Genomic DNA, 57671 nt, shown 5'->3' with positions numbered 1-57671 from the left:
GGTCCTGTGGCAGCGAGACCTTGACCTGGACATGGTCATGAACACCGGGGTGGGTCAGGGTGACAGTGATGTCGCACCAGGCCGGCACATCGGTGATCGGCGGCGGCGCGTCGAGCGGGGGTACGGCGGGGAAGGTGACCGTTCCGCCCGCGTGCGCGACCGCCGTCACCGACTCGACCGTGGCGCCAGCGGGCGGGGCGACCGGCACCGCCGCACACGTCGTAGCGGAAACGGTGCCGCTGTCGCGCGCATCGGCCGCCATCGGCAGCAGGACGGCCGACAGCGGCACGGCAGCCGCCATCAACATGATCAGTCGTCTTCTCATGCCCGTCACCCTCGCCGGAGTCCACGATCCTCACCCCAGGGAGTTGCCCTGGGGTGAACCCTGGCCGTTATGGAGCAGCCCACACCAGGGACCGACACCGGAGTTGTGCCGAGTAGCTTGAGTCGTGCCGTCTCTCAGCGAGCGGAAGACCGTGAAAACCATTGACGTCGACGTGCTGGACAACCCGGCGTGGGCCTCGCTGACCGGCCCACACGCACTCTTCGCCGAGGTACGCGTGCAGGCCGCGCGGTCTCCGTCCGAGGCGGTACCGGGTGACCGGCACGCAGGAAAGGCACGTAGATGAATGACGACGAGCGCCGCCCACCGCTGGTGCTGCTGCATGGCCTCACGTTCGACCGGCGACAGTGGGATCCGGTCCGGCGTGAGCTTGCGGTGATCGACCCCGCCCGGCAGGTGCTCGCTCTCGACCTGCCCGGTCACGGCGATTCACCGCGGCGGGCCTCGTATCGGATGGCGGAGGTCGCCGAGGTCGTGCACGACCGGGTGACCGAGGCGGGGCTCGTTGAGCCGGTCGTGGTGGGGCACTCGGTGGGCGCTGTGGTCGCCACGACGTACGCGGCCCGTTACCCGGTGCGTGGCGTGGTGAACCTGGACCAGATCCTGCTGCCCGGCCCGTTCGGTGCCGCCGTACGCCAGAGCGAGCCGACGCTACGCGGCCCGGACTGGCGGCGGGTGTGGGACGGCATGCTGGCCGGGATGGGCATCGAGTCGTTGCCGGCCGAGGCGCGCGAAATCGTGACGAGCGCGACCGATCCCCGGCCGGACCTGCTGCTGGGCTACTGGGACGAGATCCTGCACGGCTCCGACGAGGGAATTGCCGCCGAGCGGCACCGCGCGCTGCGATCCATCGGCGAGCGGGCGATCCCCTACCGCTGGGTGACCTCGTCCGAGCCGCCGGCCCGTTACCTGGCCTGGTTGACCGAGACCCTGCCGGAGGTTGCGGTGACCGTGCTACCCGGTAGCCACTTCCCGCACCTGGCCGAGCCGGCGACGATCGCCCGGCTGCTGGCGACCGGCTGAGAGCGGTCGGTCGAGCACATCGCCGGGAACGACGGCAGCGAAAGCTGGACCACGGGCGGCGAGTTATTCTTGCGCCCGAGTTGCCGGAGATCGGAGCAGGCGTGGCAGGTGACGACGACATCTCCGGGTGAGCACCCGGACCGGCCGCCGACGGGCGCGTGATCGCGCCTCCGTCGCCGCGGCCTCCGTCGTCATGCCCTGCTCCCGCCGGTCGCCCGTGTGCGCCCGGATCTTCGCTCTCCGAGGGTTCCCATGTCTGTTCGACCTGCTCTCGTCGCCCATGACCTCGTACGGGTCCGCGGCGACCGCCGGGTGCTCGACGGCGTCTCCCTGACCGCCGCGCCCGGCCACCGGATCGGCCTGATCGGTGAGAACGGCACCGGCAAGACGACAGTGCTGCGGGTCCTCGCCGGCGCCGACGAACCCGACTCCGGCACCGTCGCGCGCCCACCACGTCTCGGCTTCCTGCACCAGGAAATGCCCCACGCCCCGTCCGTGACCGTCGCCGCCGTCCTGGACGACGCTCTGCGCGGGGCCCGCACGGATCTCGCCGAGCTGGACCGGCTTGGTGCCGCCCTGGCCGAAACGCCGGAGGAGTCCGAGCGGCACGCCGGACTGCTGGCCGCGTACGCCGAGGTTCTGGAACGGGCCCAGGACGGTGACGCCTGGGATGCCGACCGGCGTGCGGTGACGGTGCTCGACGGCCTCGGCCTCGGCGGAATACCCCACGACCGGAGGCTCGGCGCGCTGTCCGGCGGGCAGCGCGGCCGGCTGGCCCTCGCCGCCCTGCTGATCCGCCGGCCGGATGCGCTGCTGCTCGACGAGCCCACCAACCACCTCGACGACGCGGCTGCGGCGTTCTGCGAGGGTCAGCTCCGTGCCATGCCCGGGGTGGTCGTGGTGGCCAGCCACGACCGGGCCTTCCTGGACGCGGTCTGCACCGATCTCATCGACCTGGACCCGTCGGTCGACGGGCCGGTCCGCTTCGGCGGGGGCTACAGCGCGTACCTGGCCGCCAAGCGTGCCGAGGCGCAGCGGTGGCGCCGGCGCTACGACGAGGAGCAGGCGCAGCTCGCCGAGCTGCGCGAGGCCGCCGCCGTGACCGGGCACCGGGTCGCCCACGGCCGTGGCCCCCGGGACAGCGAGAAGATGGGGTACGGGCACACCGCCGGCCGGGTGCAGAACCAGATTTCCCGGCGGGTCCGGGATGCCACCCGCCGACTGGAGACGCTGGAGCGCGAACAGATCCCCTCACCACCGGAGCCGCTGCGCTTCCGCGCGCCTACGCTCGCCGGCGGCGGAGGCGACGAACCCGTCGTCACGATGTGCCAGGTGGAGGTCCCCGGCCGGCTGCGGGTGGAGCACCTCGTGTTGACGGCCAGCGACCGGCTGGTGGTCAGTGGCCCCAATGGCGCGGGCAAGTCGACCCTGCTCGCTGTCCTCGCCGGCCGACTCGCCGGCACCGGAACCGTGTGGCGACGGCCGGACCTGCGCGTAGGTCTGCTCACCCAGGACACCGTCTTCGACAATCCACTGCGGACGGCACGGGAGACCTATGCCGGAGCAGTCGGAGCCCAGCGGGCTGAGACCGTGCCGCTGTCGTCGCTCGGGCTGCTCGCACCGGCGGATCTCGACCGGCCGGTGGGCGACCTGTCGGTCGGACAGCGCCGTCGGCTCGCCCTGGCGGCGCTCGTCGCCGACCCGCCGGAGCTGCTCCTGCTCGACGAGCCCACCAACCACCTCTCGCCGACGCTCTGTGACGAGTTGGAGGAGGCCCTGGGTGCAGGCCCAGGCGCCACCGTCATCGCCACACACGACCGACGACTCCGCTCCCGGTGGCCCGGCCGAGAGTTGGCCCTCCCCGCCGGGGGGTCGCGAGCGCGGGGGTTGGAAACGTTTTCGTAACGGGCCCTTGACCTCTCCGCCATCTGCGGAGCAGACTCCCCGGAAACGTTTACAGCTATCGGGTGGAGGTGCCGGACGTGGGTCGTAAACGTTTACAGGAACCGGCGGACGGCCGGCCCACGGTGCACACCGTCGCCGCCCGCGCCGGCGTATCCATCGCGTCCGCCTCGCGGGTGCTCAACGGTGTCGGCGGCAGCCCCGAGACGATCCGCAAGGTTCGCGAGGCGGCGGCCGAGGTGGGCTACGTGCCCAACGCGATCGCCCGGTCCTTGCAATCCCAGCGAACCGGGCTCGTCGCGCTCGCGGTGGAGGACATCGGCAACCCGGTCTACGTGGAGATGATGCGGGCCATCGAGGCCGTTGTCGCGTCCTCCGGGCGGCAACTGCTGGTGCACGCCACCGGCGGACGGATCGACAACGAGACCGCCCTGTTGCGACGCCTGGCCAACCGCTACGTGGACGGCATGATCGTCTCGCCGATCCGGGTCACCGACGATCACCTCACCGCGCTGGTGGACAGCCCGGTGCCGGTGGTGGTCGTCGGTCAGCTCGGCGCGGACGCCCCGATCGACAACGTGCGTACCGACTCACGGCACGGTGTGGCGCTTGCCGTGGACCATCTCGTCGCCACCGGCCGACGGCGGATCGGCTTCGTCAACGGCCCCCTTGACACCGTCCCGGGCGCCGCCCGCGACGCCGGATTCCGGGCCGCCCTGGCCGGGCACGGCATTCCGCTCGACGACGAGCTGATCGAGGTCGGCGACTTCCAGTACGCGGCCGGCCGCGCCGCCACCGAGCGACTGCTCGCCCGCGCCGAGCCGGACGCGCTGGTCTGCGCCAACGACCTCATCGCGGTCGGCGCGCTGCACGCCCTGCTGGCCGCCGGTCGTCGGGTCCCGCAGGACGTCGCCCTGGTCGGCATGGACGACACCGAACTGGCCCGGATGATGTTCCCCCAGCTCTCCAGCGTCTCGCTCGGCTCGGCCGAGCGTGGTCGCCGGGCCGCCGAACTGCTCCTGCAACGCATCGCCGACGCCACACTGCCGCCGCGACGCGAGCAGGTGCCACCAAGCCTCGTCGTCCGCGCGTCCAGCATCGCGACGCTGCCGGCCCCCCGACCCGCCAGCGCGCCGGCCGGCCCACCGACCACCCACCCGTCCAGCGAAGGGGTGACCGCATGACCACCCTGGCCGAGCGGCCGGACGTCGAGCGGGCCGGGTCGGCCCGCCGGCCGAGCCGGTTCCGCTCCGACCGCACCACCATCTACCTGCTGCTGCTGCCGTCGCTGCTGCCGATCCTGCTGCTGTCGGTGTTCCCGCTGCTGCGGGGCATCTACCTCGGCTTCACCGATGCCCGCGCCGGCCGCAACGTCGAGGTCAGCTTCACCGGCCTGGCCAACTACCGGGAACTCCTCGGCGACGAGCTGTTCTGGAACTCCTTCAAGATCGGCCTGCTCTGGGCGGTCGGGGTGACGGTGTTGCAGTTCCTGCTCGCCCTCGGGCTGGCGCTACTGCTCAACCAGCAACTGCGGTTCCGAGGTGTGGCGCGGGTGCTCGCCGTCGTGCCGTGGGCGATGCCGCCGGTCGTGGTCGGCATCCTGTGGAAGCTCGTCTACCACCCCGACGCCGGCCTGATCAACGAGTTCTTCCACCGCATCGGCGCCGACGGGCTGCGGACGAACTGGCTGGGCGACTTCAGCACCGCCCTGCCCGCGGTGATCATCGTCGGCGTCTGGGCGGGCATGCCGCAGACCACAGTCGTCCTGCTCGCCGGCCTGCAGGGCGTGGGTCGCGAGCTGCACGAGGCGGCGGCGGTGGACGGGGCCAGCACCTGGCACCGGTTCCGGCACGTCACCCTGCCCGCGCTGGCGCCGGTGATCGTGGCGATCACCTCGCTGGACTTCATCTGGAACTTCAACTCGTTCGGCCTGGTCTACGTGCTCACCGCTGGTGGACCGGGTGGCAAGACGATGCTGCCGATGCTCTTCGCCTACGAGGAGGCGTTCCGCTACGGCAACTACGGCTACGCGGCGGCGCTCGGCAACGTCATGGTCGTGATCATCGTCGCGCTGCTCGCTGTCTATCTCCGTCGCCGGCTCAGGGAGGCGAACTGACATGTTCGGAAAACCGAGCCGCACCAGCCGGACGCTTCAGTACCTGGCGCTCGCCGGTTACCTGATCTTCCTCGGGTTCCCGTTGGTCTGGCTGCTCTCCACGGCGTTCAAGCCGCCGCGCGAGCTGGTACGCCTGCACCCGACGTTGATCCCGGACAACCCGACAGTGCAGAACTTCGTCCAGGCCTTCACCGAGCAGGAGTTGGGCCGGGCGGCGCTCAACAGCCTCCAGGTCTCCCTCGCCTCGGCGGTGCTGACAGTGCTGGTCGCCATGCCGGCGTCGTACGCCCTCGCCCGGTTCCGCTCCAAGCTCGGCACCGCCGCGCTGGGCTGGGTGCTGCTGTCCCAGCTCTTCCCGTTCGTGCTGCTGATCATCCCGATCTTCCTGGTGCTGCGGCAGGTCGGCCTGGCCAACACGCACGCCGGGCTGGTGCTGATCTACGTGGTCTGGGCGCTGCCGTTCGCGCTGTGGATGCTGCAGGGCTTCGTCCGCAACATCCCGAGGGAGCTGGAGGAAGCCGCCTCGGTCGACGGCGCGACCCGGGTGCAGGTCCTGCGGCGGGTGGTCTTCCCGCTGCTCGCCCCGGGCCTGGTCGCGACAGCGCTGTTCTCCTTCATCTCGGCCTGGAACGAGTTCTTCTTCGCGCTGGTGCTGATCAAGACCCCGGAGCTGGCCACCCTGCCAGTGGCGCTGGCCCGGTTCGTCGGCATCGAGGGCACCGCCCGGCTGGGACCCCTGGCCGCCGGCTCACTGCTGGCCACGCTGCCCAGCCTGATCTTCTTCGCGTTCATGCAGCGCCGGCTGTCGTCCGGGTCGCTCGCGGGCGCGGTCAAGGGCTGACCGTCCCCCAACCACCACCATCAAGGAGGTAACCCCCCATGCTCCGTACCCGATTCCGTCGACTCGCGGCGGCCGCCGCGGTCGCGGTCATCGGCCTCGGCGCGCTCACAGCGTGCGGTGCCGGCGACGACGACGAGGCCACCTCCGGCCCCGCCAAGCTGCGCTTCCTCAGCCTCGCCTGGCAGAAGGAGTCGTTGCAGGTCAACAAGGACCTGGTAGCCAAGTGGAACGCCGAGCACCCGGACATCCAGGTCGAGTACGTCCAGGGTGACTGGAACTCGGTGCACGACCAGCTACTCACCTCGTTCGAGGGCGGCGACGCGCCGGACATCGTGCACTACGAGGCGTCCGCGATCGGCGAGTTCAGCAAGCAGGGGTACCTGGCCGACCTCTCCGACCTGGTCTCCGACGACCTCAAGGGTCAGATCGACAAGGGCATCTGGGACACCGCCACCGTCGACGGCAAGGTCACCGGTGTGCCGTTCCTGCTGGAGTCGCAGGTCGTCATCGCCAACAAGAAGCTGCTCGACGCCGCCGGTGTCGCCGTGCCGCCGGCCGACGGCGGCTGGACCTGGGACGAGTTCCAGGCCAACGCGCAGAAGCTCACCAAGCCAGGCCAGTACGGCGCGGCCTGGGCGTTGAAGTCGCCGACCAACCGGGTGCTGAACCTGGCGCTCAACTACGACGGCAAGTTCTTCTACGGCGACGGTGGCCGCACCGAGGTCAAGGTCGGCGACGCGGAGAAGGAGATCCCGAAGCGGATCCACGACATGCTCTACACCGCCAAGTCCGCCTCCCCGGAGGCGCTCGGCATGAGCGGCGCGGACACCCTGCCCGGCTTCTTCGGCGGCAAGTACGCGATGCTGCCCGGCTCGGTGTCGCTGCGCCAGCAGATGGTCGAGCAGGCGCCGGCCGGCTTCGAGTGGGTCACCCTGCCCCCGGTCAAGGGGCTCTCCACCAAGCAGGCCGCCAACCCGCAGACGCTGTCGATCTCCGAGGACAGCAAGCACAAGAAGCAGGCCGCGCAGTTCCTGGAGTACTTCCTGAACCCGACCAACATGGCCGCCCTGGCCAAGGGCGACTGGCTCGTGCCGACCGGCAAGCAGGCCAACGAGGAGTTGGTCAAGCTCACCGCCGGCAAGCAGGGCTGGGACGTCGCCGCGGACAGCGCCGCGGACCTGACCGTCGCCCCGTTCCAGCAGGCCGACGGCTACCCGGAGTGGAAGACCAAGTACGCCACCCCGGCCCTCCAGCAGTACTTCGCCAACAAGATCACCCTCGATCAGCTCGCCACGCAGCTGGTCGACGGTGGCAAGCAGGTTCTGAGGTAACGACATGTCACTCTTGCTCGACACATCGGTCGGTTGCCTGGTCGGCGCCGCTGTCGGAGACGCCCTGGGCGGCGCCACCGAGACGGCGCTGCCCGAGCAGATCCGCGCCCGCTTCGGCGGCTGGGTCGAGGGCATCGTGCCCCCGTACCACGCCGACTGGGCCACCGCGCGGCCGCTCGCGCCGTACCACAAGGGCGACGGGCACATCACCGACGACACGTTGATGACCCACGCCCTGGTCCGCGCGTACGCGGCCAAACGGGACCACCTCGACGCCTACGACGTGGTGGAACTGCTGGTGCCCGACCTGATCGAGCGGGTGGTGTACATCCCCGACCTGGAGCGCGACGGGGTGACCTTCCACCGGCTCGCGGCCGCCGAGCGGTGGTTGGTCACCCGACTGCACCACGCCCACGCGGACCCGCGCGAGGCCGGGGTCGGCAACATCGTCAACTGTGGCGCGGCCATGTACATGGCCCCGGTCGGCATCGTCAACGCTGGCGACCCGGCCGGGGCGTACGCCGAGGCGGTGGAGATCGCTGGCGCACATCAGCACAGCTACGGGCGGGAGGCCGCCGCCGTGTTCGCGGCCTCGGTAGCGGCGGCCGCGACCCCCGGAGCGGGCGTCGAGGACGTCGTCGCGGCGGCGCTGGACCTGGCCCGCGACGGCACCCGCGCGGCCATCGACGCGGTGGTCAAGGAGGCCCGCGGCCACCAGGACTGGAAGCAGGCGATCCCGGCGCTGCGGGCCGCGGTCGCCCCCTATGACACGGTGGGGGAGGAGTACCGCAGCCCCGGCCTCGGCGCGCGGCGGCCCAGTCGCCTGCACGCCATCGAGGAGCTGCCGGTGGCTCTCGGCATGCTCGTGGTGGCCGGCGGCGACTTCCGGGCCGCGGTGCTCGGCTCGGTCAACTACGGCCGGGACGCCGACTCCACCGCCACCATGGCCGCCGCCATCGCCGGTGCGCTCGGTGGCGCCGACTCGGTGCCGGCGGAGTGGTCCGAGGTGGTCGCCACCGCCTCCAAGACCGACCTGGTGGAGCCGGCCCGGGTGCTCGCCGCGGTGGCCGGCGAGGTCTTCGAGCGCGACCAGGCCCGGTTCGCCCGCCGGGCGGAGCGTTTCGCCGGGCTGGCCGCCGGTGCCACCCGGGAGGCTGGAGGCGAGACCCGGTGAGGATCACCTGGGTTCAGCCAGAGGACCTGCTGCCGCACGAGCTGGCGGCCAGCCGGGACGAGGGGCGCGACGTCGCCGCGCTCGCCGCGCGGTGGACGGCGGCCGGCGGGGACCTGACTCCGCCGGTCAGCGGGGCGTCGGCCACCCCGGCGTCGCCCGAGCTGCGGGCCCTCGCGACGGAGCTGCTGGACGCCGCCGACGCGGTGCCCGCCGTCGACACCGCCGACGAGGCCGACGACCTGGCCAGGCTGCGCGCCGGATGGCCGGCCACCTGGTCGATGCCGACCGAGACGGCGTACGACCGGCTGCACGGCGGGTGGCTCGGCCGGGCGGTCGGGTGCCTGCTCGGCAAGCCGGTGGAGAAGATTCCCCGCGAGGGCATCCGGGAGATCCTCACCGCGACCGACAGGTGGCCACTGCGCGACTGGTTCACCGCGAAGGGACTCCCGGCCGACGTCGCCGCCCGCTGGCCGTGGAACCGGCGCAGCGCGCCGACCAGCCTCGCCGAGAACATCGACGGCATGCCCGAGGACGACGACCTGAACTACGCGTTGCTGGCACTGCGGGTGCTGGAGACGCGCGGTCGGGACTTCACGAGCGCCGACGTGGCGCAGGCGTGGCTGGACTGGCTGCCCGGCGGGCGGGTCTTCACCGCCGAGCGGGTGGCCTACCGCAACCTGCTGCTCGGGTACGCGCCGCCGCAGAGCGCGCGCCGGCACAACCCGTTCCGGGAGTGGATCGGCGCGCAGATCCGCACCGACGTGTACGGCTGGGTCAACCCCGGCCGGCCGGACCGCGCCGCCGAGCTGGCGGTGCGGGACGCGGCGGTCAGCCACGTCCGGGGTGGGGTGCACGGTGCGCTCTGGGCGGCGGCGCTGTCCGCCGCCGCGCCGGTGGCCGACACGGTGGACGAGGTGCTGGACGCCGCCGAGGCGGTGCTGCCGGCGGGCAGCCGGTTCGCCGCCACGGTTCGGGAGGCACGCGCCCTCGGCGCGGGGACCGACGACTGGGAGCGCGTGGTCGACGAGCTGTACGCCCGGCACGGCCACCTGCACTGGGTGCACGTCCGCAACAACGCGGCGCTGGTCGCCGCTGCATTGGCGTACGGGCGGGGGGACCTGGAACGGTCCATCACCGCTGTGGTCAGCGGCGGCTGGGACACCGACTCGACCGGCGCGACTGTCGGCGCGGTGACCGGAGCACTCACCGGCGCGTCCGGGCTGCCGGAGCACTGGGTCGCCCCGCTGCGCAACCGGTTGGCCAGCAGCATCGCCGGCTTCGACGGGATCGGCTTCGACGAGCTGGCCGAGCGGACCCTCGCCCTGGCGCAGCCGGGGAGCAGCACGGAAGGGAGCGCGGCATGAGCGCGCGCGTGGCAGTGGTGGGCAGCAGCAACCTGGACCTGGTGGTCACGGCGTCGCGGCTGCCCCGCCCCGGCGAGACGGTGCTCGGCGAGAACTTCCGGACCGTGCCCGGCGGCAAGGGCGCCAACCAGGCCGTCGCCGCCGCCCGGGCCGGCGCGGCCTGCGACTTCGTGGGCGCGGTCGGCGACGACGAGTTCGGTACCCGCATGCGGACGAGCCTCGTCGACGCCTGCGTAGACGTCCGAGGGCTGCGGACCGTCGCCGGCCCCTCCGGCGTCGCGTTGATCGCCGTCGACCGGGACGCGGAGAACTTCATCGTGGTCGCGCCCGGCGCCAACGGCACGCTGACCGAGCTGGACGGGGACGACCGGGCGACCATCGCGGCGGCGGACGTGCTGCTGCTGCAACTGGAGGTGCCGCTGGCCGCCGTGATCCAGGCCGCGCAGTGGGCTCGGGCCGACGGCACCACTGTGGTGCTGAACGCCGCGCCAGCCGCCGCTCTCCCCACCGAACTGCTCGACCTGGTCGACGTCCTGGTGGTCAACGAGCACGAGGCGGCGGTCGTCGCCGAGGTCGCCTCCGACGACCCCCCGGTGCTGCTCGACGCCCTGCTGAAGCTCGTTCCCCGGGTGGTGCTCACCCTCGGCGCGCGCGGCGCCGCGTACGCCGATCGGCGCGGCCTGCGTCTCGCGGTCCCGGCGCCGCAGATCGACGCCGTGGACACCACCGCCGCCGGTGACGCGTTCACCGGCGCGCTCGCCGTGGGCTGGGCCGAACGCGGCGGCGCCAGCAGCGAGGACACCGTCGCGGCCAGCCTGCGCTGGGCCTGCGCCGCCGGCGCTGCCTGCGCCCAGCGTCCCGGAGCGTCCACCGCCCTGCCCGACCGGCCGGCCATCGACGCCCTCTACGACGCGACCTACCGAGGTGCACAGTGAGCTTCAACCCGTACGTCCCGCGCCCCATCGACCGGCCGACCGAGGTGCCGTTGGGCGGGCACGCCGACCTGAGCACCCTGGACGAGGCGAAGATCTTCGCCGCCCCGACCGACAGGGCCGACTGGCCGGCCTGGCGGGAGCAGATCGCCCGGTGGCGGGTCGACGCCCGGGACCGGATCGGCTACGTCGGCGAACACTACGACGAGATCGCCGGTGACTGCTTCAGCGTCTGCCTGGCCTGGCTCTGGGACGAGACGCTCTACGACCACGAGCGCGGCGTCTTCACCGTCGACGCGTTCCTCGACGCGGCCGGGCGGGACTTCGGCGGCTTCGACGGGGTGGTGCTCTGGCACGCGTACCCGGTGATCGGCCTCGACGACCGCAACCAGTTCGACTGGTACCGGGACGTGCCGGAGCTGCCCGAGGTGGTGCGCGCGTTCCAGCAGCGGGGGGTGCGGGTTTTCGTCGACTACAACCCGTGGGACACCGGCACCCGGCGCGAGCCGGGCAGCGACGCCGAGGAGGTCGCCACGCTGGCCGGCAAGCTCGGTGTCGACGGGGTCTTCCTGGACACCCTCAAGGAGGGCGCCGGGGAGCTGCGCGCCGCGTTGGACGCGGTGCGCCCCGGCCTGGTCCTGGAGGGCGAGAGCCGGGTTCCGTTGGCCCGCATCGCCGACCACGCGATGTCCTGGGCGCAGTGGTTCGCCGACTCCGAGGTGCCCGGCGTGCTGCGGGCGAAGTGGTTCGAGCGACGGCACGTGCTGCACCACACCCGGCGCTGGCACCGCGACCACCTCGACGAGCTGCACTCCGCCTGGCTCAACGGCGTCGGCGTGCTGGTCTGGGAGAGCGTCTTCGGCGTCTGGGTCGGCTGGAACGACCGGGACCGCGCGGTGCTGCGGGCCATGCGCCGGGTGCAGGCCAGCCACGCGGCGTGGTTGCGCGCCGAGGACTGGGTGCCGCTCGCCGACCATCCCGGCGACGGCCAGGTGTACGCCTCCCGCTGGACGCACGACGACGAACCGTTGTGGACGGTGGTGAACCGGGGCGCGGACCACGACGGCCCGTGGCTGGTCACCGACCCGAGCGCCGGCCGACACTTCGTCGACCTGGTCACCGGTGCCGAGCTGACAGTCACCGAGACCGCCGACGGTCGACTGGCGGTGGGCGGCCCGCTGGCGGCCGGCGCGATCGCGGCAGTGACGCGTGGTGTCGCCGCCACGCACCGGCACGAGCCGCCGACCGGCGACCCGTCCTTCCCGGCCCGCGCCGCGGTGCGCGTCCGCACGCCGTGGGCACCCCGACCGCAGGTGCCGCCGGGCCTGGTTGCCGTCGAGGGCGGCCGGCACGACCTGGTCGTCCGGCACCGGGTGCGGGAGACCGGGCTGTACGGCGAGGCGCCCTACGTCGACGAGTGGAAGCCGCTGCCGCCCCGGCTGCACCACCCCGGCTCGCTGCGGCGCAGTGTGCGGCTGGGCCGGTTCGCCATCGCCGTGCACGAGGTCACCCACGGCGAGTACGCCGAGTTTCTGCGCGCCAGCGGCTACGTTCCGGTGCGCCCGGAGCGGTTCACTGCCGGCTCCGGTCCGGCCGACGCCCCGGTGACCGGGGTCGAGCTGGCCGATGCGCGGGCGTACGCGGCGTGGGCCGGGCTGCGGCTGCCCACCGAGGACGAGTGGCAGGTCGCCGCCGAGGCGGGGCTGCTCGTACGGCGGGAACCGCTGGTGTGGAACCTGACCGAGAGCGAGCACTCCGACGGTCGTACCCGGTTCGCCATCCTCAAGGGCGGCGCCCAGTACCGGGCGGAGGGCTCCGACTGGTACCTCGACGGTGGCCCGCAACCGGCGGACGTCTCGGTGAAGCTGCTACTCACCGGCGCCGGTCTCGCCCGCTCCGAACAGGTCGGTTTCCGTTGCGCGGCCGACCTGCCGGAGGTGGCCCGGTGACCGCGCCACTGGACGGGGTGAAGGTCGTCGACCTGGCCACCCTCTTCGCCGGGCCGCTCGCGGCGGCGTTCCTCGGTGACTTCGGCGCCGACGTGATCAAGGTGGAGCACCCGGCCAAGCCGGACCCGTCGCGCGGCCACGGCCCGGCCCGTGACGGCGTCGGTCTCTGGTGGAAGGTGCTCGGCCGCAACAAGCGCACCGTCACCCTCAACCTCTCCGACCCGGACGGCGCGGCGTTGCTGCGCCGGCTGCTCGCCGACGCCGACGTGTTGGTGGAGAACTTCCGCCCCGGAACCCTGGAGCGGTGGGGGCTCGGCCCCGCCGAGCTGCACGCGGTCAACCCCCGGCTGGTGATCACCCGGATCAGCGGGTTCGGGCAGGTCGGCCCGTACGCCCGCCGCCCCGGCTTCGGCACCCTCGCCGAGGCGATGAGCGGGTTCGCGGCGGCCACCGGTGAGCCGGACGGGCCGCCCACGCTGCCCCCGTTCGGACTGGCCGACTCGGTGAGCGCGCTCGCCGCCGCGTACGCGGTGATGCTCGCCCTGCGGGCCCGTGACGTCACCGGCACCGGGCAGGTGGTCGACCTCGCCATCATCGAGCCGATCATGGCGATGCTCGGGCCGCAGATCACCTGGTACGACCAGATCGGCTACGTCCAGCCCCGGCTGGGCAACCGGTCCAACAACAACGCCCCACGCAACACCTACCGGTGTGCCGACGGGCGCTGGGTGGCGGTCTCCACCAGCGCGCAGAGCATCGCCGAGCGGGTGCTGCGGCTCGTCGGCCGCCCCGAGCTGGTCGACGAGCCGTGGTTCGCCACCGGCAGCGGCCGGGCCGCCCACGCCGACGAGTTGGACGCGGCGGTGAGCGCCTGGGTGGCGCAACGGGACCGCGACGACGTGGTGGCCGCGTTCGAGGAGGCACAGGCAGCGGTCGCTCCCGTCTACGACGTGCGCGACATCCTCGCCGACCCGCAGTACGCGGCGCTGGGCACCGTGCGCACCGTGCCGGACGAGGAGTTGGGCGAGGTACGGATGCAGAACGTGCCGTTCCGCCTCGCCGAGACTCCCGGCGAGATCCGGCACGCCGGCCGACGGCACGGCCAGGACACCGACGCGGTCTTCGGCGCGCTCGGCCTGAGCGCCGAGGAGTTGGCCGCGCTGCGCGAGCGGGGAGTGCTCTGATGCTGTTGAGCTGGCTCTACGTGCCCGGCGACCGCCCGGACCGGTTCGCCAAGGCGGTCGCCTCGGGCGCGGACGCGGTCATCCTCGACCTGGAGGACGCCGTGGTCGCCGGGCGCAAGGCGTACGCCCGGGACGCGGTCGCCGAGTTCCTCGCCGAGGCGCACCCGCTGCCGGTGCAGGTGCGGGTCAACGAGCTGACCGGCCCGGACCTCGACGCCGATCTGGCGGCGCTGGCCGGCCGGCCCGGGTTGGGCGGGCTGCGGCTGCCGAAGGTCGAGTCGGCCGCGACGCTGGCGGCTCTCGCCGAGCGGGTCGATGTGCCAGTGCACCCGCTGATCGAGTCGGCGGTCGGGCTGGAGGCCGCGTACCCGATCGCCGCTGCGCACCCGGCGGTGGCCTCGATCGGGCTCGGTGAGGCCGACCTGCGCTCGGATCTGGGGGTGAGCGACGACGACGGGCTGCTCTGGGCGCGCGGCCGGGTGGTGGTCGCGGCGCGCGCGGCGGGTCTGGCCCCGCCGGCCATGTCGGTGTACGCCGACGTGGTCGACCTCGCCGGTCTGGCCGCTTCCTGCGCGGCGGGCCGACGGCTCGGCTTCCTCGGCCGCACGGCGATCCACCCGCGCCAGCTTCCGGTGATCGTCGACGCGTTCCGGCCGGCCGAGCGGGAGGTGGCCCGCGCCGCGGAGCTGCTGGCGGCCGTGGCGGACGCGCACCAGCGCGACTCGGGAACCGTTGTCCTGCCCGACGGCCGATTCGCCGACCGGGCGATGGTGGCCGCCGCCCGACGCGTCGTCGACCTCGCCGCCCGCTACGCCGCCTGAGCCCCGCCGGCGGTGTCCCGTCCGGTCGAACTGGCCGCGCTGCTCGACGAGAGCGTCACCGCTCGCGGCTACGCGGGGTCCAGGTGATCGAGTCGTGCGAGGTCGGCGGTGCCGGACTGGACCACAGCCGCAGCCAGCGCGACGGTGGCCGGCTGGATCCCGCTCTGCTGCTCCGAGGTGGCGATCCGGACCGACTGCGCGAGATGCGCCCGCAGGTGCCCGGCGAGCAGGCGGTGAAACGGCTGCCCGCTGGCCGCCCGCAGCGCTGTCATCTCCTGCGCGGTGACCATGCCCGGCATGTCGTGCCCCTCGTGCGGGTTCGTCGTCGGGGCGGCGGCGTCGGCCAGCAGCCGGCGGGCGCGGTCCAGTTCGGCGCGCCGGGTGGTCGCGACCTGGGCGGCTGTCCGCCGCCAGGCTGGGTCGGTGGTCCGCGCCGGCACCAGATCGAGTACGGGCAGCAGGCGTTCGGTCATCGCCACCGTCAGTTGCAGCCAGGCGATGTCGGTGGGGTTGAACGCCGTACCCGTGGGGGTTGGCGCGGTCGTCGCCGGTGGCGCGGTCACGGGTGGTGTGGCGGTGCTGGCCGCGTCCTGTGGCCCGACGCCGCAGCCGCCGACGAGCAGCACGGCGATGAGCACTGTGGACGCCGTCGACTGGCGCATCCAACCTCCTTCCGCCCAGGGCGGCGGGCCCGGGGGAACCGGACCCGCCGCCGTGGTGTGAGCCTGTCGGCTCAGATCGGTCGGCCGTCGTGACCGCACTTGATGACGGGACGGATGCAGTCCTGGACCCGGCGGGCCAACTCCGCCACCGGCCAGGCGTTGAAGAAGTCGCCGTGCATCGTGTAGCCCGGCCCGGAGGCCAGCCGGAACCGCGACGGGTCACCGGTGACCGGGTACCGCAGCACCTGCCGCAGCTTCGGCACGTGCACCGGGTGGGTGCTCGGGCAGGCCTGGTTCACCGGGTACGCCAGGTGGCTCTTGTGGTCCGGCGAGTCGAGGTCACGGCCGTTCCAGCACTGCGGGAAGTCCAGGTACGACTCCAGCATGGTGCCCGACGGGCAGTTGACGAAGTCCTTCGACGGCGGCACGTGCCCGGCGTGCAGACAGGACCAGCGGGCGATGCTGTCGTTCGGCCCGGTGGCCTTCGCGTTGCCGGCGACGAGCCGCAGCCCCAGCGGGAACGGCTGGGTGTTCGCGACGACGTCGGCGCGTACGCCCTCGCCCAGGTAGTAGAACGTGGCGATCGCCGGCTCCACCGCGACGTTGTCCCGGTACAGGGTCGGCACCCAGTACGACGAGACGTCCACCCGCGGGTTGCAGGTGGTTGGCGAGTTGACCAGGTCCGGGAGGGTGGTCCTGGCGTTCGTCACCGTGCTGCCGAAGAAGCTGTGCATGTGCGACGCCCCGGGCAGCCCGGGGAAGACGATCGGGTCGTCGGGCAGCCGGTGGCTGTAGGTGCAGTCGGCGGGGAACTCGGCGACCCGGATGGCGTTGACGCCGTAGTCGGCGCCGGCTTGGCCGGGGGCGGCGTCGGCCCGGTTGGTGGTGGACACCAGGTACGTGCCGAGTAGCACCAGCAGTGCGCCGATCGCCGTGGCGAGGCGCAGTCGGCGGGGGATGCCGGAGAGGGGTGCGGCCCTGTCCATCGTGACTCCTGTCGGGGGACGGGTCAGGGGCAACTCCGGCGCCGCCGCCGAAGGCAGCGGAGTGTGTCCTGGCCAGACTGGTGGTGGCCGGTTGGGCCGGTGCGAGAGAGCGCTCTCACTACCCCTCAGCCTCACGTTGAAGTCGACAATTGTCAATACGTGCCGCAGATGGTGGAAAGACGACGAAGGGCCGGACCCCGTGGTGGGGTCCGGCCCTTCGGTGTGGTGCTGGGTCAGCTGGTGGCGTAGCCGCGGGTGGCGATCCAGTCGGCGAGGTGCTCGACGGTGATCTCGTAGGAGGCGGTGTTCGCATCTGCGGAGTCGGCGATCTTCACCACGTTCCCGCCGTCGCGGTAGCCGACGACGCTGATGTAGTGCCCGCCCTCGAAGGAGTGCACGCCGCCGTCGGTGTCGACGCTGGTGCCGGCGATGTTGGCGACCACGGCCCGGCCGTCGTCAACGGTCTTGACGATGTCGGCGCGCAGCCGGTCGGTCTGCTTACCGTCGGCGTCGGGGCTGGAGATCTCCACGCTGTGGTAGGCGTCGTTCTTACCGGTCTCCTTGTTCAGCACGGGGGTGATGTCGTTGATGGAGTTGGTGCCGGCCTCGGTGGTGCCCATCTCCTTGGCCATGGCGTCCACGCTGATGTCCTTGCCCTGCACGCTCAGGGCGTTACGCGTGGCGGCGGGGCCGCAGTAGTAGAAGTTCGGCTGCGCCTCGTAGCGCACACCGAGCTGACGCTCACCAGCGGGCTTGCGGTCGGTCTGGGTCTGGGTGGCCGGCTTGGCATCCGACGCGGCGTACGCGGCGGTCACCGGTCCGGCGATGGCTCCACCGGTGAACGCGAGGCCGGCGGCGGTCAGGGCGGTCTTACGGATCAGATCGGTACGCATGATGGCGTGCTCCTCTGCATCGGGGGAAGCCCGCACGGCAGTCAACGGGGGGTGCGTGCCGTGCGGGGAAAGTCTTGTTGCCCGGCGACCCGCGAGGGGGTCGGCGTCGGGACAGGGTGTAACCGTTCGCGGTGGCGGGTCATTCCCGCAGGGGGTTGGCCGTTGTGGTGCTCGGCCGTGCGGGGGATGTAACCGGGGCGGCCTGCCAGGTGTTCCCGGCGGCTGCCGCGCCCCACGACCCGATGGTCGCGGTGGCATGCCAGGTATAACGACCCCGGCCGGCCGCCGATTCCGCCGCCGGCGTGGCCCCGACCACCCGACACCCCAGGCCAAACCGGACAAGGCACCCAGCTGGCCAACCGGACATGGCGGTCAGGGTGACCTGATCGACACGGGTTCACGGAAATCGTGGTGTCCGGGTGCCGGGGATACCCCGACATCATGAAAGCCGAGTGGATCATGCGGGTTCGCGCCGTTCGCGCGCCTAGACGGGGCCGAGGCACGGGGCCCGGGCAGAGCATCGGACGGATTGACCCGATCTGAGGTAGTGCTCGGCCCGGCCCGACTCGGGGCAGGGCGCCGTACAGACCGGCCCGGCCGCGGGTCAATGCGCGGTCTGGCTCGGGCGACCCAGCGGGCAGAGCGTCGGGCGGACTGGGCCGGCCAGGGAGCAACGCCCCGTGCGGAACCTCGCGACCATCATGATCGTGCTCGATCCAGGAAACAGGCGCCTCCCGACGCCACGAGGCCACTACATCCAGGGTCGAGCACGCTCGGGGCGGTGTGCGTCGTCAAGATCCGCGCAATATCGGGGATGTTGCTGTCTCCCGCGTGTCGGAGGCAGCAACATCCGGGAAGTTGCGCAGATCTTGGCGCGGGGCGCGGGGCGCGGGGCGCGGGGCGCGGGGCGCGGGGCGCGGGGCGCGGGGCGCGGGGCGCGGGGCGCGGGGCGCGGGGCGCGGGGCGCGGGGCGCGGGGCGCGGGGCGCGGGGCGCGGGTGCCCGCGACAACCCCCGACGTCAAGGACAGCGCGTCGACAACGCCGCCGTATGTGGCACACGCGTGGTGCCACAGCGGCGGGGTGGTCCCGACGTGCGGGTGGGGCAGCCCGAACGCGTCGGACTGCCCCACCCGGGAGTGCGAGGATGAAATCAGAAGCCGAGGACGGCTCGCCCACCGACCACGGGCAGCCGCAGCTCACTGTCGTTCGGCGCGACCCGCAACTCGGTGCCGCCCAACGGCAGCAGTGTGTACTCCTGGTCGCTGGAGAAGACGACCACACCGATCCGGTGCCCCGCCGGGAAGACGTAGTCCTTCGGCTCCATGGTCCAGCGGTAGTCGTACAGCTTGCCCTGCTTGACCGGCTCGGTGCGTGCGGCGCTCTTGCGGTTCTGCGGGTCCATCCAGCCTCGCGTCACCACTGTCGGGGCGGCGGTCGACCCGGCCGGACCGTAGTCGACCAGGTACGCGGTGAGGTTGGCGTCAGGCTTGTTGTCGATCGCCATGCGCAGCCGCATCTCGGGACGTCCGGAGATGCGCACGCTCTGCGTCAGCTCGGGGGAGCGGTAGGCGAGTCGGTTGGCGCTGGCGGTGTCCGGGTTGGACACCAGAATGTCCGGGTGGATGGTGCGGCCCTCGTCGACGAAGGTCTGCTCGACAGTGGCCTTCGGCGGCTTGCCGGTGGTGAGCGCGCCGGGTCCGGTGGTGTCGGTGGCCGCGAAGCGCAGGCCGACCTCTCGTGCGGCCGGGTCGGGCCAGTTGGCGTACGTGGTGTAGGCGCGGTCCTCGCGCTGGAGCACCGCCGTCGGCTCGTCCATGATGCCGTTGCGTACGTTCCACAGCCAGAAGTCGAACCAGCGGTTCTCGGTCTGCTTGTAGGTCCACGTCTGCCCGCTGGGTAGTGTCACCGACGCGCTGCTGCCCGGGCCACCGTGGCCGCCCTGGTGCAGCCAGATCTTGCGGGGGACGTCGCGCTTGGCGAGCTGGTCCCACCAGCCGGCGAAGTGCTCGGTCTTGACGTTCCAGTCGTTGAGGCCGTGCACGACGAAGACGCTGGCCTTGACGTCGCGGGCGTCGAGGTAGTCGCGGTCGCGCCAGAACGTCGAGTAGTCGCCGGTGACCCGGTCCTGCTTGGCGGTGATCTCCGCGAGTTCGTCGGCGCAGGGCCCTTCGGCGCGGGCCTGCCCGGCGGTGTACTGGGCCAGGATGTCGAGGTCCTCGCCCTGGTATGTCCCTGGGGCGACGACGAGACCGTTGGCCCGGTAGTAGTCGTACCAGCTGCTGATCGCGGAGACCGGCACGATGGTCTTGAGCCCCTTGACGCCAGTGGTGGCCACCTGGTTGGGCAGCGTCCCGTTGTAGGAGACACCGGTCATGCCGACCGCGCCGGTGGTCCAGCCGGCGGTGACCGGGGCGCCGTTCGCGTCGTACCCCTTCGCCCGGCCGTTGAGCCAGTCGATGACCGCCTTGGTGCCGAGCGTCTCGGCCTGGTCCCCGCTGGTCGGGCAGCCGTCGGAGTCGCCGGTGCCGACGCTCTGGCCGAGCACCACCGCGTACCCGCGGGGCACGTAGTAGTCGTCCAGCGAGCCGGGCAGGTTGGCCTTGGCCTGGGCCCGCTGTGCGCCGGCGTCGAGGGCGCGCCGCCCGTTGCGGTCGGTCAGGCCGTTCTGCGGCAGGTCGTCGACCAGCACGCTCGGGTACGGCACGTCACCCCAGGTGCCCTTGCGGTACGGGCTGTGCTCGAAGATGACCGGCACCTTGAAGCCCTGCGTGGCGGTCTCCCGGGGGCGGGAGATGTCGATCGCCACCCGGTCGGGTCGACCGTCGTGGTCGGTGTCCACAGGGGTCTGGACGAACACCCGCTCCTCGATCGCGTCGGCGAGCGAGAACACCGGTTGGGTCATGCCGTCGCTGACCACGATGCCGGTGGGCGTGGTGGGCGTGGGCGGAGCCGCAGCCGCTGGTGGGGCTGCGCTGAGGACCAGAGCGCCGGACACGCCGACGGTCAGGAGTGCCAGATGACGGGGTCGACGCACGCGCGTCTCCCTTCGGTTGGGCTGGTTGCCGGGGTCGGCAGGGGCCAATCTCGAAGATCCATTCGTGGTCATGCTAGGTCCGGCGCGGCGTTCCGTCGATCCCCTCGGCTGTCCACCGTGGCCGGTCAGGGAGTCGGCGGTGTCACCGCGATGATCAGGTGGGCACGCTGGTCGCTGGCGTTGCGGTAGAGGTGCGCGAGGCGCGAGTCGAAGGTGACCGACTCGCCGGCGGTGAGGGTGTACGACTCTCCGCCGATCTCGGCGACGACCTCACCGGTGATGACGATCGCGCACTCGGTCGACGGGTGTGCCCACGGTTCGGCGGAGCTGGCGTCGCCGGGTGCGAGGTGGGCCTGGAGCACCTCCAGGTCGCCGCGGCCGGGGGTGAGTCGTTCGTAGGTGATCTGGCCGGGTGGCGCGGCCAGCCTGGTCCGGGCGCCGACGCGGCTGACGTGCACGGGTGGCGCCTCAGGCTCGGAGAACAGTTCCGCGATCGAGGTGTCGAAGACCTGGGCGAGCTTCCGCAGGGTGGACAGGCTGGGGTCGGTCGCGCCGTTCTCGATCTGGCTGAGCAGGGCGGGGGACACGTCGGCGGCTGTGGCGAGCTGACGCAGCGTGAGGGAGTGCTGCTGACGCAGGTCGCGGAGTCGGTCACCGAGCATGTGTCCTCGTTCCAAAACAGTGTGACTGAATCTTGATTGACCAGACTATACGGGCCTGTTTAGGTTCCCTGAACATCAGGCGCTGATGTTCAACCTTACTGAACAGGCCATGTCGCGTCGAAGCCTCGCGGATCCCGCACGGCGGGCCGCGCGATACGAAGGTAGGAACAGCATGTCGGTGTCTCCCCGCCGGCTCCTCGCCGGGGCGTCCGCTCTGGCGACGCTGGCCGTCCTCTCCGTCAGCGCCTGTAGCGCCGGCGGCAGTGGTGGAAACGCGAACGGTACGGCCAAGACCCTCACCGTGAACACCTCGTTCGTGCTCAAGACCCTCGACCCCGGCCGGGTCTACGAGGCAACCGGTCTGACCGCCGTGCACGCCCTCTACGACACCCTGCTCACCTTCAAGGGTTCGGACGTCAGTAAGCCGGTCCCCGCGCTGGCCGAGTCGTACCAGGCGTCGCCGGACGCCACGACGTTCACCTTCAAGCTCCGGCAGGGCGTGACGTTCGCCGACGGCACCCCGCTCACCGCCGACGACGTCGTCTTCTCGCTCAACCGCCTGAAGAACATCAAGGGCAGCCCCGCGGTCACCGTCAGCGGCCTGACCGTGACCAAGACCGACGACAGCACCGTCGTGGTCGTCTCGGCCACCCCCGACCCGAACATTCCGGTGGTGCTGTCGATGCCGTCGACAGCGGTGCTCAACTCCAAGATCGCCAAGGAGCACGGTGCCCGCGACGGCGCCGACGCCGCCCAGGGCGACACCGCGCAGCAGTACCTGGACACCAACTCCGTCGGCAGCGGCCCCTACGTGCTGAAGTCCTACGACCCGTCGTCGCAGGTGGTATTGGAGGCCAACCCGAAGTACTGGGGCACGAAGCCGCAGTTCTCCCGGGTGGTGCTGCGCAACATGGACGTGCAGACCCAGAAGCTGACAATGCAGCGCGCCGAGGCCGCCGAGATCTCCCTGGACATCTCCGGCAAGCTCCTCGACGGACTGCCGGGCAGCCTGCAGACCTCCGGCGTGCAGGACACCGTCTACTTCCTCTTCCTCAACGCCGACCCGGGCGTCTCGGCGGTCACCTCGAACCCGAAGTTCAACCAGGCCCTGCGCGCCGCCATCGACTACCAGGGCATCGCCGCCCTGTACGGCAAGGGCGCCGCCCCCGGCGCCGGGCTGGTCGCGCCAGCCTTCCCGGGCGCGCTGCCGGCCGGCGAGGAGTCCAAGCGGGACGTGGCCAAGGCCAAGGCGCTGCTCACCGAGGCCGGCCTGACCAACCCGACGGTGAAGTTCACCTACCCGGCCATCACCTACAAGGGTGTGGACCTCGGCACGGTGGCCACCAAGGTGCAGGGCGACGCCGCCGAGGCCGGCATCAAGCTGGAGCTCAACCCGCAGCCGCTGACCACGTTCCTCGACGAGATGCGCGGCGGGAAGTCACCACTCGGATTCACCCCGCAGAGCCTGAACTACCCGGTCGCCGACTCACTGATCAACAACATGGCACCGGGCCAAGCGACCGCGCTGCGCTCCGGCTGGACGGTCGAGCGGGCCGACCCGGCCGTGGTGGCCGCCGGCAAGAAGGTCACCGCGACCCTCGACCTGGCCGGCCGGGCCACCGCCATGCAGGAGTGGCAGCGGCTGATGAACGCGTCCTCGCCGTACCTCGTGCTGGCCAGCAACTCCTCCATCGTCGTGGCGACCACCGACCTGACCGGGGCGGACTACACCGCCGCTGGTTGGCAGGTGGACGTCGCCGCGATCGGCCGCAAGTAGTCCCGACGACATGACGACAGTCCACGACGGTGAGCCGGGCGCGGTCGCCACGACCGCGTCCCGGCCCCGGGGTCCCCACCCGCTGCTGACCTTCCTGGCCAAGCGGGTGGCGGTCACCGCCGGCCTGCTGCTCGGCGTCACTGTGGTGACGTTCGGTCTGGTCAACGTGGTCCCCGGTGACCCGGTCACTGCCAACCTCTCCGACCAGGCGCTCAACGACCCCGCCGCGGTGGCCGCCTTCCGCGAGAAGTGGGGCCTGGACCAGCCGCTCTGGGCCCAGTACCTGCACTACCTGGGCAACCTGCTGCACGGCGACCTGGGCCACTCCCAGCAGACCGGGCGGGCCGTCCTGGACGATCTGCTGCACTACGTGCCGGCAACCCTGGAGCTGGCGCTGCCGAGCATGGTGCTGGCGCTGCTCATCGGCACCGGGGTCGGCATGCTCGCGGCGGTCCGCAACGGCCGGTTCACCGACCAACTGGTCCGGGTCGGCGCCCTGCTCGGGCTCTCCACCCCGCCGTTCTGGCTGTCCCTGGTCGTGCTCTACGTCTTCTTCTACCAGCTCGGCCTGGCCCCCAGCGGCGGGCGACTCTCCACGGACTTCAGCCCACCGCCCACCGTCACCGGCATGTACACGGTCGACGGGGCGCTCGCCGGGCAGTGGGACGTCGCCTGGGATGCCGCCCAGCACCTGTCCCTGCCGGTGCTCGTGCTGACCTCGCTGACGGTGGCGATGCTGGTCCGCTTCGTCCGCTCGGCGATGCTCGAGGTGCTCCAGCAGGACTACATCCGGGCCGCGTACGCCAAGGGCCTGCCGACCCGGGTGGTGCTGCGCCGGCACCTGCTGCGCGCCGGCCTCGTCCCGGTGGTCACCGTCTCCGGCCTGGCGTTCGCCTCGCTGCTCTCCGGGACGGTGCTGGTCGAGAGCATCTTCGGCTGGCCCGGCGTCGGCCAGTACGCGTACCGCAGCGCCACGGCGCTGGACCTGCCCGCGATCCTCGGCGTCAGCCTCTTCGTGGCACTGGTCTACACGCTGGTCAACCTGACCGTCGACCTGCTGTACGGGCTCATCGATCCGAGGATCCGGTTGTCATGACGACACGTGCAGACCCGAAGGCGGAGCGGGCCCTGGGCCGACGCCGCTGGCTCGGCCGGCTGCGCGGCGGCTCGGCCGGCCGACCGGTCTGGCGGCAGCCGATCACCGTGGTGGCGTTGACCATCCTCGGTGGATGGTTGCTGCTGGCGTTGCTCGCCGACGTTCTCGCGCCGTACGACCCGCTGGCGCAGAGCGCCGACACGTACGCGTCGCCCTCCGGGGCGCACTGGTTCGGCACCGACTCGCTCGGCCGGGACATCCTCAGCCGGGTCGTCCACGGCGCCCGCCTGTCCATCCCGCTGGCCCTGGCCATCGTCTCGCTGGCCCTGCTGGTCGGCGGGCTGCTCGGGCTGGTCGCCGGTTACGTCGGCCGGTTCGTCGACGAGGCGCTGATGCGCCTGACCGACCTGGTGTTCGCGTTCCCGCAGATCATCCTGGCCATGGCGGTGACGGCGGCGTTCGGCCCGAACACCCGCAACGCCGTGCTGGCCCTGGTGATCGTCTCGTGGCCGGTCTACGCCCGGGTCATCCGCAGCGCCGTGCTGAGTATGCGCGGCGACGACTACCTCAACGCCGCCCGCCTGCTCGGCGTCGGGCCGGTCCGGGCGTTGCGCCGCGACGTGCTGCCCAACAGCATCGGCCCGGCGATCGTGCTGGCCACCCTGGAGCTGGGCAACGCGGTGCTGCTGCTCGCCGCCCTGTCGTTCCTCGGCCTGGGCCCGCGTCCACCGGCCGCCGAGTGGGGCTCGATGGTGGCCCTCGGCGCGCAGGACCTGTCGATGTGGTGGGTCAGCGTGTTTCCCGGCCTCGCCATCCTCACAGTGGTGATGGCCTTCAACGTGCTCGGCGACGCGCTGCGCGACCGGCTCGACCCCCGCTACACGAAGGGACGCTGAGGTGGCACCGTTGCTCGACGTCGACTCCCTGGCCGTCACCCTGCCCTCACCGCGTGGCCCACTGCCGATCCTGCACGACGTGTCGTTGACAGTCGACGAAGGGGAGTTGGTCGGCATCGCGGGGGAGAGCGGCTGCGGCAAGAGCCTCACCGCACAGACCCTGCTCGGTCTGCTGCCCCCGGGGGCGGTGGTCAGCGGCTCGGCCCGGTACGCCGACACCGAACTGCTGGGCCTGGACGCCCGGGGCTGGCAGCGGGTGCGTGGCGCCGGCATCGCCATGGTCTTCCAGGACCCGAGCGCGGCCCTGCACCCCATGCTCACCGTCGGCCGGCAGCTCACCGAGCACATGCGGGTGCACCTGCGGATGGACCGTCGAGCTGCCGGCCGCCGCGCGGTGGAGCTGCTCGACCAGGTCCGCATCCCGGACCCGGAGCGGGCGCTGCGCGCGTACCCGCACCAGTTCTCCGGAGGCATGCGTCAGCGGGTGGCCATCGCCATCGCGCTGGCCGCCCGGCCCCGACTGCTGATCGCCGACGAACCGACGACCGCCCTCGACGTGACAGTGCAGGCCGGCATCCTCGCCCTGCTGGAACGGCTGCGCGCCGAGACCGGGCTGGCCGTCGCGTTCATCACCCACGACCTCGGGGTGCTCAGCGCCCTCACCACCCGTGGCTACATCTTCTACGCCGGGCGGATCGTCGAGACCGGCCCGACGGGCAGCCTGCTCACCGCCCCCACCCACCCGTACACGGCCGCGTTGCTCGGCGCCCGACCGCACGGCACCCAGACCGGCGGGACGTTGCGGCCCATCCCGGGCGCCCCGCCGGCACCCGGCGAGGCGCCGCCCGGCTGCCCGTTCCAACCCCGATGCGGGTACGCCGAACCGTCCTGCGGCGAGGCCCCGCCCCCGCTCACCCCCGCCGGAGCCGACCGGTCGGTGGCCTGCGTGGTCCGTCCGCACTTGGAGGTGGCCGCGTGAACACCACAGCGCCCGCGCGACTGTCCTTCACCGACGTCGAGGTCGAGTACCGCTCCCGAGGACGGGGTCGGGTGCGGGCCGTCGCCGGGGTCAGCCTGGAGGTGTCGCCCGGCCAGATCGTCGGGCTGGTCGGCGAGTCCGGGTGCGGAAAATCCACACTGGCCCGCGTCGCGGTCGGGCTCAGCGCACCGAGCGCCGGCACCGTCGAGTACGCCGGCCGACCGGTCACCCCGCTGGGCTGGCGACCCCGCTCCGGCGCCGAGGTCGGCCTCCAGATGGTCTTCCAGAACCCGTACGCCTCGCTGAACCCCCGGCGCACCATCGGTTCCCAACTCCTCGACGGCGTGCCAGCGGCGGTCGCCGGGTCGGCCCGCCGAGCCCGGGTGCACGAGCTGCTCGAACGGGTGGCAATGCCCACCAGCGCCGCCCAGCGGTATCCGCACCAGTTCTCCGGGGGTCAGCGGCAGCGCCTGGCGATCGCCCGCGCGCTCGCCCCGGAACCTCGGATGATCATCGCGGACGAGCCGGTGACCGCGCTGGACGCCTCGTCCCAGGCCCAGGTGGTCAACCTGCTCGTCGGGCTGGTCCGCGACCTCGACATGGGCATGCTCTTCATCTCCCATGACCTGGCGCTGGTGCACGAGATCGCTGACGTGACCGCTGTGATGTACCTGGGCCGGATCGTCGAGTCCGCACCCACCCGTGAGCTGTGGCGCGAGCCCCGCCACCCGTACACCCGGGCGTTGATCGACGCGGTGCCGCAGATCGGGCCCACCCCGCGCCTGCCCGCCATCCTCGCCGGTGAGGTGCCCGACCCGGCCAACGCGCCCACCGGGTGCCGTTTCCGGCCACGTTGCCCGCACGCGTTCGCGCCCTGCGGGGAGCAGCCGCCCACCGTCGACCTGGGCGGCCGCAGCGTCGCCTGCTGGCTCACCGACTCCGCGACGGCCCCGACCGTCGCGCGCTCACTCTGAGGAATCCCCATGCGCATGCCCACCGAACAGGTCCTGGTCAACCTCGCCCTCTACGACGGTGTCCAGGACGCCCTCCAACCGGATCGCGGCATCTGGATCGACGCCGACGGGATGGTCCGTGCCGTCGGTCAGGTCGACGACGTCCTCGCCGAGGCCGGCGCGACCCGGGTGGTCGACCTGGGCGGCGAGCACGTCATGCCGGGTCTGACCAACATGCACGTCCACCTCTCGCTGGGGCTGCCCGGCCACCTCGCCGACACGGTGCACGGCGCCAACCTGGCCGAGCTGGTGCTGCTGATGGCCGACTCGGCCCGACGCACCCTGCACTCCGGTGTCACCACCGCCCGCCTCGTCGGGGAGAGCCGGTACGCGGACTTCGCCCTGCGCAGGGGCATCGAGGCCGGCGCTGTCGACGGCCCGCGCATCTTCACAGCGGGGCAGGCGCTCTGCTGCACGGGCGGGCACGGCTGGGACGCCGACGCCCTGGAGGCCGACGGCGCGGACGGTTTCCGTCGGGCCACCCGCGAACAGCTGCGCGCCGGCGCCGACCTGATCAAGGTCTGCATCTCCGGCGGGATCGCCGGCCAGCACGAGGCGATCGACACCCCGCAGCTGCTCGACGACGAGATGGCAGCGGTCATCCGCGTCGCGCACGACTGGGGGCGCAAGGTCACCGCGCACGCCGGCCCGGCCGACTCGGTCCGCCGTGCTGTCGAGCTGGGCCTCGACTGCGTCGAGCACGGGTACGAGCTGACCGACGACGTCACCCGACTGATGGCCGAGCGGGGTGTCTGGTACGTGCCGACGATCGTGGTGAGCCGGTGCGAGCAGTTCTTCCGCGACTCCGGGGTGCCCGGCTGGCTGATGGACCGGGCCCTCGCGGCCGGCCCCCGGCACTGGGAGAGCCTTCAGCACGCCATTCGCAACGGCGTGCCGATCGCCCTGGGCAGCGACATGCCCCCGCACGCCGGCTACGACGAGACCACAGCGACCATCCGCGAACTGGAGTTCATGGTGGACGCGGGGATGCCCGTCGCGGACGCGCTCAAGGCCGCCACGACCCGCCCCGCGCAGTGGCTGGGTCGTGCCGACACCCTCGGCACCGTCGAGGCCGGCAAGCACGCCGACCTGCTGGTGCTGCGCGACGACCCGACCCGCTCGGTCTCCGCGTTGCGCACCCTGCACGCGGTGATGAAGGGCGGGGTGGCGTACCGCGACGACCACGGCCGGCTCGGCGTACCGCGATGAGCAGCATCACCCGGGTCGCCGACGGGTACCTCGACGCGCTCGCCGAGCTGGACCCGCAGGCGGCCGAGGCGGTCAGGCGTACACCCCTGTCGCACGTCCCGGACCTCTCGCCGGAGGGGTTCGACGCCCGCGCGGAGCTGGCCCGACGCACCGCGACGGCCGCCGCCGCGGCGACCACGCACGACCCCGGCGAGCGGTCCCTGGCCGACGCCCTGGTCGACCGGCTGGCCAGTGAGGTCGACCTGTACGACGCGGGCTTCACCACCCGACTGCTCGCCCCACTGGCCACGCCGGTGCACCTGCTCCGGCAGCTCTTCGACAATCTGCCCCGGCAGACCGAAGATGACTGGGCGGTGGTCGCCGACCACCTGCACCAGGTGCCCGACGCCCTCGACCGGTACGCCGTGACGCTGCGCCGGTCGGCGCAGCGGGGACAACTGGTCGCCCGCCGCCAGGTGCTGGTGGTCGCCGACCAGTGCACCTCCTGGGCCACCGCCGACTTCTACGGGCGGTTGGTGGACGGTTGTCCCGGCGGCCCGCTCGCCGCGCGGCTGCACCGGGGCGCGCGGCTGGCGACCGCCGCCACCGCCGGTTTCGCCGCGTTCCTCCGCGCCGAGCTGGCACCCGCCGCGTCCGAGGTGGACGGTGTCGGCGGCGACCTGTACCGGGTCACCGCCCGCAGTTTCCTCGGCGCGACAGTCGACCTCGACGAGGTGTACGAGTACGGCTGGGCGGAGTTGGCCCGCACCGCCGCCGAGCTGCGGACCGTCGCGGGCGAGTTGGGCCACTCGCGGGTGGCCGCCGCGCGGGCGGCCCTGGACGCCGACCCGGCCGGTCGGGTGGCGGCCGGGCCCGCCCTGGAGGAGTGGTTGCGCCAGCGCACCGAGCAGCTGACGCAGGCCCTTGACGGGACCCATTTCGACATTCCGTCCGCCACCCGCCGGGTGGTGTGCCGGATCAGCCCCGCCACGTCCGGGGTCATGTACTACACGCCTCCCGACCCGGCGTTGACGCGTCCCGGCGCGATCTGGTGGTCGGTGCCCACTGGCGAGTCGACAGTGCCGGTGTGGCGGCACGTCGGCACGCTCTGCCATGAAGGGCTGCCCGGCCACCACCTCCAGCACGCCGTCACCCTCACCACCGCCGCCCTGCACCCGTGGCAGCGCACCCTCTGCCAGGTGCACGGGTACGCCGAGGGGTGGGCGCACTACGCCGAGCGCCTCGCCGACGAGATCGGCCTGTACGCCGACCCGGCCGAACGGCTCGGCATGCTCGACGGCCAGATGTGGCGGGCCGCCCGGGTGGTCATCGACCTGGGTCTGCACCTCGGGCTGCCGATCCCGGCCGGCAACGGGTTCACCGAGGAACGCCGCTGGACGTCCGCGCTCGCGGTGGACGTCCTCACCCGCGTCGCCGGTCTGGACGCCGAGACCGCGCGCTTCGAGGTCGACAGGTACCTCGGCTGGCCGGCGCAGGCCCTGGCCTTCAAGGTCGGCGCGCGGCTGTGGCAGCAGGCCCGCCGGGACGCCGAGCGCCGCGAGGGTGCGGCCTTCGATCGGAAACGCTTCCACCACACCGCGTTGGCGCTCGGACCCATGGGACTGGATCCGCTCCGCGCCCGCCTGGCCGACCTGCAGTGAACACCCCGCACTGCCACACCCCCGATCGGAAGTGACCGCCGATGACCACCGATGACCTCACCACCACCATCACCGACCTGTACCGGTCCCTCGACGACCGGCCCGCCTTCGACGCGTACCTGCACCCCGACCTGACGTTCTGGGAGTCCGACGCCGATGGCCTGCTGTCCGGCCTGCCGGCGCTCGACGACCTGCGGGACCGGCGGGCGACCCGGGCGACGGGGTCGGCGCCGATCTCGGTGGCGCCGGAACACCTGCGCGCCGACGCCTGGGGCGACACCGGCCTGGTCCGCTACGTGCTGCGGGCCCGCTTCGCCGACACCCGGCCGGACGAGTGTTTCCGGGTGACCGACGTCCTGCGCCGCGAGGATGGCACCTGGCGCATCGTGCACCACCACGCGGAGGCCGTGCGATGAGCGTCGAGCAACCGACCACCGACCTGTACGACCTGCGGGTCGTGGTGGAGCGAATCGAGGGACGCTCGGTGTGTGGCCTCAAGGCGGGCGACCACTTCGACGTGACCGGTTCCAACCGGCTCACCATCCCCGCAGGCAAACACTTCTGCCTCTACGCCCTGGCGGCGTGCCTGCCGCTGCTGCCGGCGAAGCAGCGGGCGCTCGCCGAGGGCGACTGGATGGCCCGCGACAGCCACGTTGCCTGCCCGGACCCGGACGAGCGGCTCATCATGCGCATCGAGCGGACCGGCCTCCAGCGCATCCCCACCGAGGAGCTGACGTGAGCGCTGGGCTGGTCGGCATCGGCCTACAGTCCGACAAGTCCGCCGACGAGTACGCCGAGCTGGCCGAACTGACCGAGCGACACGGCTTCGACGTGCTGTCCGTCTTCGGTGACCTGATGTACCAACCGCCGATCTTCCCGCTGCTGGTGGCGGCCCGACACACCCGGCGGATCCGCCTGGGCGCGGCGTGCCTCAACCCGTTCACCATGCACCCGGTGGAGGTCGCCGGTCAGGTGGCCGCGCTGGACCTGGCCTCGCGGGGCCGGGCCTACCTCGGCCTGGCCCGGGGCACCTGGCTCAACGAGGTCGGTGTGCCACAGGTCCGGCCGATCCGGCGCATCGTCGAGACGGTCGCCGTCGTGCGGCTGCTGCTCGCCGGCGACGACAGCGGTTTCCAGGGCGCGGAGTTCACAGTCGCACCGGGCACGTCGCTGCGGTACACGCCGGCCCGTGCCGACGTGCCGGTCCTCGTCGGCACCTGGGGGCGGCAGACCGCGCGGGCAGCGGCCGGCTTCGCCAGCGAGGTCAAGGTCGGCGGGTCGGCCAACCCGGCGATGGCCCGGATCATGCGCGCCTGGCTGGACGACGCGGCGGTCGAGGACCGGGACGGCACGGGTGTCGTGCTCGGCGCGGTCACCGTCGTCGACGAGGACGGTGCGGTGGCGCGCCGGGTGGCCCGCCGCGAGGTGGCCATGTATCTGGCGGTGGTCGCCGCCCTCGACCCGACGATCGAGGTGGACCCGGAGCTGCTGGCCCGGATCCAGCAGCACGTCGGCCGCAGGGAGGACGACCTCGCCGGCGCTCTGATCGGCGACGACCTGCTCGATCTGTTCGCCTTCTCCGGCACGCCCGAGCACGTCGCGGGGCAGGCCGCGGCGGTGTTCGACGCCGGGGCGAGCCGGGTGGAGTTCGGCACCCCGCACGGGTTGACGCCGCACGGCGGCATCGACCTGCTCGGCCGGCGGGTGCTCCCACTGTTACGGGCGTGAAAACCTCCTCGTCGAAGGCTCCCCGTAGATCATTCACCTGCATATGATCTTGCCGGAGTCGCCCAAAGAGGCGGGTTCGTCCACATTAGACGAGGAGCGACATGCTCAGAGAAACGCGGTGGCTGTTGGCCGTCGCCGTCACGGCCACGACGCTGACCGCCCTACCGGGCGGCGCGGCCACGGCCGGTCCCAGCGACATCGGTCAGACCGGCGCACCCGCAGCCTCGGCCGACGGGAAGACCCATACCGTCACCCTGCTGACCGGGGACGTGGTGACCGTACGGGACACCGGATCGGGCTGCCCGCAGGCAACGGTGCGGCCGGCGGACGAGAACGCGGTGATCCACCAGAGCTGCGGCCCCGACGGTCACCTGCACGTCGTCCCCGCCCGCGTCGCGTCCCAGCTCGGCTCGGTGCTCGACCCCGACCTGTTCGACGTCACCACGCTGATCGCCGACGGCTACGACGACGACAACTCCGCCGAGTTGCCGCTCATCGTGCAGCCCGCCACCGCGTCGGCACGGGTGGCCGCGCTCGGTGACGTACTGCCGCTGCCCAGCATCGGTGCGGTCGCCGGCCGCGTACCCAAGAAGAGCCCGGCGACCGCGAAGCTCGCGACCAACTCGCTGCTCGCCGGGGCGAAGAAGGTCTGGCTCGACCGCAAGGTCCGGGCCACCGCCCTGACGGACGGTGGGCGACCCGCCGGCCTGGACCGCAACCTGGGCCAGATCGCCGCGCCGGATGCCTGGAAGGCCGGCTACACCGGCAAGGGCGTCCGGGTCGCGGTGCTCGACACCGGCGCGGACTTCACCCACCCGGACCTGGTCGGCCGGGTCGCCGAACGGGCCGACTTCACCGCCGAGGGCGGCGACGCCGTCGACCACAACGGCCACGGTACGCACGTCGCGTCGACCATCGCCGGCACCGGCGCGGCCGCCCACGGCCAGCGTCGCGGCGTGGCCCCGGACGCCAAACTGGTGATCGGCAAGGTCCTCGACGACCACGGCTACGGCGACGACTCCGGCATCATCGCCGCCATGGAGTGGGCCGCCACCCGGGCCGACGTCATCAACATGAGCCTCGGCGGCAGCGACCCGGACGACGGCAACGACCCGCTGTCGCTCGCCGTCGACGGTCTGAGCAGGTCCACCGGCGCGCTCTTCGTCATCGCCGCCGGCAACAGCGGCGCCGCCATCTCCTCGCCGGGCTCGGCCGCCAGCGCGCTGACCGTCGGCGCGGTCGACCGCAACGACAAGCTCGCCGACTTCTCCAGCCGTGGGCCGCTGGTCACCAGCAACGTGGCCAAGCCGGAACTGGTCGCCCCCGGCGTCGACATCGTCGCCGCCCGGGCCGCCGGCACCAACCTCCAGGACCCGATCGACAGGTACTACGAGGCGATCAGCGGCACCTCGATGGCGAGCCCGCACGTGGCGGGCGCCGCCGCGCTGCTCGCCCAGCGCCACCCGGACTGGACCGGTGAGCGGCTCAAGGCCGCCCTCGTCGGTGCCGCCGACCCGCTCACCGGCATCGACCCGTACGCCGTCGGGGCCGGCCGGCTCAACGCGGCTCGGGCCCTCGGCGGCCCGACCAGCAACCAGCCGGTGGTCAACCTCGGCACCTTCGCCTACCCCCAGTCGGGGACGAGTGAGACGACGCTGAGCTGGACCGGTGAGTCGACGGCTGTTCTCGACCTCGACGTGTCGATCGTCAACCACGACGGCCAGCCGGTGCCGCGCGGCGCGGCGTCGCTCTCGACGAGCCGGCTGACGCTCAAGCGCGGCGCCACCGCGGCGGCGACCCTCCGGGTCAACCGTGCCGCGCTGGCCGCCCGGCCGGGCTTCTACCTGGCCACCGTCACCGCCCGTTCCGGCCGCAAGCTGGTCGCGACGACCCCGGTGAGCTTCTCCGTCGAGCAGCCCAGCTACGACCTGACGATCCAGACGAAGCCGCTGCCGGGCCTGAAGGACGGCGCGGAGAGCTGGATCAACCTGATGGTCACCAACCTCACCGACCCGCTGATCTACCACGACGGCGCGGGCGGTACGCCCGGAGACACCTTCACGCTGCGGGTGCCGGCCGGCCGGTACGCGATCCTCGGCTCCTCCGTCGCCTACTACGTCGACAGTGACGTGCTGGAGACGACCCTCGCCGCCGAGGCCGACCTGGACGTGCGCGGTCCCCGAAGCGTGACGCTCGACCCGGCGCGGGCCAAGCCGGTGACGGCGACTGTCGACGGGGTGCCCACCACGCCCACCCGGACCGACTTCACGAACGTCCAGACCGCGCCGAACGGCCTGTCCTGGTGGCACCAGATCAGCGGGTACGGGGCCACGACGACGGTCCGCACCACAGCGCTGCCCAAGCCCACCGTCGGCTCCCGGCGCACCTGGGGGGCCGTCAACCTGGACTCGCCGGCCGGCACCGCCAACCCGTACCGCTACAACCTTGTGCACGAGTACGCGGGCGGCGTACCGGCCGACCCCGCCTTCCGGGTGAGCAAGGCGGAGCAGGCCAAGCTGGCCCGGATCGACGAGCGGTTCCACCAGACGGATTCGCCGGAGATGTTCACCCAGCTGGTTCGTACCGGCATGACCCGCGACGGGGTGGGGGTGACCCAGACCCACGAGGGGAACCTGCCGCCGTACCGGACCGACTACCTCTCGCCCGACATCCTCTGGGCCGACCAGGGCGTCTACGGCGGGCTGGCCGCGGACGAGGCACCCCGCAGCTACCAGCCGGGCAGCCGGCAGACCAAGATCTGGGCGCGTCAGCCCCTGCACTCCGGCTGGTACGACGACCCGGCCGGTGCCGACTGGAGCTGCGCCACCGCGCCGTCGCGGACCCGGGGCAACCTGCACCTCGACCTGGTGTCGCTGACCGACCAGCACCAGCGGGCCGACTGCCTCCAGGGCGAGACGATCGGCGTGAAGCGCAAGCTGTCGGTCTACCGCGACGGCAAGCTGGTCGACGAGCGGTCAGGCCCGTACGGCGACTTCACCGTCCCGCAGTCGATGGCCGACTACCGGGTGACCCTCGACGTCGACACGAGCCTGATCCTGCCAATCTCCACCACTGTCAACACCTCGTGGACGTTCCGGTCCGCCGGCCCCGACGGGACCGGGAGCGTGCCGTTGCCGCTGCTCGCTGTCGACTACGCCCTGCCGATGGACCACAACAACCACCCGGTCGACGGAACGGCCGAGCTGGCCGTCCGGCAGGCGCACGGTGTGAAGACGCAGAAGGTGACCTCGTTCCAGGTCTGGACCTCGACGGACGACGGTGCCACCTGGACGTCGGCCCGGGTCACCGGCAGCGGCGACAACTACCGGGTCGCCCTGCCGAAGGCCGCCGCCGGGCAGCCCGTGTCGTTGCGGGTGAAGGCCACCGCCAACGGCGGTAGCGGAATCGACCAGACGATCATCCGGGCGTACCACGCCGGCTGACCGTCGACGCGGTGGTGCGGCCCGGCTCCGGTCGGGCCGCACCACAGTTCTCTTTGCCGCGGTGTCGATCCGGCCCCACCTCGTTCGTCGTGACGGTGAACCGTGACGCCGGCAACGAGAGGCACGCCCATGACGACCGTCACCGAGACACCGCTGCGCCGAACCCGTTTCATACTGGGCTGTGGCACTGTCGCCGGCCTGCTCTTCCCCGTCCTGTCGTTCGGGCAGGCGTTCACCCGATCCGGCTTCGACCTGCGCCGGCACGCGGTCAGCTCACTCACCCTCGGCGACCTCGGCTGGTTGCAGGTCATCGCGTTCGCGGGCACCGGCGTGCTGGCCGTCGCCTTCGCGGTGGGCCTGTGGCAGGCGCTGCGACCGGGCCGGGCCGGCACTGTGGTGCCGGTGCTTGTCGGCGTGTACGGGGTGGCGATGGTCGGCGGCGGGATCTTCGTGCCCGACCCGGCGCTCGGCTGGCCACCCGGCGCCCCGGCGGGACTGCCCGAGCAGGCCAGCACCGGCAGCATCCTGCACACGGTGTGCGGCGCGGCGGCGTTCCTGTCGCTGATCGCGGCCGGCCTGCTGCTCGCTCGACGGTTCGCCGCCCAGGGGGACCGGACCTGGGCGCTCTACAGCGCCACCAGCGGTGCCGTCGCGTTCGTGCTCACCGCCCTGCCGTGGAGCGAGGGGAGTGCGAGCATCCGCTTCGCCGTCGGAGCGGTGCTCATCTCGGGGTGGCTCGTGGCGCTCTCCTGGCGAGCACGCGACGAAGTGGCCTGACCGCTGAGGTGATTCTGGTCGTACGCACGTGACAGCATCACGTCATGGCCACAGCGAAGCAGCCAGTAGCCGTTCCGACCGCGATCAGCGTCGACGACTTCCTGGCCAGCAACCCCGACGAACGTAGGCGGGCCGACGCGGGGCGGCTCCGCGCGATCATGGGCGAGTTGACCGGGGAGCCGGCGGTGATGTGGGGCCCGAGCATCGTCGGCTTCGGCAGCTACCACTACACCTACGAGAGCGGGCGTAGCGGCGACGCGCCCCTGGTGGGGTTCTCGCCACGCAAACAGCACCTCGTCGTCTACCTCACCGGCGGCGGTCTCGAGGAGCGGTACGGCGCGCTCCTCGCCCGGCTCGGCCCGCATCGCGCCGGAAAGGGATGCCTCTACCTGAAGCGGCTCGACGACGTCGACGAGAGTGTGCTGCGGCAGCTGATTGAGCGCACCGTCCGGGTGCACAGGGGCGTCGACCGGGCCAGCCGCCGATGAGCCCTCGACGTCACTGGCCTTCCCAGACCGCCTTCGCCCCGGAGTCGCCGGTGCGGACCACGTAATACACGGTGACGGCGGCGGCCACCAGCGACAACACCTGCAACCCCAGGGTCAGCGGCCGACCGGGCCGCCCGTCCGCGCTGGCGTCGGCGGCCCTCGGCGGGACGAGCCGGACCAGCGCCAGGGCCACCACCCCCAACCCGATGCTGGCGTAGAGCGTGATGTCGCCGAACTCCTGGTGCGCCTCCAGCTTCGGCAGGAACTCGGGCGTGACCCGGTTGGCGGCGCGCATCCGCTCGAGGAAGGCGTCACCGGAGAGCTTCGTCAGCAGGGCCGCGACGGGCGCGCCCACGGCGAGCAGCCCCAGCACCCACCGGGTGTGCGGCCGGATCAGCGGGACGAACGCGTAACCGACAGTCAGGAGGGCCAGCAGCGGCACGAACGCGACAGCGGCGTGCAGCAGCAGAGGGTGGGCCGGGATGCCCATGAACTCCTCGAACATCGGCGTCTCCTCCGGTGACATCGGCCTGGACGTTGATCGTCCACAGGGGGGACGCTATCGGTACCACGCGGGCGTGTCATCCCCGCCGACCGCTGACCTGTCGCAACGCAACGCGGCCAGGTCGACGGCGTCCGCCATCGCCTGCATGCCCTTGTCGTTCGGATGGATGTGATCCCCGCTGTCGAAGAACGGCAGCAACGCCTGCCTGTCGTACGGGCTGCGGGTTATCCGGTCGAAGTCGACCACGGCGTCGAACACGCCGCTGTGCCGGATCCAGTCGTTGACGCCCTGGCGCACTGCCTCACCGGCGGCGTCGTACTCCGGCCAGCCCTTGTACGCCATGACGGTGGCGCCCACGACGCACCTGCCCGTCGCGTGCGCCCGGTCGGCCAACTGCCGATAACCAGTGGTCAGGTCGTCCACTGTCACGCCGGTGTGGGCCTTGATGTCGTTGATGCCCTCGTACACGAACACCGTGTCGACACCGGGCTGGGAGAGCACGTCACGATCGAAGCGGCGCAGCGCGGCCTCACCGGCGCCGTCGGCGAGCACCTTGTTGCCGGAGATGCCGGCGTTGGCCACGCCCCTGACCGGGCTGTCCGGCGCGGCCTGGAGCCGCCGGGAGAGGTAGTCGGGCCAGCGGCGGTTCGCATCCGTGCTGGAGGCCCACCCGTCGGTGATGGAGTCGCCGAGGGCCACCACCGAGCCGGTCGCTGTGGACGTCCGCACGCTGACGGCGTCCAACCAGTACCAGGAGGTCATCGAGTCGGTCCAGTTGGTCGCCGCCTCCTCGGCGGCGTGGTCACCGGCGGTCGCGTACGACGTCTGCAGGGCCATGCCGTGCCCGCTCGTCGGGCCCTGCGCGCCGGTGACGTGGAGGCTCACCACGAGATTGCTCTGGGCGGCCAGCCTGCCGGGCAGTGGGTCGCTGAGGATCGTCTCGCCGGCAGCGACGGTGACCGACGGCTGCCCGCCGAACGTCAGCCGCCGGTTGCTGCCTGCGACCAGCTCGGCGCCCTGCCGCTGCAACCCGGCGTACGCGCTGGCGAAGGTCACCGGGTGGTCGCCGAAGGCGTTGGTGAGGCGGATCCGCAACGCGTCCCCGCCGACGCTGGTGCGCACCACCAGCCGGTAGCTACGTTCGGCGGGCCCGGCGCCCTGCCGGTCGGCACTGGCGGCCCAGGTGACAGCGAAGTGTCGGCCGGCACCGGCCGCCGGGTCGTGCCGCGTCCGCGCCTGCGCCGCCGACCCGACCAGTGGTACGCAGAGCAGCGCGGCCACGGCGGCGGCCGCCCCGCGTCGGGCGAGCCCGGCCCGCATCAGAGGTTCCTCAGGGTGACCGACTCACCGGGGCGCAGAGTGACCTGGCGGGACCGGCCGTTGGCCAGCACTGTCGTGCTGCGGCCACCCACGCTGGTCAGGCGCGCCTGGGTGACCCGCCCGTCGCACCAGCTGAGGTCGGCGGTGAAACCTCCGCGTACGCCGACACCGGCCACCGAACCGGCGGACGCCCAGGCGGCGGGCAGCGCCGGCAGCAACTCGACGTGACCGGGCCGGGAGTAGAGCAGCATCTCGACGATCGCGGCGGGGGTGCCGAGGTTCGCGTCGATCTGGAAGATGCCCCGGCCGGGGTTCGTCTCGTAGATGTCGAAGAGGTTCATGGCGCTGCCGTTGCTGCCGTTGGTCGACGGCCGCAGGTTGTTGACGATGAGCTGGTACGCCTTCTCCGCGTCCTTCAGCCGCGCCCAGCACAGGCTGCGCCACGCGTTGGCCCAGCCGAAGCTGTTCATGCCGCGCGCGGTGAGCAGGGCGGTGGCACCGGCGACGATCTCGGCGGGCGTGGAGCCGTCCGGGCGGATCCGGTCACCGGGGAAGAGACCGATCAGGGGGGAGAGGTGCCGGTGGGTGGTCTCACCGAGGTTGTCCGGTGACATCCACTCCTGCAACCAGCCGGAGGTGGGGCTGACCTCGGGCAGGTAGAGGCGCTTGCGGAGCGCGTCGATGCTCCGGGCGTGGTCGGCGTCGCGGCCGAGCACCCGGGCGGCGGTGTGGTAGTTCTGGAAGAGGTTCCACACCAGCTCCTGGGAGTAGGTGTTGCCCCGGGTGTCCTGCGGCCCGTGCTCGGCCGACCAGTCCCGGTCGGCGAGCAGCACCTCGCGCGCGGCGCCGGACGCGTCGGTGACGGTCGCGGTGACCAGTCGGGTCTCCCAGAACTCCACGGCACCCTTGACGACCGGGTAGATCTTCGCCAGGTAGCCGCGGTCCTGGGTGTACTCGTAGTGCTCGAACAGGTTCTGGCAGAGCCACGCGTTGCCGCTCGGGTGCCACCACCACCCGCTCCCGCCGTACGGGTTGGTGGAGAAGGCGACGGCCCACCCGGCGACCCGGCCGCTGGTGTTGCGGAACCGGTTGGTCGGGGTGTTGAAGAGCCGCTGGGTGACCTCGGTCCAGACCGGCAACTGCGACACGCAGTAGTCCGCGTACGCGTCGAAGGTGTCGGTGAGGCCGGCCCGGTCGGCCGGCCAGTAGGTCATCTGGATGTTGACGTCGCTGTGGTAGTCGCCCATCCAGTCCGGGTCGTTGCCGTCCAGCCACGGGCCCTGCAAACCGATCGGCAGGCTGCCGCGCGACCCGGAGATCAGCAGGTACCGCCCGAACTGGAGGTACGCGGCCTCCAACTCCGGGTCGGGAACGTTGTCGCGCCAGCGCGCCTGCACCCGCCCCCAGGTGTCCAGTTCGCGCTGGCCGGCGGACGACGCGCCGAGGTCGATGGCGAACCGCTCGAACGTCGGGCGGACGTCGGCGACATGGGTGTGCAGCAACTCACGGACCGACGCACGCGCCGCGGCCAGGACCTTGTCCCGGGCCAGTTGCTCCGGCTGCGCCGATTCGTCGCGGAACCCGGTAGCGGCGGTCGGCGCATAGTTGGTGCCGCCGCTGACGATGACGGTGAGGTCCCGGCAGTCGGTGAAGGAGATGGACGCACCGGTCACCGCCACCGTTCCGGTGCCGCTGTACGCGGTGACGGCGGCACCGTAGCGCAGCCCGTTGGCGAAGGAGGCCCCGAACGACGCGTACCGGCCGGCAGGGTCGGCGGTGGTGGACTCGCCGTGGGTGCCGGCCAGGGAGACGGTGCCGGTGTACGTTCCGCCGCCCTGCGAGGTGAAGTGCAGGACGATGACGTCGTCCGGGCGGCTGGCGAAGATCTCCCGCCGGTAGCCCACCCCGCCGATGTCGTACGCGGTGCTGAGCAGGCCCTGCGCGAGGTCGAGGGTGCGACGGTAGGCGTCGACCGCCCCGAGGTCGTGCCCGGGGATGTCGACGGTGAGCGTGGCCAGCATGGTGAGCGAGCCGAAGTCCTCGCGCCCGTAGGGGAACTGGCCGTCGCTGTCGAGGGTGTCGTTGCGGCCACCGGTCCAGAGCGTCGCGTCGGTGATCGTCAGGAACTCCCGGGACGGGTCGTTGCTCGCGAGCGCGCCGAGTCGGCCGTTGCCCACCGGCAGGCCCTGCTCGATCATCGAGGTGGCGGAGCCGGGTGCCCGCCACCAGAGCTGGTTCTTCGCGGCAACCTCTGGGGCGAGCATCGGCGACGTGGTGGGACGTCGGGGTGCGGGGGTCGCGGCGAAGGCGGGTAGGCCACCGAGGGTGGTGGCCGCGCCGGCGGCGGCGGCCAGCGTGAGGAAGCCGCGGCGGCTGGGGTGGTTGTCGCGCGTGCTGCGGATCTCCATGTCGGGTTCTCCAACCTGGGTGTTCGGCGGATGCGCGCGCCGGCGCGGCCCGGCTGTCGCGCCGGGCCGCGCCGGGCACGTCAGAGGGTCTGCGGTACGGCGATCCGGTCGATGTCGGGGGAGTACCAGGTGCCGCTGTCGAAGGTGATGGTGTTGGTGCCCGCCTTCAGTGCCAGTCGGACGGTGACCGTCTCGACGGTGCCCCAGTCACCAGTGGAGGGGAACTTCAGGTAGCTGCCGTTGCCGCTGTTGGAGGAGACCTGGACGGACCGCGCGTCACCGCTGACGTAGGAGACGGCGACGGTGTAGATGCCGTCCTTGCGCACTGTGACGTCGTTGAACCGCACAGTGCCGCCGACGTAGAGGTTGCCGACCTTCTGACCGCCGGAGCAGGCGTCGCAGCCGCCGACGGAGGCGGTGCCGGTCAGGGTGTTGCCGGGAGCCTCGGCCTCGTAGCTGGTCGAGGTCAGAGCGGTGCCCGGCCGTACGGTGAACAGCCGCGAGCCGTGCGCGGGCAGCGCCGCGGTGATGGCGTTCTTCTGCGGTCCGAGGTCGCGGCGGTTCCACACGTCCCGGACCGAGGCGTTGCCGGTGAACCCGAACGACGCCCAGTGCGCGGTGACCGACGCGGGCGCGTCGGCGAGGTTGAACAGCGCCACCGTGTAGCTGCCGTCCGGGTTCTTCGCGCCCCAGACCTGCTGGTCACCGGCGGGGGTGACCGGCCGGGCCGGCGCTCCGCCGTTCTGGTCGATGGCGATGACCTCGCGGTTGGTCAGCAACGACAACCCGTAGTCGTCCAGGCGGGTGATGTCGTCCCCGGTGTACAGCGGCGACTTCGAGATCGCCCACAGCGTCGCGTACGACTGACGCTCGGCTTTGGTGAGGCCGTCCATCTCGCCGTTGCCCACGTTGAGCGAGTCGAGGTCGTTCCACCCGCCGGGGCCGGCCTTGCGGCTCCAGGCCGGCGCGTCGTCGAACCGGTCGTCGACCGAGTTCTCCCAGCTGACCAGCGTGTTGCAGTAGCACTCGACGTCGGTGTCGATGCGCCACCCGTTGGAGTACCGCTTCCAGTCGGCGGCGTGGTTGATGTCGAGCGACCAGGACAGTTCGAGGTGGATCGGCCGGCCGGCGGTGGCGATGGCCCGCTGCCAGGCGGCCACGTCGGCCACGTTGTCGTAGTTGTCACCGGACTTGAACGAGCCCGGCCCGACCCCGTCGAGCTTCAGGAAGTCGTAACCCCAGTCGGCGAAGAGTTGCGCCTGCGAGTCGATGTACTTCTGCGCGCAGGGGTTGTCGAAGTTCAGCTTGTACGCGCTGTCCCAGCCGTTGGTGGTGCGCAGGTCCGGGTAGACGATGTCCGCGGTGGTGCAGCCGGGGGCGTTCCAGATCGGCGCGGCGCCGCCTGCGTACGCCTCCTTCTCCAGCCCGACGGGCAGGTAGATGCCGGCCTTCAGCCCCTTGCCGTGGATGTGGTCGGCGACGGCCTGCATCCCGCGGGGGAACCGCACCGGGTCGGGGGTCTGCCGGGCGTACTGATCAAAGCGCGGCACCCAGTCGTTGTTGCGCCACCAGCCGGCGTCGATGTTGACGTACTGGTAGCCGTACGGCTTCAGCTTGGTGGCGAGGGCGTCGGTCTGCTTGAGGACGTTGGCCTCGGTGAGGTAGCTGTAGTCGCCGTCGGGGTTCAGGCCCGGGTACTTGGAGGACTGCATGGTCCAACTGGTCCACCCCATGAAGGGGCGCTGCGCGATCTCCGCGGCGGCCTGCGCCGGCGCGGCCTGCGGGGCCGTCGGGGCGGCGTGGGCGGGGGCGGCGCCTGCGGCGAGGAGTACGCCCAGCGCCGCCGCGACGAGCGGCGCCCGGGTGCGGTGCTGTCTGCGCGGGGTTGTCGGTGACGGCATGGTCAACCTCCTGGTGGCAGGGTGGGTCGAGCGCTATGGACGGCCGGTGGCCGGGGTGACGCCGGGTCAGGGGACGACGAGCGACTGGATGCTCACGGCCGCCGCGCCGCGGGCCCACTCCTCGAAGGGCAACGGGCGGATCGAGAGGGGGCACCGAGCGGCGGCGCCGAAGGCCTGCCGTTCGAAGCTGGTGCGGATGTGGCTGTCGAACAGGTCGTACGCGGCCAGCCCTTCGCCGGACACGACGATGCGGGTGGGACCGACCAGGTTCGCGACGGCCGCGATGGCGCAACCGATCGCGCCGCCGGCCCTGGTGAAGACGGCCCGCACCTGCTCGTGGCCGCCGCGCGCCAGGGCCACCGCCTCGTCGATGGTGAGGTCGGGGCGGCCGGTGCGGTCGCGGGCCTGGGCCACGATCGCGTCGGTGCCGGCGATCGACTCGACGCAGCCGCGGCCACCGCAGTGGCAGTCCGGGCCGGTGGCGTCCACGGTGAGGTGGCCGATCTCGCCGGCCACACCGTACGAGCCGGAGACCAGGCGGCCGTTGACGACGAGCCCGCAGCCGATGCCGGTGCCCACGGTGACCAGGGCGAACGACTCCGCCCCCACCCCCTCGCCGAACCAGTGCTCGGCGGCGGTGAGCGCCTTGACGTCGTTCTCCACTGTGACGGTGAGACCGGTGTGCTGGGCGGCCAGTCGACCCAGTGGCACGTCCCGCCAGTGCAGGAACGGCGAGTAGCGCACCAGGCCGATGCCGCGGTCGATGTCGCCGGAGAGGGCCAGGCCGAGCCGGTGGACCCGGGTGCGGTCGCCGGGGAACGTGTCGAACAGGTCGTCGGCGAGCCGGCCCACCTCGGCGAGGACGGCGTCGACGTCGGGGTCGTCAAACGACCGGCGGGCGCTGGCATGGACCTGTGCGCGCAGGTCGCAGACCACGCCGATCACCTCGTCGGCGGTGATCTTCACCCCGAGGAAGAACTCGCGTTCGGCGCGCACCGCGAGGGGGCTGGCGGGGCGTCCGGCGCCCGGTCCGGAGCGCTCGGTGGCGGCCAGTTCGTGCAGGTAACCCAGGTCGATGAGCGGCCGGGCGGCCTTGGTGACGGCGGCGGAGGAGAGCCCGAGCCGGCGGGCGAGCGCGACCCGACTCACCGGCCCCTCGGTCAGCACCGTCGTGAAGACCGCCGTCGCTGCCGGTGGCCCGGCGAACGTACCGGTGTCGATCCCAGGAAACATGGACGAAACCTACGGCGAATATTTAACTTCTTCAAGTATTGATTTGCCTCAGTGGACCGTCCTAGAGTCGGCGCCACGCCGGCCACGGCAAACTCAGGTCGCCGCCGCACGGACGCCGAGGCCGACCAGGAGCACGCCGGTCAACCGATCGAGCATTCGTCGCACCGATGCGGTGCGCAGCAACCGGGCGGCGGCGCCGGAGACGACGGTCCAGCCGGCGAGCCAACCGGTGGCGAGCGCGGCGTGTGCCGTGGCGAGAAGCATCATGGGCATCAGCACCGGTCGGCCCGGTTCGAGGAACTGCGGTGCCAACGTGAGATAGATGGCGGCGGCCTTGGGATTCAGCACGTTGCCGAGCAACCCCTGCAGGTACGGGTGGTCCACGCGCCAGGGCAGCCTCCGGGCGGGAACCGTCGGTCGCCGTCCCGCCCCCGTGCGACGGCGCGACGCCGACCAGAGCATCCAGAGCCCGAGCCCGACCAGATAACCAGCCCCGACCAGCTTGACCACCCAGAACGCCTGCGACGAGCGGAGCACCAGCGCGGCCAGCCCGACAGCGGCCAGCGTGGCGTGCACGTACAGCCCGGTCACCGTACCCAGGATCACCCACCAGCCCTGCCGCCGCCCGCCGCTGGCGACCCGCGAGACGACCAGGGTCAGGCTCGCGCCCGGCGTGGCCGTGATCGGCGCGACGGCGAGCAGGAAGCCGAGCACCGCGACCCCGCGCATGCTCAGACCACCACCCGGTAGTGGGTGGTGAGCAGTCCGGCGTCGTCGTACACGTGGAACGCGACGCCGGGCGGTTGGGTCTGGGTGGTCAACGGGCCCTCGCCCTCCCAGGGCATCCGCAGAGTGGAGACCACACCTGGGGCGATCCGCAGGGGACGGCCCGCGAAGGTGCTCGCGGCGGCGGTGTGGAAATGCCCGGTCAGCACGGCGACGACCTGCGGGTGGGCGGCGACGAGTTCGGCCAGGGGGTCGGCCGGCAGCAGCCGCATCGGGTCGATGACCGGGTGGTGCAGCACCACCGGCGGGTGATGCAGGGCGATGAACGTCGGCGTCTCGGCCGGCACCGAACCCAGCTCGTCGGCGAGCCACGCCATCGTCTCCTCGTCCAGGTGACCGTCGTCCGCGCCGGGCACTGAAGAGTCGGCGAGGAGGAAGACCGCCCCGGCCACGTCGTGGCGGGCGTTGATCGGGCCGGTGCCGCCGCCGTCGTCACCGAGCAGACCCTTGCGGTACGCGGGGCGCACGTCGTGGTTGCCCGGGCAGACCATCACCGGAAGCGGGGAGTCGAACAGCCTCGCGGCGGTTTCGTACTCGGCCACCTCGCCGTGGTCGGCGATGTCCCCGGTGATCAGGATCGCGTCGACAGGTCGTGGCAGGCCGTGCAGGTAGTCCATGACCCGGGCGGTCCGCTCGGCCGACCGGGGGTGGCTGTCGAGGTGGGTGTCACTGAGGTGCGCGATGACCAGCACGAGGTCTCTCCTAACGGCTATCAACGTCAAAGCCGTTAGGGACGCTACTCCCGACCAGGTAGGCCGCCGCAGCGCGACAGCCCTCGCGGTCAGCTCCGGGAGCGGGGCAGGCAGTCCTTCTTGTACTTGAGGCCCGAACCGCACCAGCAGGCGTCGTTACGCTCCGGCGGCCAGGCGATCCGTGCGCTGGGCCGCGCCGACACCTCGGCCGCGTAGCCGGCCCGCACCGCCGCGTCAGCCGGATCGCCGCCACGTCGACCGGCGAACGCGGTCAACCCGGCCACCGTCGCCCCGAACACGCCCAACCCGGCCTGACCGGCATCCCGCAGCCGAACCAACTCCGTCTCCAACCGCCCCCGGTGCGCGTCCCAGTCCGGCCCGTACACCTCCGCGAGGGCAGGGTGCTCGGCGAGCAGGCGATCGAACTCGGACCGCGGCCAGAAGAGCAGATCCGACTCGGTGTCCCGACGCTCACCCGCCCGACGCACGAGCTGGGTCTCCAACCGGTCCGCCAGGTCGTCCTGCCGGTCGTGCGGCAGGTTCAGATTCCGGCGTACCCGATGCCGCTGTTGCAACAGGAAGAAGGCCACACCTGGCGCGTCCGGCGGACCGAGATCGACCACCGGGTCGATCGCGGTGCTGGCCGGCCCGGACGCGGCGGTCGCGCGTTCGTTGAGCACTGTGTCGACCGCCTCGCTCAGCCACGTCTCGGCGGTCGCCGAACGCCCAGCGGCGTCCAGCGCGGCACTGACGTAGGCGGGGGCGTCGGGCTGCACGAGCAGCAACGGGCGCAACGCGGTCAACTCCGCCATCGCCTCGTCGTCGCGGCCGCCGGCCTGGAACAGCGCGCGGGCCCGCAGCGCGCGGGCGAACCCGGCCCGGGGGTCATCGCCGGACGGGTACGCCACCACGGCCTGCTCCGCGTACCGCAGCGCGGCCTCGGGCCTGGCCCGGATCTCCGCGATCTCGGCGGCCAGCGTGAACGCGTCGCCGGCGTCGTCCGGGTCCTCCAGCCGCCCCTGTTCGGCGGCCTCCGCGACATCGGCGGCGACACCGAGCGGGTTGGCCGTCCCGAGCGCCGAACGGCGAAGTTCGGCGAGGTCAGCCTTGGTGAGTATCTCTCTCGTCGGCACGATCTCACGGTACGTCGGGGTACTCGCGCTGTGCGGGCAGATCACCTGTTACGCCGCTCTCACACCGCCTCTCCTGCCGCCCGGCGGGCGGACTACGACCAGGCGCCGGCCGCCGCGGCCCGGGCGGCGTAGCTGTCGAAGTCGAGCGGGTCCCGTCCCAGAACCCGACGTACCCCGTCGGTCGGCTCGGCGAGATGGCCCGCCCGCATCCCGGCGAACAGGGCGTTCAGCGCCGTGGCCGCCTCCGCCGGATAACCCTCGGCGAGCAGTTCGGCGTGGTACTGCTCCGGGGTGAGCTCCACGTAGCGGATCGAACGGCCGGTCACCCGGGCGATCGTCGCCACCGCAGCAGCGAAGGTGAGCGCACGAGGACCGGACAGGTCGTACACCTGTTCGTGGTGACCGGGCGACGTCAACAGCGTCGCGGCCACGTCGGCGACGTCCTGGGCGTCGACGAACGGCTCCGGGGTGGCGCCCATCGGCAGGGCCAGGCGACCGTCGAGCAGCGGTTGGCGAAGCAGGTCCTCGCTGAAGTTCTGACTGAAGTTGTTCGGCCGGATGATCGTCCACTCGATGCCGGACTTCCGCACCGCCTCCTCGGCCGCGACCATGCCGGGGGAGAAGTCACCGACCCGGTCGATCCCGCGCCCGGACAGCGCCACGATCCGGCCGACACCCGAGTCGACCGCCAGCGTCACGAAGTCGGTGGCCAGTGCGGGGTCCTCCGGGGCGAGCAGATAGACCGCCGAGGCGCCCGCCAGGGCAGGCTGCCACGTGTCCCGCCGCGACCAGTCGAACCGCACCTCACCGGAGCGAGAGGCGGCCCGGGCGTGCCGACCCGCCGCCCGCAGTGTCTGGACCAGCCGGCGACCGGTCTTGCCGGTGCCGGCCATCACAAGTGTCGAGGGTGCGTCAGTCGTCATGACCACGAGTCAACTCGCCCGGTCGCGGGCGGGACATGTCCTGTCGTACGCCGGGCATGTCCGATCGTCCGCGGTCCATCCTCCGCGATCTATGGTCGGTGCATGGATCCATTCGACAATCTGCTGCGCGGCCTGCACGCCGACGGTGCGGCCTTCGGCCGGTCGGTGCTGACGCCGCCGTGGGCGCTGCGGTTCACCGACGGCGCCCCGCTGACGCTCTGCGTCCCGATGCGAGGCGAGGGCTGGATCTCCCACCCGGATAGCGACAAGCCCCGCCTGGTCCGGGTCGGCGAGGCGGCCACCGTGCGTGGGCCGGCGCCGTTCGTCTTCTCCGCCGAGCCCCGGTCGAGCTTCGAACCCGGGGACCTCCGCGACGTCCGGCGCGGCCAGACCGGGGTGGTCGACCCGGTCGGCGCCGACCACACCGAGCGCCTCGTGCTGCTGGTCGGGGTGTACCACGTGCGGGGTCGGGTGCCGCAGCGGCTGCTGGGTGCGTTGCCGCCGGTGCTCGTCGTGCCGGAAGACCAGGACTGCGCGGCGCTGCGCGACTACCTGGACGCCCAACTCGACGCGGGGCGGCCCGGACGGCAGGTCGTGCTGGACCGCCTGCTCGACTGGTTGTTGGTGTGCACGGTGCGGGACTGGTTCGACCAGCCGGAGGCCGAGACCCCCGGTTGGTACCGCGCGCTGAGCGACGACACGGTCGGGCCGGTGTTGCGCGCCATGCACGACGCGCCCGGCCGGCCGTGGACCCTGGCCAGCCTGGCCGCGCAGGCCGGGGTCTCCCGGTCCACACTGGCCAAACGGTTCACCGCGCTGGTGGGCGAGCCGCCGCTCACCTACCTGACCGACTGGCGCATGACAGTGGCCGCCGACCTGCTGGCCGAATCGACCGCGACGGTGGCCGCCGTGGCGCGTCACCTCGGGTACGCCGACGCGTTCGGCTTCAGCGCGGCCTTCAAACGCGTGCACGGCATGAGCCCCAGCGGGCATCGACGGCTCGCCCGCGTCGACGCCACGGCGGCCTGAGCGGCTGCTCTTCAAGGCCCAGAGCCGGTCGACGAGTGGTCGCAAAACCAACGAACTACTGTCATCTGCCGTCAACCCGTCGTCGGTAGCGTCCGGTCGCCAGTTTCCCGACCAGGTCGCACAAAGGCGGAGTTATGGGCACCGTGGATCGCCGTACGTTCCTCAAGGCGATGGGAGTTCCCGCGATCGGCGCGGCGCTCCCGTTGGACCTCAGCAAGGCGCTCGCCATCCCGGCGAACAACCGGACCGGCTCGATCAAGGACGTCGAGCACGTCATCATCCTCATGCAGGAGAACCGCTCCTTCGACCACTACTTCGGCACCATGCGCGGCGTACGCGGCTTCGGTGACCCCCATCCGGCGACACTGCCGTCGGGCAAGGACGTGTGGCACCAGCCCAACGGGACCGACGAGCTGCTGCCCTTCCGCCCCGAGGTGAAGGATCTGGGCCAGACCTTCCTGCCGGACCCGCCGCACGGCTGGAACGACGGGCACGCCGCCTGGAACGACGGCCGGTTCGACAAGTGGGTGCCGAACAAGGGCGTCACGGCGATGACCTACCACACCCGCCAGGACCTGCCGTACCACTACGCGCTCGCCGACGCCTTCACCGTCTGCGACAGCTACCACTGCTCGCTGATGGGCCCGACCGACCCGAACCGCTACCACATGTTCAGCGGCTGGGTCGGCAACGACGGCAAGGGCGGCGGCCCGGTCATCACCAACGCCGAGGCCGGCTACGACTGGTCCACCTACCCGGAGCGGCTGGAGCGCAACGGCATCTCCTGGAAGATCTACCAGGACATCGGCACCGGCCTCAACGCCGCCGGGTCCTGGGGCTGGACCAACGACCCGTACATCGGCAACTACGGCGACAACTCGCTGCTCTACTTCCACCAGTACCAGAACGCGCAGCCCGGAACGCCGCTGGCCGACAAGGCCAAGACCGGCACGGAGGTCAGGACCCAGGGCCGCGACCCGGAGGCGCTGCTGGCCGACTTCCGCGCCGACGTCGAGGCGGGACGTCTGCCGGAGGTCTCCTGGATCACCGCGCCCGAGGCGTACACCGAGCACCCGAACTGGGAGCCGGCGTACGGCTCCTGGTACATCTCCCAGGTCATCGACATCCTCGCGTCGAACCCCGAGGTGTGGAGCAAGATGGCGCTCTTCATCACCTACGACGAGGAGGGCGGCTTCTTCGACCACGTGGTCCCGCCGACGCCCCCGCAGACCCGCGAGCACGGCCAGTCGACAGTGCCGACCACCAACGAGATCTTCCCCGGCGACGCCGACCACCCGGCCGGGCCGTACGGCCTCGGCATCCGGGTGCCGATGGTCATCGTCTCGCCGTGGACGCGCGGCGGGTACGTGAACTCGCAGGTCTTCGACCACACCTCACTGATCAAGTTCCTGGAGGCGCGGTTCGGGCACGGCCGGCCCGACCTGATCGAGCAGAACATCACCCCGTGGCGACGGGCCGTCGTCGGCGACCTGACCACGGCGTTCGACTTCCGGCACCCGAACCGCTCGCGCGAGGTCAGGCTGCCCGACACCGACGACTTCAAGCCCGAGGAGTTGGTCCGGCACCCCGACGAGGTGCCGGTCCCGCCGACGGACCAGCGGCTGCCGAAGCAGGAGCACGGAGTACGCCCGGCGCGGCCGATCCCGTACACCCTGCACGCCGACGGGCACCGCGGCGACGACTCGTTCCGGATCGACTTCCGCAACTCCGGCGGGGTCGCCGCGGTCTTCCAGGTCCGCCAGGCCGGCAGTGCGGACGCCCCGCGCAGCTACACCGTCGAGCCGGGCAAACACCTGACCGACACCTGGCCGGTCACCTCCGGGTACGACCTGTCGGTGCACGGGCCGAACGGGTTCTTCCGCCGGTTCACCGACGGCCGGTCCCACCTCGACGTCACCGCAACCTACGACGAGCGCGACTACAAGCTCGCCCTCACGCTCAAGAACCGCGGATCGAAGCGGGTCGAGGTGACCGTCCGCGACGGGTACAACGCCCGTCCGGTCACGCTGTCGCTGCGCCCCGGCGAGACCGAGCGCGCCACGTGGGCGCTCGCCCGCACCCACGGCTGGTACGACCTGACGGTTTCCGTCGCGGGTGACGCCGACTTCGCGTACCGCTGCGCGGGTCATGTCGAGAACGGCAAGGACAGCATCAGCGACCCGGCCCTCGGCGGGCTCGTCTGATCTGACGCGCGTGTCGCCCGGGCCGCTCTGACCGGCGTCGGGTGGCCGGTGAGCGTGATGACTCTGAGGCATCGATATGCCCCAGAGTCATCACGCTCGACGCGGTGTCCGCTCGCAGGGACGTCACGATGCGCATCGTCCGTGCCGTGCTGCCGGCCTCGCCGTGGCCCGTGCGGCGCTGGCGGGGGCGTCCCGTGGTTCAGTCGTCCTCGCCCCGCCCGGCGGATGCGGCCGGCGCGTTGCCCCAGACCGCCTTCGCCCCGGAGTCACCCACCCGGTAGACCTGGACCAGGTTCGCGGCCGCCACGACCACGGCCAGCACCGCGATCACGACCGCGACCGGAGCAGAGGTACGGCGTGTCGCCGACTTCTCCCCGGCCGGTCGGGCGGCCCGACGGTGCAGCCAGACCAGCGCGATCGAGGCGACCAGCAGTGGTAGCGCGAACCAGATCAGCGTGTCCCCGAGCTGGGCGTGCACGCCGGGGTCCCCGACCCGATGCTCCAGGCCCTCACCGGTGGAGGAGGCGACCGGCACCGCGACCGTGGCCAGCGCGGTGATCAGTACGACGAGCCACCCGTAGCGACCCCGCCAGGATGGCCGGATGGCCAACGCGGCGACGCCGATCGCGGCCAGCGGCAGCAGGACCACCACGGCGTGCACCACGAGTGGGTGCAGAGGAAGTCCGTTGACGGTGTCGGGCATGAGATCTCCTCGGCGCTCGGGATATCACTACCAGTCACCATATGTCGCGATTCTTGTGAAATTCTTGCGCGACCAGGTTCAGCACGCGGGTAGCAGCAGCGTGAATGTGGCACCGTGACCCGGAGCCCCACCGACCTCGAGCGATCCCCCGTGGGCCCGCGCGACCTGCTGCACCAGCGCCAGGCCCAACCCGAAACGTCGGCCCGTCCCGTCCGTGCCGTGTGCGAAACGGCCGAGGAGGCGGTGCGCCTCGGCCGGATCGAGGCCCACCCCGTCGTCGGTGACGTCGGCGGCAACCCGGCCGTCGCGGTGTCGCACGATCACGGTGACGTGCCCACCAACGGCCACGTGCCCGACGGCGTTGTCCACCAGGGCCGTCAAGGCCCGGCGCAGCGCGGCGCGAGCACCCCGGACCAAGGCCGCACCGGTAGCCTCAACGCGCAGCTCGATGTCGCGCTCCCGCGCGTACACCGACATGCTCGCCACCACCTCACTGGCCACCTCCGCCAGGTCAACCACCGTGTCCGGTGGCGGCTGGTGCTCGGCGGCGGCGGCTACCAGCAGATCCTCGACGACCTCGCCGAGCGCCCGCGTGTCGGCCACCAACTGTTCGAGCTGATCGGTGAGCTGTTCCGCCGGCCGGGTCCGGGCTCGGCGCACGAGCAGCTGCGCGCGGGTGTGCAGCACGGTGAGCGGTGTGCGCAGCTCGTGCGACGCGTCGGCGACGAAGCGACGTTGCAGGGCCAGTGCGGTGGCCAGGGGCGCGACGGCCCGCCGGGCGAGCAGCGCCGCGGCTGCCAGCGCCCCGGCCAGGCCGGCCAGTTCGGCCACCAACAGCGCGATGCCGAGTTGTTCCTGACGCTGGCGCAGCGGCGCGAGGTCGGCGGCGACCGCCCAGCGGCTGCCGTCCGCCCGGTGCTCGACCTGCACCCGGACCGGATGATCGTCCCCCGCGTCGGTGTCGTACCGCGTCGGCTGCCGCCGTAGCGCGTCCTCCAGGACGCCGACCAACGTCGGTGATGCGCTCCCGGTCACCTCGACCGCGTCGGTTCCGGTTGCTCTGCGGGCCAGGACCTGACCGGGCGGCGGGTCGTCCACGTCCTCGGCCATGGTGAGCACCTGACCCAGCTCCGCATCCAGCGCACGGGACTCCTGACGGCTGGAGAGCACGAACATCAACGCGCCGACCAGCAACAGGATGACGCCGATCGCTGCGGCGGTCTGCGCCACACTGCGCCGTCGGGCGTGGTTCAGCTGGGCCTCGTCCACCCGTCAGCCCGTACCGATTCGGTAGCCGAGACCGTGCACCGTACGAATGGCGCCCCGGCCCAGCTTCCGGCGCAGGTGATGGACGCAGGCGTCGACGCTGCCCGGGGCGTCGGCGTGGTCGAAAGTGGTGCTCAGCAACTCCGCCCGGGTGAAGACCTTCGTCGGCCGACCGGCGAGGGCGCGTAGGACAGCGAACTCGCGGGCGGACAACGGAATCTCCTCGCCGTCGTCGAGCACCCGCCGGTTACCCACGTCCAACCAGCGTCGTGGCCCCAGCGGTAGGCGGCTCGCCGCGTCCTGGTGTCGGCGACGCAGCGCCCGGAGCCTCGCCAGGAGCTCGGGGACCTCGAAGGGTTTGACGAGGTAGTCCTCCGCGCCCGCGTCGAGCCCTTCCACCCGGTCGTCGAGGGAGCCCCGAGCGGTGAGGAGCAGTACGGGACAGGTCACCCCGCGCTGCCGCAATCGGGTGACCAGTTGCAGGCCATCCAGCACCGGCAGCCCTCGGTCGATGACCATGAGCTGGTAGTCGCGGGCCAGTGCGTGGTGCAGGCCGCTCTGCCCGTCGCGGGCCAGGTCGACGTCGTACCCCTCCTCGGCGAGCAGGTCGGCGAGCAGCGCGGTCAGCGCGCGGTCGTCCTCGACCAGCAGCAGGCGGGGCCGGGTGCTTTCCACCGGCCCAGTATCGCCTCCCGGAATCGGGGGATCACCCCATCCGCTGACCTGGCTATTAAGCATGGACAGCCAACATAGAGTAAATGGCTCTACCGCGATTCTGTGATCTGCTCTGCGGTGGATTTGATGAGCGATTCGCGACATCACTATTCCATCGAGAACCGTTGCAGCGAGTGATGGACGGTGTTGCTCGTGCCGGGGTCGCGCTCGGGAGGGACACGGCATCGATGCATTGAACTGCTGTTACATCGATCGCTTCCCACCGGCGTTGACGGCGGCGAGGCTCGCGGTGACTCTGCGTAATGGTGCACCTGTTCGGCCGCAATCGTTGACGGGGGTGGGTGTTCGGCGGGCCGAATGGCCGAATGAACCGTCGTTTAGGACATGAGCCTGTAACACAACCGACCCACAACGAAATCATTTGCTTGGCTAACGTTCTGGCTCGGGAGCCGCCATCCGGACAACCGTCCGGGTGGCGGTGTCATGTGTCAGCACGATGAGGAGGTCGTCCCGCGTGGAGCCGATGGTCACGGAGCCCCAGGTGCTCCGCGCCGGAGAGCCGGGCGACGGACGGGTGCAGAGCGCGTCGTCGCCCGCCGCCCCGGTCCGGACGGTCAGCAAGTCGCCGACCCGGATCGCCCTGGCCCGGCTACGCCGCGACCGGATCGCGATGATCTGCGCCGCGATCTGCGTGGCCTACGTCCTGATCGCGATCTTGGCGCCGCTGCTCGCCGGGTTGGAGGGGCAGAACGCCACCGACCTGCACCAGGACCTGATCGACGAGTTCGGCTTCCCAATGATCGGCCCGACCGGCGAGCACTGGTTCGGGGTGGAGCCCCGCCTGGGCCGCGACCTCTTCGCCCGCTGGGTGTACGGCGCACGCCCGTCGCTCATCGTCGCTGTCGCGGTCACCACGATCACCACGATCATCGGTGTGGTCGTGGGTCTGGTCGCCGGCTTCTCCGGCGGCTGGGTCGACCGGGTGCTCTCCTGGCTGATCGACCTGGTGCTCAGCCTGCCGTACCTGCTCTTCGCGATCGCGAGCTCCGCCGTCCTGGTCGCGATCTTCGGCGGCGCCGACGGAGCCGGGGCCGAGGACGTCGCCCAGATCCGCTTCATCTCGCTGATCTGCGTGCTGTCGTTCTTCGGCTGGGCCAGCCTCGCCCGCCTGGTCCGAGGGCAGGTGCTCTCGCTGCGGGAGCGTGAGTTCGTCGCGGCGGCCAAAGTGCTCGGCATCCCGACCAGGCAGGTGCTCTTCAAGGAGCTGCTGCCCAACCTGGTGGCGCCGATCGTCGTCTCCGTGTCGCTGGCCCTGCCCGGCTACGTCGTGGCGGAGGCCGGACTGACCGTGCTCGGGGCGGGGCTGATCGAGCCCACACCGTCCTGGGGTCTGACGATCTCCGCCGCCACCACGTACTACCGGGCCGACCCGCTCTACCTGTGGCTGCCCGTACTCGGCATCACGATCCTGGTGCTCGCCCTGAGCCTGCTCGGCGACGCCGTACGCGATGCCTTCGATCCCCGGACCCGTCGATGAGGACGCCCGGGGCTGAAGTAGAACCGGAAGACAAGACAGGAGTACGTCTGTGAGGCAACTGAAGGTTGGTCTCGCCGCCGCGCTGGCCGCCACCATGGCGGTGGCCGGCTGCGGCAGCCCTTCGTCGAACAACGGCAGCAGCGGCGGGGGTGACTCCAAGGGCATCGAGACCCAACAGAGCGCGCTCGACCCGACCGCCAAGGGGCCGGCGGCCGAGGTGCCCGGTGCCAAGAAGGGCGGCGTCATCACGGTCTACTCCCAGCTGACCCCGAACACCTTCGACCCGACCGACACCTACTACGCCGACGCGTTGGCGATCGAGAAGCTGCTCTTCCGCAGCCCGACCCAGTTCGCGATCCGCAACGGCAAGCCGGTGCTCGTGCCGGACCTGACCGACCTCGGCACCGTCTCGTCGGACAAGCTGACCTGGACGTTCAAGATGCAGTCGGGCATCAAGTACGCCGACGGCAGCGAGGTCAAGGTCGAGGACCTGGCGTACGCGATCAAGCGTTCGTTCGCCCATGACGTGTTCGCCAACGGTCCGACGTACCAGCTGACCACCTTCAAGGACGGCGACACGTACAAGGGCCCCTACGTCAGCGGCGACGCCTATGCCGGTGTGGAGACCCCGGACCCGACCACGCTGGTCATCCACCTGGCCCGGCCGTTCGCGGACCTGCCCCTCTACCTGACCTTCCCGGTGTTCACGCCGATCCCGAAGGCCAAGGACACCAAGGAGAACTACAAGAACAACCCCCTCGCGACCGGGCCGTACCAGTTCGACACCTTCACCCCCGGCACCGAGCTGAAGCTGAAGAAGAACCCGAACTGGGACCCGAACACCGACGCGGTGCGGCACCAGTACCCGGACGGCTTCGACTTCAAGTGGGGCGGCGAGGACCCGAAGACCCAGCAGCAGGTGCTCAACAGCGCCGGCGAGGACGCCAACGCACTCAACTACGGCGCCGTCGACGCCTCGCTGATCCCGCAGCTGACCGGGGACAAGAAGGCCCAGCTGATCCAGGGTGAGCAGCCCTGCACCTACTCGGTGCAGCTGGACACCCGCAAGATCCCGCTGGAGGTGCGCAAGGCGATCGCCAAGGCGTACCCGTACGACCAGGTCAACAAGGCCGCCGGTCTGAACAGCTTCAACTCCGCGCCGGCCAGCACCGTCCTGCCGCCGAGCGTGCCGGGTTACACCAAGTACGACCCGCTGCCCGGCCTGAGCGGTGTCGGCCAGGGCGACCCGGCCGCCGCCAAGGCCGACCTGGAGGCGGCCGGTAAGACCGGCTTCGAGCTCAGCTGGTACTACGACAACACCAAGCCGATCCCGCAGCAGAGCAACCAGATCCGCGTCGACGCGTTCAAGGCGGCCGGCTTCACCGTGAAGCCGATCGGTGTCACCACCGCGGAGCTGCGCTCCAAGATCGCTGACTACGACGCCCCGGTCAACATGGGCCAGCAGCCGCAGGGTTGGTGCTCGGACTGGCCGAGCGGCGGCAGCTGGTTCCCGGTGCTGTTCCAGACGCACAGCATCTCCGACGGCACCAGCTGGGGCGAGCTCAGCGACAAGGCACTGGACGCCAAGATCGACGAGATCGGCAACCTCCCGGCCGACCAGGCCGTCGCCAAGTGGGGTGAGCTGGACAAGGAGATCCTGGGCAGGTACGTGGCCCTGCCGCGCTACTACGGCAAGCTCGCCTTCGCCATCGGCACGAACATCGGTGGCGCCGAGGGCGACGCCTCCGCGGGTGAGCCGTTCTACGTGAACATGTTCCTGAAGAACTGACCTTCCGCACCCCCAACCTGGACGCCGGCCGGCCTCCGGCACTGTGCCGGCCGGCGTCCACCCCTCTCCCCGTTCCGGCTTGGGCTCCCAGCCCCGGCCCGCTGCCACCAGGAGCCTCGGCGGTGCTCATCTACATCCTGCGACGGATCGCCAGCGCGGTCTCCGTCGTCATCGTGACGCTGGTCGCCAGCTTCGGGCTGTTCTTCATAGCGCCCACCGACCCGGCCGGAACGATCTGCGGCCAGCGCTGCACCCCGGAGCGCTACGCCGACATCAGCGCCAGCCTCAACCTCGACGAGCCCGTCGCGCAGCAGGTCGGCGGGTATCTCAAAGGGCTGGCGGTCGGGCGGACGTACCACTCCGGCGGGCTCACCATCGACTGCGGTGCACCCTGCCTCGGTTACTCGTACACGCTCGGCCAGCCGGTGACCAAGCTGATCGGGCAGGCGTTGCCGGTCACCGTCTCGATCGTCCTCGGCGGCGCGGTGGTCTACCTGATCGCCGGCATCCTCGCCGGCATCGTCGCCGCCCGAAGACGAGGCACCTACCTGGATCGGCTCATGGTCGGCACCTCGCTCGGCATCAACGCCGTGCCGTACTTCGTGGTGGCGCTGCTCGTCTCCTTGTACGCGACGTTCCTGCCGCACGCCGGCTACCACCCGCTGCTGGAAAACCCGTTCACCTGGGCGACCGGGCTGCTGGCCGCCTGGCTGACGCTCGGCCTGGCCAACGCCGCCTCGTACACCCGCTACGCCCGAGCGTCCATGATCGAGACGCTGGGCGAGGACTACATCCGCACCGCCCGCGCGAAGGGCATCAGCGAACGCCGGGTGGTCTACCGCCACGGCTTGCGCGCTGCGATCACCCCGATCGCCACCATCTTCGGCGTCGACCTGGCAATCCAGTTGACCGGGGCGATCTTCACCGAGGCGATGTTCGGGTTGCCCGGCCTCGGCGTGCTGACCCTGCGCGCGTTCAACCAGTACGACCTGCCGGTGTTGATGGCCGGCGTGCTGGTCGGCTCGGTGGTGCTGGTCGTGATGAACCTGCTCGTCGACATCCTCTACACGATCCTCGACCCGCGAGTGAGGCTGGGATGACCGAACCGCAGCTGCTGTCGACCCCGGGCCGACGGCCCGAGACGGTCTCGCGCGCCCGCCGCACCGCCGGCGACCGCGCCGCTGGGCAGTCCTACCTGGAGGTCACGGACCTCACCGTCACCTTCCCGACCGCCGACGGCCTCGTGCAGGCGGTGCAAGGGCTCAGCTACTCCCTGCCACTGGGTCGCACCCTCGCGGTGGTC

The 57671-nt window shown here is 71.7% G+C and carries 50 protein-coding genes (2 of these 50 cut by a window edge); 32 read left to right on the top strand and 18 right to left on the bottom strand.

Going from position 1 to position 57671, the window contains the following annotated elements; genetic code table 11:
• Positions 1-325 carry the 5' portion of a tannase/feruloyl esterase family alpha/beta hydrolase gene (locus IW249_RS28815; protein WP_196923642.1) on the bottom strand. Its footprint begins 1268 nt before the window's first position, so only the first 325 of its 1593 coding nucleotides appear in the window; it begins with the start codon at positions 323-325; its stop codon lies beyond the left edge, outside the window.
• A gap of 151 nt (positions 326-476) precedes the next feature.
• Between IW249_RS28815 and IW249_RS28810 the strand changes: the two genes are divergently transcribed.
• The 13 genes from IW249_RS28810 (at position 477) to IW249_RS28750 (ending at position 14980) form a co-directional block, all read left to right on the top strand.
• Complete coding sequence (locus IW249_RS28810) at positions 477-629, top strand: hypothetical protein (protein ID WP_196923641.1); 153 nt, start codon at positions 477-479, stop codon at positions 627-629.
• Entirely contained in the window at positions 626-1366 is a 741-nt protein-coding gene (locus IW249_RS28805) for an alpha/beta fold hydrolase (RefSeq protein ID WP_196923640.1), read from the top strand. Before IW249_RS28810 ends, IW249_RS28805 begins: the two co-directional genes overlap by 4 nt.
• A 252-nt stretch (positions 1367-1618) precedes the next feature.
• Positions 1619-3271 (top strand): ABC-F family ATP-binding cassette domain-containing protein, encoded by a 1653-nt coding sequence (locus tag IW249_RS28800; protein ID WP_196923639.1) that lies wholly within the window; start codon positions 1619-1621, stop codon positions 3269-3271.
• A 77-nt stretch (positions 3272-3348) separates the two neighbouring features.
• Positions 3349-4452, top strand: a complete 1104-nt coding sequence (locus tag IW249_RS28795; RefSeq protein WP_307788739.1) for a LacI family DNA-binding transcriptional regulator — start codon at positions 3349-3351, stop codon at positions 4450-4452.
• Positions 4449-5384, top strand: a complete 936-nt coding sequence (locus IW249_RS28790; RefSeq protein WP_196923638.1) for a carbohydrate ABC transporter permease — start codon at positions 4449-4451, stop codon at positions 5382-5384. Before IW249_RS28795 ends, IW249_RS28790 begins: the two co-directional genes overlap by 4 nt.
• Position 5385: 1 nt before the next feature.
• Positions 5386-6225: a carbohydrate ABC transporter permease gene (locus IW249_RS28785; protein ID WP_196923637.1), complete on the top strand. Its 840-nt coding sequence runs from the start codon at positions 5386-5388 to the stop codon at positions 6223-6225.
• Between the two features lie 38 nt (positions 6226-6263).
• A complete protein-coding gene (locus IW249_RS28780) occupies positions 6264-7556 on the top strand; it encodes an ABC transporter substrate-binding protein (protein WP_196923636.1) in 1293 nt (430 codons plus the stop codon).
• A gap of 4 nt (positions 7557-7560) precedes the next feature.
• Positions 7561-8730, top strand: coding sequence for an ADP-ribosylglycohydrolase family protein (locus IW249_RS28775; protein ID WP_196923635.1), 1170 nt, complete (start codon positions 7561-7563; stop codon positions 8728-8730).
• Positions 8727-10094, top strand: coding sequence for an ADP-ribosylglycohydrolase family protein (locus IW249_RS28770; RefSeq protein ID WP_196923634.1), 1368 nt, complete (start codon positions 8727-8729; stop codon positions 10092-10094). Before IW249_RS28775 ends, IW249_RS28770 begins: the two co-directional genes overlap by 4 nt.
• A complete protein-coding gene (locus IW249_RS28765) occupies positions 10091-11029 on the top strand; it encodes a ribokinase (protein ID WP_196923633.1) in 939 nt (312 codons plus the stop codon). The genes IW249_RS28770 and IW249_RS28765 overlap by 4 nt, the downstream gene beginning before the upstream one ends.
• A complete protein-coding gene (locus IW249_RS35080; RefSeq protein ID WP_307788738.1) occupies positions 11026-12975 on the top strand; it encodes an SUMF1/EgtB/PvdO family nonheme iron enzyme in 1950 nt (649 codons plus the stop codon). The genes IW249_RS28765 and IW249_RS35080 overlap by 4 nt, the downstream gene beginning before the upstream one ends.
• Positions 12972-14159: a CaiB/BaiF CoA transferase family protein gene (locus IW249_RS28755; protein ID WP_196923632.1), complete on the top strand. Its 1188-nt coding sequence runs from the start codon at positions 12972-12974 to the stop codon at positions 14157-14159. The genes IW249_RS35080 and IW249_RS28755 overlap by 4 nt, the downstream gene beginning before the upstream one ends.
• Positions 14159-14980, top strand: coding sequence for an HpcH/HpaI aldolase/citrate lyase family protein (locus IW249_RS28750; protein WP_196923631.1), 822 nt, complete (start codon positions 14159-14161; stop codon positions 14978-14980). Before IW249_RS28755 ends, IW249_RS28750 begins: the two co-directional genes overlap by 1 nt.
• A 68-nt stretch (positions 14981-15048) precedes the next feature.
• Here the strand turns inward: IW249_RS28750 and IW249_RS28745 are convergent, their stop codons facing one another.
• The 5 genes from IW249_RS28745 to IW249_RS28725 all read right to left on the bottom strand — a co-directional run bounded on the left by IW249_RS28745 (position 15049) and on the right by IW249_RS28725 (position 21218).
• On the bottom strand, positions 15049-15642 hold the full coding sequence (locus IW249_RS28745; protein WP_196923630.1) for a DUF305 domain-containing protein: 594 nt from the start codon (positions 15640-15642) through the stop codon (positions 15049-15051).
• 71 nt (positions 15643-15713) lie between these two features.
• Positions 15714-16628: a DUF1996 domain-containing protein gene (locus tag IW249_RS28740; protein WP_196923629.1), complete on the bottom strand. Its 915-nt coding sequence runs from the start codon at positions 16626-16628 to the stop codon at positions 15714-15716.
• Between the two features lie 233 nt (positions 16629-16861).
• Positions 16862-17521, bottom strand: a complete 660-nt coding sequence (locus tag IW249_RS28735) for a C39 family peptidase (RefSeq protein WP_196923628.1) — start codon at positions 17519-17521, stop codon at positions 16862-16864.
• Between the two features lie 1151 nt (positions 17522-18672).
• Entirely contained in the window at positions 18673-20556 is a 1884-nt protein-coding gene (locus tag IW249_RS28730; RefSeq protein WP_196923627.1) for a Xaa-Pro dipeptidyl-peptidase, read from the bottom strand.
• Positions 20557-20681: 125 nt separating this feature from the next.
• Positions 20682-21218 carry a helix-turn-helix domain-containing protein gene (locus IW249_RS28725; protein ID WP_124772961.1) on the bottom strand — a complete coding sequence of 179 codons (537 nt, stop codon included), beginning with the start codon at positions 21216-21218 and terminating at the stop codon, positions 20682-20684.
• 172 nt (positions 21219-21390) lie between these two features.
• Here IW249_RS28725 and IW249_RS28720 point away from each other — a divergent pair, with 172 nt between their 5' ends.
• The 13 genes from IW249_RS28720 (at position 21391) to IW249_RS28660 (ending at position 36264) form a co-directional block, all read left to right on the top strand.
• Positions 21391-22995 carry an ABC transporter substrate-binding protein gene (locus IW249_RS28720; RefSeq protein WP_196923626.1) on the top strand — a complete coding sequence of 535 codons (1605 nt, stop codon included), beginning with the start codon at positions 21391-21393 and terminating at the stop codon, positions 22993-22995.
• A 10-nt stretch (positions 22996-23005) separates the two neighbouring features.
• Positions 23006-24091, top strand: a complete 1086-nt coding sequence (locus IW249_RS28715) for an ABC transporter permease (RefSeq protein ID WP_196923625.1) — start codon at positions 23006-23008, stop codon at positions 24089-24091.
• Positions 24088-24987 (top strand): ABC transporter permease, encoded by a 900-nt coding sequence (locus IW249_RS28710; RefSeq protein ID WP_196923624.1) that lies wholly within the window; start codon positions 24088-24090, stop codon positions 24985-24987. The genes IW249_RS28715 and IW249_RS28710 overlap by 4 nt, the downstream gene beginning before the upstream one ends.
• Before the next feature lies 1 nt (position 24988).
• Positions 24989-25966 carry an ABC transporter ATP-binding protein gene (locus IW249_RS28705; protein WP_196923623.1) on the top strand — a complete coding sequence of 326 codons (978 nt, stop codon included), beginning with the start codon at positions 24989-24991 and terminating at the stop codon, positions 25964-25966.
• Entirely contained in the window at positions 25963-26940 is a 978-nt protein-coding gene (locus IW249_RS28700; protein WP_307788737.1) for an ABC transporter ATP-binding protein, read from the top strand. Before IW249_RS28705 ends, IW249_RS28700 begins: the two co-directional genes overlap by 4 nt.
• Before the next feature lie 9 nt (positions 26941-26949).
• Positions 26950-28188 (top strand): amidohydrolase family protein, encoded by a 1239-nt coding sequence (locus IW249_RS28695; RefSeq protein ID WP_196923621.1) that lies wholly within the window; start codon positions 26950-26952, stop codon positions 28186-28188.
• Complete coding sequence (locus tag IW249_RS28690) at positions 28185-29828, top strand: DUF885 domain-containing protein (protein WP_196923620.1); 1644 nt, start codon at positions 28185-28187, stop codon at positions 29826-29828. The genes IW249_RS28695 and IW249_RS28690 overlap by 4 nt, the downstream gene beginning before the upstream one ends.
• Before the next feature lie 41 nt (positions 29829-29869).
• Positions 29870-30244, top strand: a complete 375-nt coding sequence (locus IW249_RS28685; protein ID WP_196923619.1) for a nuclear transport factor 2 family protein — start codon at positions 29870-29872, stop codon at positions 30242-30244.
• Positions 30241-30567: a TIGR04076 family protein gene (locus tag IW249_RS28680; protein WP_196923618.1), complete on the top strand. Its 327-nt coding sequence runs from the start codon at positions 30241-30243 to the stop codon at positions 30565-30567. The genes IW249_RS28685 and IW249_RS28680 overlap by 4 nt, the downstream gene beginning before the upstream one ends.
• Complete coding sequence (locus IW249_RS28675) at positions 30564-31556, top strand: LLM class flavin-dependent oxidoreductase (protein ID WP_196923617.1); 993 nt, start codon at positions 30564-30566, stop codon at positions 31554-31556. Before IW249_RS28680 ends, IW249_RS28675 begins: the two co-directional genes overlap by 4 nt.
• A gap of 101 nt (positions 31557-31657) precedes the next feature.
• Positions 31658-34999: a S8 family peptidase gene (locus tag IW249_RS28670; protein ID WP_196923616.1), complete on the top strand. Its 3342-nt coding sequence runs from the start codon at positions 31658-31660 to the stop codon at positions 34997-34999.
• 129 nt (positions 35000-35128) lie between these two features.
• The gene (locus tag IW249_RS28665) at positions 35129-35776 is read left to right on the top strand and encodes a DUF998 domain-containing protein (RefSeq protein ID WP_196923615.1); all 648 of its coding nucleotides are present in this window, start codon (positions 35129-35131) and stop codon (positions 35774-35776) included.
• Between the two features lie 44 nt (positions 35777-35820).
• On the top strand, positions 35821-36264 hold the full coding sequence (locus tag IW249_RS28660) for a DUF1801 domain-containing protein (RefSeq protein ID WP_112698170.1): 444 nt from the start codon (positions 35821-35823) through the stop codon (positions 36262-36264).
• A 10-nt stretch (positions 36265-36274) separates the two neighbouring features.
• On the opposite strand, the gene IW249_RS28655 is transcribed toward IW249_RS28660, so the two are convergent.
• From IW249_RS28655 to IW249_RS28615, 9 genes are all read right to left on the bottom strand, one after another.
• Complete coding sequence (locus IW249_RS28655) at positions 36275-36769, bottom strand: DUF2231 domain-containing protein (RefSeq protein WP_196923614.1); 495 nt, start codon at positions 36767-36769, stop codon at positions 36275-36277.
• 54 nt (positions 36770-36823) lie between these two features.
• Positions 36824-38089, bottom strand: coding sequence for an SGNH/GDSL hydrolase family protein (locus IW249_RS28650; RefSeq protein WP_196923613.1), 1266 nt, complete (start codon positions 38087-38089; stop codon positions 36824-36826).
• Positions 38089-40497 carry a glycosyl hydrolase family 95 catalytic domain-containing protein gene (locus tag IW249_RS28645; RefSeq protein WP_196923612.1) on the bottom strand — a complete coding sequence of 803 codons (2409 nt, stop codon included), beginning with the start codon at positions 40495-40497 and terminating at the stop codon, positions 38089-38091. The genes IW249_RS28650 and IW249_RS28645 overlap by 1 nt, the downstream gene beginning before the upstream one ends.
• Before the next feature lie 80 nt (positions 40498-40577).
• Positions 40578-42398, bottom strand: a complete 1821-nt coding sequence (locus IW249_RS28640; RefSeq protein ID WP_196923611.1) for an alpha-galactosidase D — start codon at positions 42396-42398, stop codon at positions 40578-40580.
• A gap of 66 nt (positions 42399-42464) precedes the next feature.
• Positions 42465-43631: an ROK family transcriptional regulator gene (locus IW249_RS28635; RefSeq protein ID WP_196923610.1), complete on the bottom strand. Its 1167-nt coding sequence runs from the start codon at positions 43629-43631 to the stop codon at positions 42465-42467.
• Between the two features lie 93 nt (positions 43632-43724).
• Positions 43725-44360, bottom strand: coding sequence for a LysE family translocator (locus IW249_RS28630; protein WP_196923609.1), 636 nt, complete (start codon positions 44358-44360; stop codon positions 43725-43727).
• A gap of 2 nt (positions 44361-44362) precedes the next feature.
• Positions 44363-45109, bottom strand: coding sequence for a metallophosphoesterase (locus IW249_RS28625; RefSeq protein WP_196923608.1), 747 nt, complete (start codon positions 45107-45109; stop codon positions 44363-44365).
• A gap of 89 nt (positions 45110-45198) precedes the next feature.
• Positions 45199-46242, bottom strand: a complete 1044-nt coding sequence (locus IW249_RS28620) for an SEC-C domain-containing protein (RefSeq protein WP_196923607.1) — start codon at positions 46240-46242, stop codon at positions 45199-45201.
• A 92-nt stretch (positions 46243-46334) separates the two neighbouring features.
• Positions 46335-47165, bottom strand: a complete 831-nt coding sequence (locus IW249_RS28615) for an NAD(P)H-binding protein (protein ID WP_196923606.1) — start codon at positions 47163-47165, stop codon at positions 46335-46337.
• 102 nt (positions 47166-47267) lie between these two features.
• Between IW249_RS28615 and IW249_RS28610 the strand changes: the two genes are divergently transcribed.
• Positions 47268-48194: an AraC family transcriptional regulator gene (locus tag IW249_RS28610; protein ID WP_196923605.1), complete on the top strand. Its 927-nt coding sequence runs from the start codon at positions 47268-47270 to the stop codon at positions 48192-48194.
• 134 nt (positions 48195-48328) lie between these two features.
• Positions 48329-50398, top strand: coding sequence for a phosphocholine-specific phospholipase C (locus IW249_RS28605; RefSeq protein ID WP_196923604.1), 2070 nt, complete (start codon positions 48329-48331; stop codon positions 50396-50398).
• A 199-nt stretch (positions 50399-50597) separates the two neighbouring features.
• Here the strand turns inward: IW249_RS28605 and IW249_RS28600 are convergent, their stop codons facing one another.
• From IW249_RS28600 to IW249_RS28590, 3 genes are all read right to left on the bottom strand, one after another.
• Complete coding sequence (locus tag IW249_RS28600) at positions 50598-51101, bottom strand: DUF2231 domain-containing protein (RefSeq protein ID WP_196923603.1); 504 nt, start codon at positions 51099-51101, stop codon at positions 50598-50600.
• Between the two features lie 78 nt (positions 51102-51179).
• Complete coding sequence (locus IW249_RS28595; protein ID WP_196923602.1) at positions 51180-52370, bottom strand: sensor histidine kinase; 1191 nt, start codon at positions 52368-52370, stop codon at positions 51180-51182.
• Positions 52371-52373: 3 nt separating this feature from the next.
• The gene (locus tag IW249_RS28590) at positions 52374-53042 is read right to left on the bottom strand and encodes a response regulator transcription factor (protein WP_307788736.1); all 669 of its coding nucleotides are present in this window, start codon (positions 53040-53042) and stop codon (positions 52374-52376) included.
• 523 nt (positions 53043-53565) lie between these two features.
• Between IW249_RS28590 and IW249_RS28585 the strand changes: the two genes are divergently transcribed.
• The 4 genes from IW249_RS28585 to IW249_RS28570 form a co-directional block, all read left to right on the top strand.
• On the top strand, positions 53566-54579 hold the full coding sequence (locus tag IW249_RS28585) for an ABC transporter permease (protein ID WP_196923600.1): 1014 nt from the start codon (positions 53566-53568) through the stop codon (positions 54577-54579).
• A gap of 49 nt (positions 54580-54628) precedes the next feature.
• Complete coding sequence (locus IW249_RS28580) at positions 54629-56368, top strand: ABC transporter substrate-binding protein (RefSeq protein ID WP_196923599.1); 1740 nt, start codon at positions 54629-54631, stop codon at positions 56366-56368.
• Positions 56369-56490: 122 nt separating this feature from the next.
• Entirely contained in the window at positions 56491-57468 is a 978-nt protein-coding gene (locus tag IW249_RS28575; protein WP_307788735.1) for an ABC transporter permease, read from the top strand.
• Positions 57465-57671, top strand: the 5' end (the start) of a protein-coding gene (locus tag IW249_RS28570; protein ID WP_196923598.1) for an ABC transporter ATP-binding protein. Its footprint extends 897 nt past the window's final position; 207 of the gene's 1104 nt are visible here — the first part of the coding sequence; its start codon is at positions 57465-57467; its stop codon lies beyond the right edge, outside the window. Before IW249_RS28575 ends, IW249_RS28570 begins: the two co-directional genes overlap by 4 nt.

The sequence above is a fragment of the Micromonospora vinacea genome, from assembly GCF_015751785.1.
GTDB classification, from domain to species: Bacteria; Actinomycetota; Actinomycetes; order Mycobacteriales; family Micromonosporaceae; genus Micromonospora; species Micromonospora vinacea.
The sequence above is the reverse complement of the archived record's forward strand: the minus strand, read 5'-3'. Positions and strand labels throughout refer to the sequence as shown.

Coding starts and splice junctions, on each gene's coding strand:
- IW249_RS28805 (WP_196923640.1), top strand. CDS start 626: ATGAATGACGACGAGCGCCGCCCACCGCTGGTGCTGCTGCATGGCCTC.
- IW249_RS28800 (WP_196923639.1), top strand. CDS start 1,619: ATGTCTGTTCGACCTGCTCTCGTCGCCCATGACCTCGTACGGGTCCGC.
- IW249_RS28790 (WP_196923638.1), top strand. CDS start 4,449: ATGACCACCCTGGCCGAGCGGCCGGACGTCGAGCGGGCCGGGTCGGCC.
- IW249_RS28785 (WP_196923637.1), top strand. CDS start 5,386: ATGTTCGGAAAACCGAGCCGCACCAGCCGGACGCTTCAGTACCTGGCG.
- IW249_RS28780 (WP_196923636.1), top strand. CDS start 6,264: ATGCTCCGTACCCGATTCCGTCGACTCGCGGCGGCCGCCGCGGTCGCG.
- IW249_RS28775 (WP_196923635.1), top strand. CDS start 7,561: ATGTCACTCTTGCTCGACACATCGGTCGGTTGCCTGGTCGGCGCCGCT.
- IW249_RS28765 (WP_196923633.1), top strand. CDS start 10,091: ATGAGCGCGCGCGTGGCAGTGGTGGGCAGCAGCAACCTGGACCTGGTG.
- IW249_RS28750 (WP_196923631.1), top strand. CDS start 14,159: ATGCTGTTGAGCTGGCTCTACGTGCCCGGCGACCGCCCGGACCGGTTC.
- IW249_RS28745 (WP_196923630.1), bottom strand. CDS start 15,642: ATGCGCCAGTCGACGGCGTCCACAGTGCTCATCGCCGTGCTGCTCGTC.
- IW249_RS28740 (WP_196923629.1), bottom strand. CDS start 16,628: ATGGACAGGGCCGCACCCCTCTCCGGCATCCCCCGCCGACTGCGCCTC.
- IW249_RS28735 (WP_196923628.1), bottom strand. CDS start 17,521: ATGCGTACCGATCTGATCCGTAAGACCGCCCTGACCGCCGCCGGCCTC.
- IW249_RS28725 (WP_124772961.1), bottom strand. CDS start 21,218: ATGCTCGGTGACCGACTCCGCGACCTGCGTCAGCAGCACTCCCTCACG.
- IW249_RS28720 (WP_196923626.1), top strand. CDS start 21,391: ATGTCGGTGTCTCCCCGCCGGCTCCTCGCCGGGGCGTCCGCTCTGGCG.
- IW249_RS28715 (WP_196923625.1), top strand. CDS start 23,006: ATGACGACAGTCCACGACGGTGAGCCGGGCGCGGTCGCCACGACCGCG.
- IW249_RS28710 (WP_196923624.1), top strand. CDS start 24,088: ATGACGACACGTGCAGACCCGAAGGCGGAGCGGGCCCTGGGCCGACGC.
- IW249_RS28695 (WP_196923621.1), top strand. CDS start 26,950: ATGCGCATGCCCACCGAACAGGTCCTGGTCAACCTCGCCCTCTACGAC.
- IW249_RS28690 (WP_196923620.1), top strand. CDS start 28,185: ATGAGCAGCATCACCCGGGTCGCCGACGGGTACCTCGACGCGCTCGCC.
- IW249_RS28685 (WP_196923619.1), top strand. CDS start 29,870: ATGACCACCGATGACCTCACCACCACCATCACCGACCTGTACCGGTCC.
- IW249_RS28680 (WP_196923618.1), top strand. CDS start 30,241: ATGAGCGTCGAGCAACCGACCACCGACCTGTACGACCTGCGGGTCGTG.
- IW249_RS28670 (WP_196923616.1), top strand. CDS start 31,658: ATGCTCAGAGAAACGCGGTGGCTGTTGGCCGTCGCCGTCACGGCCACG.
- IW249_RS28665 (WP_196923615.1), top strand. CDS start 35,129: ATGACGACCGTCACCGAGACACCGCTGCGCCGAACCCGTTTCATACTG.
- IW249_RS28660 (WP_112698170.1), top strand. CDS start 35,821: ATGGCCACAGCGAAGCAGCCAGTAGCCGTTCCGACCGCGATCAGCGTC.
- IW249_RS28655 (WP_196923614.1), bottom strand. CDS start 36,769: ATGTTCGAGGAGTTCATGGGCATCCCGGCCCACCCTCTGCTGCTGCAC.
- IW249_RS28650 (WP_196923613.1), bottom strand. CDS start 38,089: ATGCGGGCCGGGCTCGCCCGACGCGGGGCGGCCGCCGCCGTGGCCGCG.
- IW249_RS28645 (WP_196923612.1), bottom strand. CDS start 40,497: ATGGAGATCCGCAGCACGCGCGACAACCACCCCAGCCGCCGCGGCTTC.
- IW249_RS28640 (WP_196923611.1), bottom strand. CDS start 42,398: ATGCCGTCACCGACAACCCCGCGCAGACAGCACCGCACCCGGGCGCCG.
- IW249_RS28635 (WP_196923610.1), bottom strand. CDS start 43,631: ATGTTTCCTGGGATCGACACCGGTACGTTCGCCGGGCCACCGGCAGCG.
- IW249_RS28630 (WP_196923609.1), bottom strand. CDS start 44,360: ATGCGCGGGGTCGCGGTGCTCGGCTTCCTGCTCGCCGTCGCGCCGATC.
- IW249_RS28615 (WP_196923606.1), bottom strand. CDS start 47,165: ATGACGACTGACGCACCCTCGACACTTGTGATGGCCGGCACCGGCAAG.
- IW249_RS28610 (WP_196923605.1), top strand. CDS start 47,268: ATGGATCCATTCGACAATCTGCTGCGCGGCCTGCACGCCGACGGTGCG.
- IW249_RS28605 (WP_196923604.1), top strand. CDS start 48,329: ATGGGCACCGTGGATCGCCGTACGTTCCTCAAGGCGATGGGAGTTCCC.
- IW249_RS28600 (WP_196923603.1), bottom strand. CDS start 51,101: ATGCCCGACACCGTCAACGGACTTCCTCTGCACCCACTCGTGGTGCAC.
- IW249_RS28585 (WP_196923600.1), top strand. CDS start 53,566: ATGGTCACGGAGCCCCAGGTGCTCCGCGCCGGAGAGCCGGGCGACGGA.